Here is a 55,614-nt window from a genome sequence, read left to right as displayed (position 1 = left end):
CGGACTCCAGGTCGGCCCTGAGGTCGGCGAGGTTCTCGATGCCGACCGACAGCCGCACCAGACCCGGTGCGGTTCCGGTCGCCTCGAGCTGCTCCTCGTTCAGCTGGCTGTGGGTGGTGGACGCGGGGTGGATGATCAGGCTGCGCACATCACCGATGTTGGCGAGGTGGCTGAACAGTTCCACACCGTCCACGAACCGCTTGCCCGCCTCGACACCGCCCTTCAGCTCGAAGGAGAACACCGCGCCGGCACCGCGGGGGAGGTACTTCTGCGCCGCCTCGTACCAGCGGTTGGACGGCAGGCTCGGGTAGTGCACCACCGCGACCTCGTCGCGCTGCTCCAGCCACTCCGCCAGCGCCAGCGCGTTGGCCGTCTGCCGCTCCATGCGCAGGCTCAGCGTCTCCACGCCCTGCAGCAGCAGGAACGCGGAGTGCGGGGCGATGGCTGGTCCGAGGTCGCGCAGCAACTGGACACGCAGCTTGATCGCGAACGCGCCGGGGCCGAGCGCCGGCCAGTACTGCAGGCCGTGGTAGCTGGCGTCGGGCTCGGTGAAGTCCGGGAACCGCTCGGCGTGTGCGCCGAAGTCGAAGGTTCCGCCGTCCACGACCACGCCGCCGATCGTGGTGCCGTGCCCGCCGAGGAACTTCGTCGCCGAGTGCACCACGATGTCCGCGCCGTGCTCGAGCGGACGCAGCAGGTAGGGCGTGGCGATCGTGTTGTCCACGACCAGCGGCACGCCCGCGCCGTGGGCCACGTCCGCGACCGCCCGCACGTCGAGCACGTTGTTCCGCGGGTTGCCCAGTGTTTCGGCGTAGAGCGCCTTGGTGTTGGGGCGGACGGCCGCGCGCCAGGCCTCGGCGTCGTCGGGGTCGTCGACGAAGGACACCTCGATGCCGAACTTCGGCAGGGTGTGCCGGAACAGGTTGTACGTTCCGCCGTACAGCGAGGTGGCCGAGACGATGTGGTCGCCGGCCCCGGCGAGCGTCAGGAGGGCCAGCGTCTGCGCGGCCTGTCCCGAGGACAGGGCCACCGCCGCAACTCCGCCCTCCAGGGCGGCGACGCGCTGCTCGAGGACGTCCTGGGTGGGGTTGTGGATGCGGGTGTAGATGTTCCCCGGCTCCGCCAGCGAGAAGACGTCGGCGGCGTGCTGGGTGTCCCGGAACACGAACGAGGTCGTCTGGTAGATCGGCGTGGCCCGGGCCCCGGTCGTGGGATCGGGTTCGGCACCGGCATGGACCTGCTTGGTCTCGAACGACCAGGCCGACGTGTCGGGACCGGTGGACGTCCCCTCGGGCGTGTCGGCGGCGGTGCCGGGTTCGGTGGGCTGGCTCATGATGTGCTCCTCGTGCGCAGTGCGGGCGCGGACGACCGGTGGGCGTGTGGGGTGCGGGGGCGTGCCGGATGTCCCTGTCCCCGGGGAGCAGGGCGTCGGAGAGGACCACGTGCCGACGTGGGTGTCGGTTTCTCGCGCGACACGCCGTAGTGGTGACACGTGCGTGGTCGCGGTGGCAGCGCGTCACCGGCGCCAGCCTACGACCAGGTGAGCGCGGAATGAGACGGCGTCTCAGTAGGTGGTCGATCTCTTCACACGGTGTTCATGAACGTGCCGTGCCCGGGTCGCGGCCCGCCGACCGGGCCGCCCGGCCGGCGACGGACACGGCTCCGCCCCGGCCGGGCGTCGTGCCGGCCGGGGCGGAGCCAGTGGGCTGTTCGCCCGGATTACTCGAATTGCTCGGATTGCTCGGATTGCGTCAGCCGAGGGAGGCCAGGGCCTCGTTCCAGGTGGCGGACGGACGCATGACGGCGGCGGCCTTGGCCGGGTCGGGCTGGTAGTAGCCGCCGATCTCGGCCGGCTCGCCCTGGACGGCGATCAGCTCGTCGACGATCTTCTGCTCGTTCGCGGCGAGCGTCTCGGCGAGCGGGGCGAAGGCCTTCGCCAGGTCCGCGTCGTCGCTCTGCCCGGCCAGCTCCTGCGCCCAGTACAGGGACAGGTAGAAGTGGCTGCCGCGGTTGTCGATGCCGCCGAGACGACGGCTCGGGGACTTGTCCTCGTTGAGGAAGGTCGCCGTGGCCCGGTCGAGGGCGTCGGCGAGGACCTTGGCCCTGGTGTTGCCCGTGGTCGTCGCGAACTGCTCCAGGGACGGAACCAGGGCGAAGAACTCACCGAGGGAGTCCCAGCGCAGGTAGTTCTCCTTGACCAGCTGCTGCACGTGCTTGGGCGCGGAGCCGCCCGCACCCGTCTCGAACAGGCCGCCGCCCGCCATCAGCGGGACGACCGACAGCATCTTGGCGCTGGTGCCCAGCTCCAGGATCGGGAACAGGTCGGTCAGGTAGTCGCGCAGCACGTTGCCGGTGACCGAGATGGTGTCCTCGCCGCGGCGGATGCGCTCCACCGACAGCTTGGTGGCCTCCACCGGGTTCAGGACGCGGATGTCCAGGCCCTCGGTGTCGTGCTCCGTGAGGTACTGCTCGACCTTGGCGATCAGGTTGGCGTCGTGGGCGCGGGTCTCGTCCAGCCAGAAGACGGCCGGGGCGCCGGTGGCGCGGGCGCGGGTGACGGCGAGCTTCACCCAGTCGCGGATCGGCGCGTCCTTGGTCTGGCAGGCGCGGAAGATGTCACCGGCGGAGACGGTCTGCTCCAGGACGACCTCGCCGGCCTGGTCGACCAGGCGGACGGTGCCGGTGACCGGGATCTCGAAGGTCTTGTCGTGGCTGCCGTACTCCTCGGCCTTCTGCGCCATCAGACCCACGTTCGGGACCGAGCCCATCGTGGACGGGTCGAAGGCGCCGTTGGCACGGCAGTCCTCGATCACGGCCTGGTAGACGCCGGAGTAGCTGGAGTCCGGCAGGACGGCCAGGGTGTCGGCCTCCTGGCCGTCGGGTCCCCACATGTGGCCGGAGGTGCGGATCATGGCCGGCATGGAGGCGTCCACGATGACGTCCGAGGGAACGTGCAGGTTGGTGATGCCCTTGTCGGAGTCGACCATCGCCAGCTCCGGGCCCTCGGCGAGCTCGGCGTCGAAGGACGCCTTGATCTCGGCGCCCTCGGGCAGGCCCTCGAGGCCCTTGTAGATGCCGCCCAGGCCGTCGTTCGGGCTGAGGCCGGCCGCGGCGAGCTGCTCGCCGTACTGCGCGAACGTCTTCGGGAAGAAGGCGCGCACCACGTGGCCGAAGACGATCGGGTCGGAGACCTTCATCATCGTGGCCTTCAGGTGCACGGAGAACAGCACGCCCTCCTGCTTGGCACGGGCCACCTGTGCGGTGAGGAACTCGCGCAGTGCGGCGACCCGCATCACGGAGGCGTCGACGACCTCGTCCTTCAGGACGGGGACGGACTCGCGCAGCACCGTGGTGGTGCCGTCGTCGCCGAGCAGCTCGATGCGCAGCGCACCGTCCGCGGCGATCACCGCGGACTTCTCGGTGGAGCGGAAGTCGTTCTCGCCCATGGTCGCCACGTTGGTCTTGGACTCGGCGGTCCAGGCGCCCATGCGGTGCGGGTGGGTCTTGGCGTAGTTCTTGACCGAGGCGGGGGCGCGCCGGTCGGAGTTGCCCTCGCGCAGGACCGGGTTCACGGCGGAACCCTTGATCTTGTCGTAGCGGGCGCGGACCTCGCGCTCCTCGTCGCTCTGCGGGTCGTCCGGGTAGTCCGGCAGCGCGTAGCCCTGGCCCTGCAGCTCGGCGATCGCGGCCTTGAGCTGCGGGATCGACGCCGAGATGTTCGGCAGCTTGATGATGTTGGCCGCGGGCTTCTTGGCCAGCTCACCGAGCTCGGCGAGGGCGTCCGGGATGCGCTGGTCCTCGGTGAGGTACTCCGGGAACACGGCGATGATGCGTCCGGCCAGCGAGATGTCGCGCGTCTCCACGGCGACACCGGCCTGCGCGGCGTACGCCCGGACCACCGGCAGGAAGGAATACGTCGCCAGGGCCGGGGCCTCGTCAGTGTGCGTATAGATGATGGTCGAGTCAGTCACCGGGTGCTCCGCTCCACGTCTGCAACATTGCTCGACATCAAGATATCCCGTTCGCGGTCCGGGCTCGACAGGGGTGTCGGCGGCGAGGGCGATGTGGTGCGGCCGCCCGTCGGCCGGGTTCGGCCTGCGGCTCCTTGACAGCCACACCCGGACACGCTCAAGGTTTGTCCGGACAAGCGGGGACGGACGGTGAACGGATGATGGAACGGTCCGGGGACGGAACGGTCCGGGGAAGGGCTCGCATGGTGGATACGCTCGGGGTCGCCGTCGTCGGATTCGGCTGGATGGGGCGGGTGCACACCCAGGCGTACGCGCGCGTGCCGCACCACTACCCGCAGCTCGCCCTGCGCCCTGAGCTGATCACGGTCGCCGAGGAGGTGCCGGGCCGGGCCGAGGAGGCCGCCGCGCAGTTCGGGTTCGCCGGCACGGCCCGTGACTGGCGCGAGGTGGCCGCCGATCCCCGGGTCCGGGCGGTCAGCATCACGGCCCCGAACTTCCTGCACCGCGAGATCGGTGTCGCGATGGCGGAGGCCGGGAAGCACATCTGGATCGAGAAGCCCGTCGGTCTCACCGCCGGGGACGCCCGCGCGGTGGCCGACGCCGTCGCCAAGGCCGGTGTCCGCAGCGCGGTCGGCTTCAACTACCGCAACGCGCCCGCCGTCGAGGCGGCCCGCACCCTGATCGCCTCCGGTGACATCGGCACCGTCACCCATGCCCGCATCCGCCTGTTCAGCGACTACGCCGCCCACCCCGAGTCCGCGCTGACCTGGCGCTACGAACGGGAGCGCGGCGGCAGCGGAGTCCTCGGCGACCTGGCCTCGCACGGCGCCGACCTGGCCCGCTTCCTGCTCGGCGACATCGCCTCGCTGACCGCCGACACGGCGATCTTCCTGCCGGAACGGGCCCGTCCGGCCGGTGCCACGGCCGGCCACTCCCGCGCCACCGGCGGCGAACTCGGCCCGGTGGAGAACGAGGACTACGTGAACTGCCTGCTGCGCTTCGCCTCCGGCGCACGCGGGGTGCTGGAGGCCTGCCGGGTCTCGGTCGGCGAGCAGAACAACTACGGCTTCGAGGTGCACGGCACCAGGGGCGCCGTGTTCTGGGACTTCCGCCGGATGAACGAACTCGGCGTCAGCCGCGGCACCGCGTACCAGGACCAGCCGGTGAGCACGGTCTACGTCGGTCCGGGCGACGGCGAGTTCGGCGCGTTCCAGCCGGGCGCGGCGAACGCCATGGGCTACGACGACCTCAAGGTCGTCGAGGCCTACCGGTTCCTGCGTTCCGTCGCCGAGGACGCCGAGCACGGCGCCACGCTCGCCGACGCCGTGCGCAGCGCGGCCGTACTGGACGCGATGGTGCGCTCGGCGGAGAGCGGAGCGTGGGTCAACGTACCGCCGGTGTAGGAATGTCGGTGGGCATGTTGTACGGCGTGACCACCTGGATCGGGGACGGCAGGACGGGGCCCGCGGGCGGCAGGGCGCCGTGCGCGCGCATCACGATGTGGCAGGCCTCGCGCAGGTCCTGGCGCAGGTCGTGGTGGAGCACCGCGGACAGCCGGTGCTCACGCAGCAGCCGGGTGTTGTCGTGGTCGAGGTCGTGTGCGACGAACACGGCGCACTCCCGCCCGGCGTCCTCGAAGGCACGCAGGGTCGCGATGTTGCCGCCGCCGATCGAGTAGACCGCGCGGATGTCCGGGTCGTGGTCCAGGGCGGCCCGGACGAGGTCGTACTGGGTGGTGTCCAGGCCCTGGCCCTCGGCGATCTCGACGAGGGCGCGCCCGGGGTGCCGGGCGCGCATGACAGCCCGGAAACCCATCTCGCGTTCCTCCTCGTTGCGGAAGAACCCGCTGCTGAGGCTGGTGAGCACATGGCCGGGCCGGTCCCCCAGCCACTGGCCCACCAGATACGCGGCGGTGGCGCCCGCGGCCCGGTTGTCGCTGCCGACGCAGCCGACCCGGGCGCTCGTCGGCAGGTCGGTCACCAGGGTCACCACCGGGATGCCCGCCGCGGCGAGCCGGCCGACGGCGGCGGTGATCCCGGGGACGTCCGGCGCCTTGAGGATCACGCCCTGCGAGCCGCGCCGGGCGATCCGGTCGAGGACGGCGGTCAGCTCGTCGGCGGGGCCGGTCTCGCGGAAGTGGAAGCGGGAGCGGACCACCGCCGGGTGCAGCGCGGGCAGTTCGGCCTCCAGGGCGGTGCGCACGGCGGTGGAGAACCGCTCGGGCGACTGCATCACGATGTCCACCATGAACGTGCGGCCGACCAGCCGGACCTGGGTGCGCTGCCGGTCCAGGTCGGCGATCGCGCGGCGCACCTCCTGCGCGGTGCTGTCCCGCACCCCGCCGCGGCCGTTGAGGACCCGGTCGACCGTGGCCTCGCTCAGCCCTGCCTGACGTGCGATTTCCCTGATCGGGAAGGGGTGGCCCATGCGCCGTCTCCTGAGACTTCTGAGGGGTTTTTGATGGCTGTCTGATGGTTGTTCGAAGGCTTTGTACTGACAAGAATGGCAGAGCCGAGTCCCCCGTGACCCGAAAGGACGAACATGTCCTTCTCCACCGCTCCCACCCCGGCCCAGCCGTCCGCGGAGCAGCGACCCTGGCTGTCCGAGCAGGACTGCGACCTGGACGCCTTCCGTGCCCTGGTCGAGCAGACCACGGAAGGCGCCGACTACCCGCACGCCTCGGCCGTGGAGCGGAACGTGCTGCTCTACGACGCCGACCGGCTCGCCCTCGCGGACCGCCGCGACGCGCAGGCCGAGCTGGTGCGCGCCCTCTTGGGCGGCCCCGGCATCGTGGTCGTCCGAGGTGCCTTCCCCGACCCGGCGGTCGTGGACCGGGCCACCGCCGTGTTCGACGCCCTGATCGCCGAGCAGCGCGCCACGGGCGCCACCGCCGGCGACCACTTCGCCGAGCCGGGCGCCAACGACCGGGTGTGGAACGCCCTGGAGAAGACCGCCCTCCACGACCCGCAGGCCTTCGCGGACTACTACGCCAACGACGTGATCGCCCTGGTCTCCTCGGCCTGGCTCGGCCCCGGCTACCAGGTCACCTCCCAGATCAACGTGGTCAACCCGGGCGGCGCCGCCCAGACCGTGCACCGCGACTACCACCTGGGCTTCCTCTCCAACGGGGTCGCCGCCGCCTACCCGGCGCATGTGCACCGCCTCTCCCCCGTGCTCACCCTCCAGGGCGCGGTCGCGCACTGCGACATGCCCGTCGAGTCCGGTCCCACGCTGTATCTGCCGCACTCGCAGAAGTACGGGCCCGGCTACCTCGCCTGGCGGCTCCCCGAGTTCCAGGCGTACTTCGAGGAGCACCACGTGCAACTGCCGCTCGCCAAGGGCGACGCGGTCTTCTTCAACCCGGCGCTGTTCCACGCCGCCGGCGCCAACCACTCGGCGGACATCCGGCGCATGGCCAACCTGCTCCAGGTGTCCTCCGCGTTCGGGCGGGCCATGGAGACGGTGGACCGCGAGGCCGTGACCGGAGCCGTCTACCCGGCGCTGCTCAAGGGCCGGGCGGAGGGCGCCGGCGAGCAGTGGCAGGAGAACGTGATCGCGGCGAGCGCCGAGGGTTACCCCTTCCCCACCAACCTCGACAACGACCCGCCGGTCGACGGTCTGGCCCCGCCCTCGCAGGCCGACCTCGTGCGGCGGGCGCTGCGCGAGGAATGGACCGCGCGGACCCTGCGGGACGCGCTGCGGGCCGCCGCCAAACGGCGCGACAGCTGAAAGGACCGGACCCCAGGAGCACCGTCATGGGACTTCTCGACGACAAGGTCGTCCTCGTCAACGGCGGCAGTCAGGGCGTCGGCGCCGCCGTCGCGCGGGCCGCCGTCCGCGAGGGGGCGGCCGTGGCCGTCACCGGGCGCCGTACCGAGCCCGGTGAGGCCCTGGTGGCGGAGCTGACGGCCGCGGGCGGCGAGGCGATGTTCGTCCGCGCCGATCTGGCGGACGCCGAGCAGGCGAAGGGATCCGTCACCCGGGTGGTGCGGGCCCACGGCCGGGTCGACTGCCTGGTCAACTCGGCGGGGCTGACCGCGCGCGGCACGCTGCTGGACACCACGCCGGAGCTGTTCGACCAGCACGTCGCGATCAACCTCAAGGCACCGTTCTTCGCCATGCAGGCCGCCGTGGCGGACATGGTGCGGCGCGAGGCGCCCGGCACGATCGTCAACATCATCACGTCGTCGGCGCACGGCGGGCAGCCCTTCCTGGCACCCTATGTCGCCGCCAAGGCCGGGCTCGTGGGCCTGACGCGGAACGCCGCCCACGCCCACCGCTGGGACCGGATCCGGATCAACGGCCTGAACATCGGCTGGACGGCGACCGAGGGCGAGGACGCCACCCAGCGCACCTTCCACGCCGCCGGGGACGACTGGCGCGAGCGGGCCGCCGCCCGGCTGCCGATGGGCCGGCTGGGCCGACCGGACGAGATCGCCGACTTCGTGGTCCTCCTGCTGTCCGACCGCTCCGGGGTGGTCACCGGCTCCGTGATCGACTGGGACCAGAACGTCCTCGGCGGCCTCGACTGACCTCCCCGCTCTGCCGCAGTCCGCTCGTACGCACCCCGCACACCCGCATCCCCGCGTCCCCGCATTCAAGGAGCACCACCCCATGCGCATCGGAATCCTCGGCCTCGGCCGCATCGGCGCCTTCCACGCCGAGACCCTCTCCGGGCTCGACGCCGTCGAGTCGCTCGTCGTCTCCGACCCGTTCGCGGACGCCGCGAAGGCCGCCGCGGACCGGTTCGGCGCCGAGGTCGCCGACTCCCCCGAGGCCGTGCTCGCGGCCGGGGTGGACGGCGTGGTGGTCGCCGCGGCGACCGACGCCCACCCGGGGCTGATCCTCGCCTGTGTGGATGCGGGCGTGCCCGTGTTCTGCGAGAAGCCCGTGGCCGGCACGATGGCCGAGGGCGTACGGGTGCTGAAGGCGGTCGAGGGCCGGGACGTGCCGATCCAGATCGGCTACAACCGCCGTTTCGACGCCGCCTTCGTCGCCGCGCGGGCCGCCGTGCACGGCGGCGAACTCGGCACGCTGCACACCGTGCGCTCCACCACGCTGGACCCGGCGCCACCGCCGGCCGCGTACATCGCCGCCTCCGGCGGCATCTTCCGTGACTGCTCCGTGCACGACTTCGACATCATCCGCTGGGTGACCGGCCGTGAGGTGACCGAGGTGTACGCGGTGGGCGGCAACCGGGGTGCCGACTACATCAAGGAGGCGGGCGACGCCGACACCACCGGCGCGATCCTCACCCTGGACGACGGCACCATCGCGGTGGTGTCCAACAGCCGCCACAATGCCCGTGGTTACGACGTCCGCATGGAGATCCACGGCTTCAAGGACTCCATCGCGGTCGGCCTGGAGGACAAGCTGCCGCTCCGGTCGGTGGAGCCGGGCGTGACGTTCCCCGCCGGCACCCCGCACGACTTCTTCATGGACCGCTTCACCGCGGCCTACCGGGCCGAACTGACCGCGTTCACCGAGGTGGTGGCCGGGTCCCGCCCCTCTCCGTGCACGATCGAGGACGCGCTGGAGGCGGGCTGGATCGCGGAGGCGTGCACCCTCTCGCTGCACGAGCACCGGCCCGTCACCCTCGAGGAGGTGCGTCAGGCATGAGCGTGGGGGCCGGCCTTGCGAAGGACGGCCCCCACCCACGCGTCATGTCGTCTCACCGGTACAGCGGGGGCTTCTCCGCCAGTTCGACCGCGACCCGGCCGCCTTCCTCCAGGGCCCGGACGCCGGCCTCGCAGACGGCGGCCGCCGCGTAGCCGTCCCAGGTGCTGGGGCCGGTGACCTCGCCCCGGCGGGTGGTGTCCACCCAGGCCTGGACCTCGTCGTCGTAGGCCTGGGCGAAGCGTTCGGCCCAGTCCTGGGCGATGGTGCCGCCCCAGCGGCCGGCCATGTTGGTGACCAGGTCGTGGCCGTCGCCGATGCGGGCGGTGCCGCGTTCGCAGACCACCTCGGCCTGGACCTGGTAGCCGAAGCCGCAGTTGACGAAGATCTCGACGTCACTGAGCGCGCCGCCGTCGGTCTCCAGGACGACGAACTGCGGGTCGCGCAGTCCGTCCGGGGCGCCGGCGGAGGGGGTGGGACGCAGCACCGTGACCGCGGTGATCTCGTGGCCCAGCAGCCAGCGGGTGGCGTCCACCTCGTGTGCCACGGAGTCGCTGATCAGCATGGAGCTGGTGAAGAACGGCGGGCTGGCCACGTTGCGGTGCCGGTTGTGGAGCATCAGCGGGCGGCCCAGCTGCCCGCTCTCCAGCAGGGCTTTGAGGCGGACGTACTCGGCGTCGTAGCGGCGCATGAAGCCGACCTGGACACGGCGGTGGCCGAGTGCCTGTTCGGCTTCCATGACGCGCAGCGCGGAGGCCGCGTCGGGGGTGAGGGGTTTCTCGCACAGCACGGGCAGGTCGTGCTCGAACGCGGTGAGCAGGGCCGCCTCGTGGGCCGGCCCCGGTGAGGCGATGAGGACGGCGTCGACGTCGGCCGCCGCCATCGCGGCAGCCGGGTCGGTGTGGGCGGTGCAGCCGTCGACGCCGGCGGCCACCGCCTTGGCCCGTTCCGCGTCGGTGTCGACGACGGCGGTGACCCGCGCGCCGCTGATGACCCGGTCGATGCGGCGCACATGGTCCGCGCCCATGCGGCCCGTGCCGATGACGGCGATTCCCAGGGGTTCCTGCCGGTTCATGTCGTCGCCTCCCCTTTCCGGGTGGTCGGGTGTTTCCGGGTGGTCGGGCTCCTCGCCGTCAGGCGCCGCAGGAGCGGAGGAACTTGCGGGTGCGGACCGCGATCGGCAGCGGCTTGTCCGGTTCGCAGGGGTACATGTCCTGCTCGACGATCGCGAACAGGTCCACGCCCAGTTTCTGGGCGGCCGTGAGGACCGGGCCCAGCTCCGGTACGCCGGCGGGCGGTTCGCACATCACGCCGCGCTGCACGGCGGGGCCGAACGGGATCTCGTTCTCGACCACGTCGGCGAGGATCTCCGGGTCGACCTGCTTGAGGTGCAGATAGCCGATGCGTTCGCCGTAGGTCTCGATCAGCTTGACGCTGTCGCCGCCGCAGTAGGCGTAGTGGCCGGTGTCGAGGCAGAGGTTGACCAGGGAGGAATCGGTGGAGTCGAGGAAGCGCTCGACGTGTTCCTCGGTGTCGATGTGGGTGTCGGCGTGCGGGTGGACCACGATGTCGAGACCGTAGGTGTCCCGCACCTCCCGGGCGAGGCGTTCCATGCCCCGGGTGAGGTGGCCCCACTGCTCGGTGGTGAGCTCCGGGGCCTCCAGGATCTCGGCGGTCCTGTCGTCGCGCCAGAAGGACGGGATGACGACGAGGTGCTTGGCGTCCATGGCCTGGGTGAGGGAGGCGACCCGGCCGACCTGTTCCCAGGTGGACTCCCACTCGGAGGGGCCACGGTGCAGTCCGCAGAAGATGGTGCCGGCGGAGACCTTGAGGTCCCGCTTCTTCACCTCGTCGGTGAGGCGGGCGGGGTCGGTCGGGAGGTACCCGTAGGGGCCGAGTTCGATCCAGGAGTAGCCGGCCTCGGCGACCTCGTCGAGGAAGCGCTGCCAGGGCACCTGCTGCGGGTCGTCGGGGAACCAGACGCCCCAGGAGTCGGGGGCGGAGCCCACCCGGATGCGGTCGAGCGCGACTGCCATGTCAGGACTTTCCTTCCGGGGATGCCGCTGCGGGGGTCTGGAGGTCTTCCGCCTCGGGGAGCTCCTCCACGTCGACGCCTCGTACCTGCGCCAGTTCGTGCTTGAGGGCGGCGAGTTCGGTGCCGCCGGCCATGTGGTTGGTGAGTTCCTCGAGGGTGACGTCGCTGCGGGAGGCGGAGAGTTCCACGGTGCCCAGGCGCAGGACGCTGAAGTGGTCGCCGACCATGTAGGCGTGGTGCGGGTTGTGGGTGATGAAGATGACGCCGAGGCCGCGGTCGCGGGCGGCGGCGATGTACTTCAGCACCACACCGGACTGTTTGACGCCGAGCGCGGCGGTGGGCTCGTCGAGGATGAGGACGCGGGCGCCGAAGTAGACGGCACGGGCGATGGCCACGCACTGGCGCTGGCCGCCGGAGAGGGTGCCGATGGGCTGCTCCAGGTCGTCCAGGACGATGCCCATGTTGCGCAGTTCCTCGTCCGCGGTCCTCTTCATCCGGTCGATGTCGAGGCGGCGCAGGGGCCAGGGGCCCTTGGTCATCTCGGAACCGAGGAAGAAGTTGCGCCACACCGGCATCAGCGGGACGACGGCGAGGTCCTGGTAGACGGTGGCGATGCCCTGGTCGAGGGCCTCGCGCGGGGTGGAGAAGCGTACCGGGGCGCCGTCGACGAGGAACTCGCCCTCGGTGTGCTGGTGCAGTCCGGAGACGATCTTGATGAGGGTGGACTTGCCGGCGCCGTTGTCCCCGAGGACGCAGGTCACCTTGCCGGGGTGGACGGCCAGGTCGACACCGTGCAGGGCGCGGATGTTGCCGTAGGACTTGCCGGCGCCGCGGAGTTCGACCAGGGGGTGCTCCCCGTCCGGGGCGGTGTCCTTGAGGACGGCACCGTGGGTGCCGGTCGTGTCGTCGGTCATCGCTGTCACCTCCGGGTCGCCGTGCGCTGGACCCACAGATTGATGAGGACGGCGCCGAGGAGCATGACGCCGAGGAAGGCCTTGAACCAGTCGGGGTTCCAGCCGGCGTAGACGATGCCCTGCTGCACCATGCCGAACATGAAGGCGCCGAAGACCGGGCCGATCGCGGAGCCGTAGCCGCCGGTCAGCAGGCAGCCGCCGATCACCGCGGCGGCGATGTAGATGAGCTCCTGGCCCACGCCCTCGCCGGACTGCACGGTGTTGAAGGAGAACAGCTGGTGCATGCCGACGAACCAGGCGCCGAAGCCGACCAGCATGAACAGGGAGATCTTGGTGAACGTCACCGGCACGCCCACGGCGCGGGCGCTCTCCTTGTTGCCGCCGACCGCGAAGATCCAGTTGCCGTACTTGGTGCGGAGCAGCACCCAGGAGGCGAGGACGGCGAAGACCAGCCACCACACGACGGTGATCTTCACCTGGATGCCGCCGACCTCGAAGCTCGAGGCGAAGAGGGCCTTGGCCTGGTCGAAGCCGTCCATGTCGCTGATGTCGTCGGTCGCGACGTTCCCGGTGACCAGCTTGGTCACCGCCAGGTTGACGCCCTGGAGGATCAGGAAGGTGCCCAGGGTGACCAGGAAGCTCGGCAGGCCCGTCTTGACGAGGAACCAGCCGTTGAACATGCCGACCGCGAGGGACACCACGAGGGCGACGACCACGCCCACCCAGATGTTCATGGTCAGCTGGTAGCTGAGCATGCTCGCGGTGAGCGCCGAGGTGATCACCGCGACACCGGCCGACAGGTCGAACTCGCCGCCGATCATCAGCAGCGCCACCGGCAGCGCCATGATGCCGATGGTCGACGACTGGTACAGGATGTTCGCCATCGAGCTGCCGTCGCGCATCGGCGGGGCGGTGAAGAGGAAGAAGACCAGGACGGCGACGGCGCCGAGGAAGACGCCGACCTCGGGCCGGGCGAGCAGGCGCAGCGCCAGCGGGCGTCGCACCGTCCGCCCGTCGGTCTCCTTCGGGCCGGAGGCCGGCGGTGGGGTCACCGCCGGCTCAGCCTGTCGGGTCATGCTCATCACCGAGTGCCCTTCGCGGCGTACTCGGAGACCGCGTCGACGTTGGACTTCTCGACGAACGCCGGGCCGGTCAGCACCGGCTGCTCACCGCCGCCGCTGTAGTTGCCGTTGTTCTCGTAGAGCCACAGGCCGTCGATGGCGAGGTAGCCCTGGAGGTAGGGCTGCTGGTCCACGGCGAACTCGATGTCGCCGGCCTGGATCGCCTTGGTCAGGTCCTTGTTGAGGTCGAAGGTGGCGACCTTCGCCTTGCTGCCGGCGTCGCCCACCGACTGCACCGCGGTCGGCGCGAACGGGGCGCCGAGGGTGGCGACGTAGTCGATGGCGGAGTCCTGCTTGAGCTTGGCGGTGATCGTCGACTTCACCGACGGCATGTCGGTGCCGTTGACGTTGAGGATCTGGGTCTTGCCCTCGAAGGTCTTCTTCAGGCCGTCGCAGCGCTGGGTCAGGCCGACGTTGCCCTGCTCGTGGACGACGCAGACGGTGTTCTTCGCGCCCACCTCGTTCAGCTTCTTGCCGAAGGCCTCACCCGCGACGGACTCGTCCTGGCCGAAGAACTCGAGCAGGCCGAGGTCCTTCCAGTCGCTCAGGCCGGAGTTGAGGCCGACGACAGGTATGCCGGCCTTCGTCGCCTTGGCTATGACGCTCTTGAGCGCGTCCGGCTTGGCGAGGGTGACGGCGATGCCGTCGACCTTCTGGTCGATCGCGTTCTGCACCAGGTTGGCCTGGTTGCCCGCGTTCGGGTCGGCGGAGTAGACGAGCTTGACGTTGTCCTTGGCGGCGGCGGCCTCGGCGCCCTTGCGGACGATGTCCCAGAAGGTGTCACCGGGCGCCTGGTGCGTGACGAGGGCGACCGTCATGCGGGGCGTGCTCGCCTTGCCCGCCGAGGAGGCGTCCGCGCCTTCCTCGGACTTCTTGCCGCCGGAACCGCTGGAGCAGCCCGCGAGGGTCAGGGCAGCCGCCGCGGCCACCGCGACGAACGGCGCGATTCTGCGGGGGTGGTTGTGAGAAGAGCGGTCCATCTTTGCCTGCACCTCGCTGGGCTACGCGGAAAAAGGGCGGGTTCCGAGGATCCTCCCCGGAGCCTCGGACGTCCGGTCTGTCGTGCGAAACGGCTGTCGTGCTGGGACGGGATCAAATCCCCTGACGCGCACTCTGTCAATACTTTGTTAAGACATCATTTCACTAGCTAGTCCGAATGTAAGTACAAACTATTGACAGCGTCGCCCTCCGCGACCTACACCTGAGAGGCGGCAGGTCCCTGGCTTCCACGTCCCCACCGTCGCAGGGCGCCAGAGGACCCGCATCCCCAGCAGTTCGAGGAGCTTCGCTCGATGACCGACTCAGACGCACCACAGTATTTCGACCTGATCACCATGGGCCGCATCGGGGTCGACCTTTACCCACTGGAGACCGGCGTTCCGTCGGCGAAGGTCGAAACGTTCGGAAAGTTCCTCGGTGTTCCGGTCGCGAACGTCGCGGTGGCCGCCGCCCGCCTCGGCCGTGCCACGGCGGTGACCACCCGCACGGGAGAGGACCCCTTCGGCGCCCGTCTGCACGAGGTGCCCGAGGAGTTCGGCGTCGACGGCCTCCTCGCGCGGGCCGTGCCACCGGGCGACGCGAGCCTGCCGAGCCAGTCCTGAACGGAGTCCTTCCCTTGAATCTCAGCATCTGTGACCTCACCGCGGTCCGGGCCCGGAATCCGGAGGCCGTCGCCGAGGCGGCGGCCCGCCGGGCGCGCCGTCCGTTGATCGGCGACAGCGGGCGGCTGATGATCGTGGCCGCCGACCACCCCGCGCGGGGCGCGCTCGGCATCGGCGACCGGCGGCTGGCCATGGCCGACCGCGCCGATCTGCTGGAACGTCTCTGCGTCGCCCTGTCCCGGCCCGGTGTCGACGGGGTGCTGGCCACCGCCGACGTCCTGGAGGACCTGCTGCTGCTCGGCGCGCTGGAGAACAAGGTCGTCATGGGGTCGATGAACCGCGGCGGGCTGGCCGGCTCGGCCTTCGAGATGGACGACCGCTTCACCGGCCACCGCCCCGAGGACATCGAGCGGTTCGGCTTCGACGCGGGCAAGCTGCTGGTCCGCATCGACTACGACGACCCGGGCTCCCTGACCACCCTGGAGTCCACCGCCCGCGCGATCGACGCCATGGCCGAACGCCGTCTCCCGGTGTTCGTGGAGCCGTTCATCTCGCGCCGGGTCGACGGCAGGGTCCGCAACGACCTGTCGGCCGAGGCCGTCATCCGGTCCATCACCATCGCCTCCGGCCTCGGCGGCACCTCCGCCTACACCTGGCTGAAACTCCCCGTCACCGAGAACGCCGACGACATGGCGGAGGTCCTGCGGAGCTCCACCCTGCCCGTCGTCCTGCTCGGCGGCGAGGTCGGCGACCAGGAAGCCGCGTACGAGCGGTGGGGCAAGGCGCTGAGACTGCCCTCCGTACAGGGCATGGTCGTCGGCCGCTCGCTGCTCTACCCGGCGAGCGGCACCGTGGAGTCGGCGGTGGACACGGCCGTCGGCCTGTTGTGAGAAGCCCGTTCCCAGACGGAGGCATGCCATGAGGTACCACCTTCCCGCGGGCGGGGCCCACACCGGCCCCCACGTCGTCGACGTGACCCCGGAGACCGCCGGCTGGGGATACTCCAGCCTGCGCGTGCTGGAACTGCCGCCCGGCGGCAGCCACACCTTCGACACCGGCGACAGCGAGTGGATCGTGCTGCCGCTGAGCGGCGGCTGCACGGTCACCGCGGACGACGAGTTCGGCCACGACACCTTCGAACTCACCGGCCGCACCGGCGTGTTCGACGGCGTCACCGACTTCGCCTACGTTCCGCGCGACGCCCGCGCGAGCGTGACCTCCACCGCCGGCGGCCGGTTCGCGCTCACCGGCGCCCGCTGCACCCGCCGCCTGCCCGCCCGTTACGGGCCGGCCTCGGACGTCCCCGTGGAGCTGCGCGGCACCGGGAACTGCTCCCGGCAGGTCAACAACTTCGGCGCGGCGGGCGTGTTCGAGTGCGACAAGCTGATCGCGGTGGAGGTCCTCACGCCGGGCGGCAACTGGTCGTCCTTCCCGCCGCACAAGCACGACGAGCACCGGCCGGGCGAGGAGTCCGTGCTGGAGGAGATCTACTACTTCGAGTTCGCCGGCCACGACGGCACCCCCGGCCTCGGCTACCAGCGGGTCTCCCCCTCCGGTCCGGGCCGGGAGACGGACGTGCTGGCGGAGGTGCGCGACGGCGACGTCGTCCTCATCCCGGACGGCTGGCACGGGCCGTCCATGGCCGTGCCCGGCCACCACATGTACTACCTCAACGTCATGGCCGGACCGGAAGCCGAACGGGCCTGGCTGATCTGCGACCACCCCGACCACGCCTGGATCCGCGACACCTGGCCGGACCAGCCGGTCGACCCCCGTCTCCCCCTCTACACCGCCCCGGAGAGGTCCGCATGAGCGCCGCCACCCGCCGACTGACCACCGCCCAGGCCCTGGTGCGGTTCCTGTCCGCCCAGTACACCGAGCGGGACGGCGTGCGCCGCCGGCTGATCGCGGGCACCTGGGGCATCTTCGGCCACGGCAACGTGGCGGGCGTCGGGCAGGCACTCGTCGAGTCCGCCGACGTCATGCCGTACCACCAGGGCCGCAACGAGCAGGCCATGGTGCACGCGGCCGTCGCCCACGCCCGCCAGCTCAACCGGCTCTCGGCGCAGGCGGTGACGACGTCCATCGGCCCCGGCGCCACCAACCTGGTCACCGGCGCCGCCCTCGCCACCGTCAACCGCCTGCCGGTCCTCCTGCTCCCCGGCGACTACTTCGCCTCGCGCGCCGCCGACCCGCTGCTCCAGCAGCTGGAGCACCCGGCCGAGGCCGACGTCTCCGTCAACGACACCCTGCGCCCCGTCTCCCGCCACTTCGACCGGATCACCCGCCCCGAGGCGCTGATCGCCTCCGCGCTGAACGCGATGCGGGTGCTCGCCGACCCGGCCGAGACCGGCGCCGTCACCCTCGCGCTGCCGCAGGACGTGCAGGCCGAGGCGTACGACTGGCCGGAGGAGTTCTTCGCCGACCGTGTCTGGCCCGTACGGCGTCCGGCGCCCGACCCGGCCGAGCTGGCGGCGGCCGTGGCAGCCGTACGGGCCGCCCGGCGCCCGCTGATCGTCGCGGGCGGCGGCATCCACCACAGCGAGGCCGAGGCCGCGCTCAAGGCCCTCGTCGACGCCACCGGCATCCCGGTCGCCTCCACCCAGGCCGGCAAGGGCTCCCTGCGCCACGACCACCCGGCCGACCTCGGCGGCATCGGCCACACCGGCACCGCGGTGAGCGACGACCTCGCCCGCACCGCCGATCTGGTGATCGGCGTCGGCACCCGTTACACCGACTTCACCACCGCCTCCGGCACCCTCTTCCGCCACCCGGACGTCCGCTTCCTCAACCTCAACATCACCGGCTTCGACGCCCACAAACTGGCGGCGCGCACCCTGGTCTGCGACGCGCGCACCGGTCTCGAGCAACTGGCCGGGGCGCTGACCGGGCACCGCGTGGACGCGGCGTACGAGGCGGAGTACCGCGCCGGCAAGGAGCGCTGGGAGCAGGTCGTCGAGACGGCCTACCGCGCCGACGACGAGAACGCCGTACCGACCCAGACCCAGGTGCTCGGCGCGCTCGACGCGGTCGTGGGCGACACGGACGTGGTGATCAACGCGGCCGGTTCGCTCCCCGGCGACCTGCACAAGCTGTGGCGTGCGCGCAGCCCGCGCCAGTACCACCTGGAGTACGGCTACTCCTGCATGGGCTACGAGATCCCGGCCGCCCTCGGCGTCCAGCAGGCCGCGCCCGGCACCCCGGTCTGGGCGCTGGTCGGCGACGGCACGTACCTGATGATGCCGACGGAGATCGTCACGGCCGTCCAGGAGCGGCTGCCCGTCAAGATGGTCCTGATCCAGAACCACGGATACGCCTCCATCGGAGGCCTGTCCGAGGAGACCGGCGGCGAACGCTTCGGCACCGCCTACCGCTACCGGGCCGAGGACGGCACCTTCACCGGCGCCCCGCTGCCCGTCGACCTCGCCGCGAACGCCGCCAGCCTGGGCATGGACGTGCTGCGCGCCAAGACGGTGCGGGAGCTGCGGGACGCCCTGGCCCGGGCCCGTACCGCCGACCGTCCGACGTGCGTGTACGTCGAGACGGACCCGGCCCCCACCGCTCCCCCGGCCGAGGCCTGGTGGGACGTGCCGGTGGCCGAGGTCGCCTCCCGCGAGGCCGCCGTCCGGGCCCGCGAACGGTACGACGCCCGGGTCGCCGAACGCCGCCGCCACCTCTGATCAGTCCCCGACCCCGACCGCGCCCTCGACAAGGAGGTACGCCCATGGCGAAGACCGGTGACCGGACCCGTGCCGTGACCGAATCCGCGCTCAGCACACTGGACTTCGCCCTGGACCGGGGCAGCCCGGTGCCGCTGTACCACCAGCTCGCCCAGCAGCTGGAGGCGGCGATCGCACGCGGCGTCCTCGCCCCGGGCGACCTCCTGGGCAACGAGGTCGACCTCTCCGCACGCCTCGGTCTGTCCCGCCCCACCGTCCGCCAGGCCATCCAGTCCCTCGTCGACAAGGGGCTCCTGGTCCGGCGGCGCGGGGTGGGCACCCAGGTGGTGCACAGCCAGGTCAGACGGCCGCTGCAACTGAGCAGTCTCTACGACGACCTGGAGGCGGCGGGACAGGGGCCGACCACACAGGTCGTACGCCACGAGACGGTCCCGGCGCCCGCCGAGGCGGCCGCCGCGCTCGGTCTTGCCGAGGGCGGCGAGGTCGTCCTGCTGGAACGCCTGCGCCGCACCCACGGCCAGCCGGTCGCCCTGCTGTGCAACTACCTCCCGCCGGAACTGCTGGACCTGGACGACGCCCGCCTGGAGTCGACCGGCCTGTACCGCATGATGCGCTCGGCCGGCATCACCCTGCACAGCGCCCGCCAGACCGTCGGCGCCCGCTCGGCCACGGCCTCGGAGGCCTCCCGCCTGGACGAGAGGGAGGGCGCCGCCCTGCTCACCATGCAGCGCACGGCCTACGACGACACGGGCCGCACGGTGGAGTACGCCACACACATCTACCGCGCCTCGCGGTACTCCTTCGACTTCCAGCTCCTGGTCAGGTCCTGAGGCTCGTGCTGAAGGGCGTGACCGGGCGCCGGAGGCGCTCACCGTCCACGGTGAGGTCGACCGCCTCGTTGAAGAAGGCCAGCCGCCCCCTGATCGCGGCCACGGCGGGCAGCGGCTCGGAGTAGCTCCACACGATGTCCGGCGGTACGGCGCCCCCGCCGCGCCAGGACCAGTACCGGTCGGCCGTGCCCTTGTACGGGCAGTCGGTGCTGTGGTCCGTGGCCTCGAAGAGGTCCAGGCGGACGTCCTGGCGCGGCAGGTAGTACCGGGTCGGCAGGGAGGTCTCGAACAGCAGGACCGGGGACCGGGTGTCGGCGACGACCGTGCCGTCGATCCCGACCCGGACGTGGCGACTGCTCGGCACGGCGTCCACCCGGGTGTGCGGGTCGCGGGGGTGGACGAAGATCTCCTCGTCCTCCTCGTACCAGTGGTCGAGGCCCGTGCCGGTGCGCCGGAACCACTCGAAGGCGAGGTGGCCGGCCAGGTCCTCCGCGGGGAACGTCCAGGCCGCGTTCGGTCGCACCCCGCCGCCCGCCTCAAGGTCGTAGAAGACCGCCGAGCCGGTGTGCTCGCCCGTGGGCGGGTCCTGTGCGGGGCGGAGGAGGTCCGTGCGCACCTCCTCACGGGGGAAGGCGTACCGCGGGACGGGCAGCCGGGGCTCCCAGACGAGGAGCGGGTGGCGGCTGTCGACGACGGTGGCACCGCCCGCGGTACCGCGCACCCAGCGCTCACTGGGCTCCCACAGCAGGCCTTCCGGGGTCGCACGGATGGTACGGGCGGCGGGGTGGGTGGTCATGGCCGACGCTCCCTCCGGGTGTCCGGGTGTCCCTTCCACGGTCCCACCGCCCCACCCGGACGTCCCGGCACACCCCCTCCAGCCGGGTCCGCTGCCCCGCCGTCAGGTTCTCCTCCCGCTGGGACCGGGATCCTTCGAGGATCGCGGTCAGTCCCTACGCCTGCATGATCCGGTCGCGCAACCAGGAGTCGATGCCGCTGAGCGCCGCCCTGGCCATTGCCGTGGGGTGGCCCGTGAAGCCGTGGGGTGCGTCGGGGTAGACCCGGAGCTCGACGTCATTGCCGGCCGCTGACAACCGACCTGCCAGCGCCAGGTTGTCCTCCAGCAGGACATCTGCGCTTCCGACGACCAGCAGCGTTGGGGGAAGCCCGCCAAGGACACCGTAGAGGGGAGAGATGTCGGGAACGGTGCGGTCTTCCACATGACCGGCGTACGCCTGGATGAAGTATTCGTCCGCGATGCGGCGACCGGCCGGGGTTCGTGCGCTCAGGTCGTAGGTCCCGAATTGGAGCGCCGCTCCGGTGAACCGGCCGACGGCACCTCTGTCCCTCAGCCGGAGCAGGGTCGCCAAGGCGAGTGTGGCTCCCGCGGAGCTCCCGCCGATCGCGAGTCGGGACGTTCCGAAGCGGGCACCGGCTTCTTCGACGAGCCAGAGTGCCGCCGCTTCACAGTCGTCGGGTGCAGCCGGCCAGGGATGCTCAGGGGCCAGCCGGTAGTCGACGCTGACAACGGCGAGGTGCAGGGCGTCTGCGATCTCGCGGTTGCGTTCGTCTCCTCGCGCTGCGGAGTCCATGTAGAAGCCGCCGCCGTGTATGTCCAAGTAGACGCCCCGCGGCGGACCGTCGGCGGGAGTGAAGATCCTGACAGGGACGCCCGCTTCCGCGACTTCGACAGTCTCTTCGACGGCAGGCGGATCGGCGGCATGAGGAGCAGACCTCTTCGCTCGCGCCTCCTTGAGCTCCTCCAGTGTGCTGGGGCCACGGCCTGCCGCCCTCGACTTGTAGAAGTCACGAGCTTCATCCACCTGCTCCGCGGGCACGTCAGCGAACAGTGCGTCCAGCGCGAATCGCACGCGCCCTCCTCATCACCCGGACCTCAACCCCACGCTATCGCCGACCTGTGGCGCGAGTCCCCCGCCGCGATGTGGCCAGAAGCCGACAGCACAGGGCTCGCGGCATCCGACATCCCGCCTGACGGAACGTCATCCTGAGCCGCGGCTCCCCGCTTGTCCACAGCCGCCCCCGCATCTCCTCGCGCGGACTCATCGCGGTCAGGCGTTCCGGCTGTTCCGAAGTCCACTGTCCCGGCCCGGATCCCGGTCGTAGCACCCACACGGCGCCGCCACGCACGTCCGTGACGATTCCGCACCGACCGGCGTTCTCGTCATGAATCAAGTCGCCCACCCAGGGGGTTCGCTCGCCGTCATCCGAGTTCCTCCCCGTGCGGCACTGCCCACACCCGCCTGCCCCCGGGCAGCGCATCGGTGCCCCAGTCATCCGCCAGTAATCCCACGAGCACGAGACCACGCGCGCTCTCGTCCTCTTCACACGGCTCTCGGGGTTCTGGGCAAGCCAGGGCCTCGAACGGCATCTGCCGATCCCTCGGCTTCCGGTTCCTCACCGAGCAGGACGTGACCTTCGCGGACCGAGTGCCGCGAAGCAACCACCGGGGCATCGCCCCCCGCACCGACCTGACGCCGGTATGACATCGCGAATCACACGGCCGGGCGACACGTACTGCCGACGGTTCGGAGAACTCTGCCGAACCGTTCAACCGATCTTGATGAACCATGCTTGTGAGGAAGCGTGTGACGACTGCCCTCGAAACAATCAAGGGCCCCTCCCCACCGAAGTGAGGAAAGTCCCTGACCTGGGCTCGACACCCGTCCTGCGCCGTCGGGACGACAGGATGTGAACCTGCGACCCCTTGACCCCCAGGAGTGCGGGCTACCGGGATCATCCGGATGAACCGGCTGTTCCAAGGGCAGATGCCGTGTGCTTCGCGGTGTGGAGTTCGGCATCGGGCATGCCGTTCGGTCCCCAACTGGTCCCCAGAACGCAGACCGGGCCCCATCAGGACAGCGCGCGGGACTGCCGGTGCTGCCGTTCCCGTGGAAGCCCGGCGATGACGGCGCCCCGGTGCGGTACGTCGCGGAGCATGGCGGGGGTCAGGGTCCGGGTGGGCATGTTGCGCCGGCTGGGGTGGTGTCCACCGACCAGGTGCACGTGCCGTTCACTGCTTGCGTCGGTGAGAAGGGCTTCGGCGCCGTGCCCGAAGGCCGGGCGGGGGCGGGGCAGCTGCCGGCCCGTGCTTGTGAGCACGGGCTGCAGTGCCTGGCAGGCTCGCACGAGCCGGCCCCGATAAAATGGGTGAGTCGGGACCGCCCGCTTCGCAGCGGGGCACGGAGCTGTCCACCCCGCTCAACGCCGGGGTGGCCGACCGATCTGGAAGGGCGCCATCATGGCCGAACAGATCACCTGCCGCAGAGTTCACGAGGAGACCGCGCCGAAGAACGGCAAGCGCGTGCTGGTCGACCGGGTGTGGCCCCGCGGCATGCGCAAGGAGGACGCGCATCTGGACGAGTGGCTGCGTGATGTCGCGCCTTCCAGCAAGCTGCGCAAGTGGTACGGCCACGAGCCCAGCCGCTTCACCGAATTCCGACGCCGCTATCTGGCGGAGCTGCGCGACGCCGGGCACCGTGAGGCGGCCGAACATCTGCGTGACCTTGCGGCGCACGACAGACTCATGCTGCTGACCGCCACCAAGGACGTGGACCACAGCCAGGCCGCCGTTCTCGCCGAGTGGCTGACCAGAAGCCGGTGACCGGCAGTGAGGCGCTGGCGGGGTGGCGGTCACCGGTCCAGGCGAACTCGCGCTTCCCAGGGTGCGATCGGTAGGGGTCGGCGGTCTCCTCCGTATCGCGCCAGGCGTCTTGCGCCGTCCGTGGATGTGAAGAGGGGTGGCAATGCGAACGAACATCATCCGGCACGAGAACATGATGGTGAGCTACGACGTGGTCAGCGGCTGGAGTGTTGTCGAGGCCGACGGTGAGGTGGACGCCCACACTGCCCCCATGCTCCGGGAAGGAGTGCTCAAGCTCCTTGATGAGGGACACCGCCACTTCGTTCTGGACCTGGGCTTCGTCACCTTCATGGATTCGATGGGGCTGGGCGTGATCGTGGCGATCACCAAACGCATCCGTGAACACGAGGGTTCGTTGCGTATCGCGTCCGTCTCGGGCCGGATGCTGAGGATCTTCGATCTGAGCGGCATGCGCGAGAGTTATGAGATCTACCCCTCAGTAGCGGAAGCGACGCAATCCGCTCCCTCGCCCGGCAGCCTCGCTCGCTGGCCCCACCCGGCAGGCTGAGGAACGGCGCACAGGAACGACCTGTTTCCCTCTCGCGCGGCGTTGGCCGAGGCTCGCCCGGTTCGAGCATCGCATGGAAGATCTGCTCGGTGCGGTTGTCGCCGTGCGCGGCTGATGCCGGTCCGGCAATCGCCAGCGGTGCGTCCGCCGGCCGAAACCGGGCACCGGCCGTGCCCCGGCAGGTGCTGGCCGAGGGCAGAGGCAACTCGGCGGCAGCCGCGCGTACAGCGGATCACGTGGCATCGTTGCCGGCCGGAGCACCGGATTCCTCACCGGGCGTGCCGGTGAGGCGGTAGTGCGGGTCACTGATGACCAGGCACCGGTCGCGGCGGTGGGCGTGGCCGGTCAGGCGAAGCAGCTGTCCGGCAGCAAGGTCCGGGGGCGTCGTGGAACTCAACCGTGAGACTGCCTGTGCTGTCGGTGAGGGTGCCGAGCAGGACACGGTGGTCGCCGCGCTCCTCTTCCGTGATGCTGTGCAGCCGTCCGTCCACGGTGACCTGGCGGCCGGGTTCCACGGCGGTGATGGTGGTGGCACCGGGGGTTCCCCCGGCTGCCAGGCCGACGTCACCGGTTCGTACTCCCGGCGCTGCGAGTTCACCGGGCGTCGGCGCGCATCATCCGTGGGGTGCGGTCTCTCCCATCGCGTGCAGGGCGAGGGTGGAGTGGGCGTAGGCGCCGCCGGCGCGCATCTCGGCGGCGACCCAGATCGCCTCCATGATCTCTTCCGGGCTGTTGCCTTTCCGCTGCGCGAGGCGGGTATGGCCTTGAATGCAGTACGGGCACTGCGTGACGTGGGCGACGGCCACGGCGATCAGCTGTTTGGTCTTCTCCGGCAGCGCACCCTCGGCGAACACGGCGCGGCTGAAGTTCTCGAACGCTTCGTTGGCGGCCGGAGCGAGTTGGGCGCGGCGGGCGCCGAGCTCCGGTGTGGCCGGGTGGTAGACGGACTCGGTCATCTGATGTCTCCGATCGTGGTGGTGCGGTCCTTCGGGCTGGTCAGGTGAGCAGGGGCCGGGCGGCGGTGGTGATGTGCGGTGCGGTGATGCCGGCGGCGTCCATGACCTCGTGCGGGGGTGCCTGAACCGGGTAGGTCGCGCACCGCGAGGTGGGCGACCCGCGGCGGCTGTTCCTGGTCAGCCGGGGCTTCCAGGACGGCCGCGCCCAGGCTTCCGCCACGGCAGCCGGGCCGGATCGCGTTCGGCGTACACCGGCACGTCGTGCCCGTCGATGCTCAGCGCGCCGTCGCTCACCGCGACCGTCCTGCCGTAGCGGCCGTAGACGCTGTCGTGCGCCAGCAGGTAGGCGAGACTGTCCACCTCGACGAGGTCGTTGACGGCCGCGAGCTCAACACCGTCCACGTCGTGCAGGATCTTCAGCGCGGCACGGCCGATGCGGCCGAACCCGTTGATGGCGACCTTCGGCATCCGGACGTCCTTCCGGTATTCGCTGGTGCTCCCTGCCCGTCGTACCACCGCGTGAGCGCCCAGGCTGGCGGGCCTACGCCATCCGCGTGCGGGTATCCGCTCGGCTCCGCCTGTCATACGGCACGGAGAAGTTGCCCTGGGATCGCACGGCCTGCCCTTTTCCGGCAGGTTTGAGCAGAGAAGGCTCCCGGTGACCGGATCGGCAGCCCCGGCACCGGCCAAGGGAGGCCGGGCCGTGGAAACAGCAGACGGCGCCCCGGCGGGGATCCGGTCTCCCGGGCGGGCCGCGATCACCGCGCGGACGCTGCGCAGGGACCGCTGGTGGGCCTACCCGCTGATCACGTTCACCGTCCTGGCCCTCTTCGTGGCCTACGCGACCTGTGCGGCGCCGGCAAACCGGGACTACTACGCCGACCCCTGTCTCTCACCGTTCTACTCGCCGTGCCTGTCCACCCACTGCGGGGCGGTGCCCGGCTCCCACGGAGCACCGCACCTGGGCTGGTTCGGCACCTGGTGGATCATCACCTTCTCGGTCTGACCGGCGAGGAGACCTACACCATCCGTGGCCTGACAGGCACCGAGGCCGAGGGACTGCCGCCCGAGGTCACCCTCACCGCCTACGGCCCCGCCGGCACCGTCCGACTCGCTGCGCGGGTACGCATCGATACCCCCACCGAGGCCGACTACTACCGCCACGGCGGCACCCTGCCCTACACCCTGCGCACCCTGCTGCCATCCCGACCGCCTCCCGTCAGGGCGACCGCCCGCGAACCCCGGCACGCCGAGCGGCCAGGGTGTGTCTCTCACCGTGCCGGGCCGTCCGAGGGGATGCGCAGGGCGAGCAGAGCGACGTCGTCGTCGAACACCTGTCGGCTCCGGCTGACCAGAGCGTCGCACAGCTCCTCCAGCGGGGCCGTGGCCAGGCGGGCGGCCTGCTCGGCCAGCTCGGCCAGTCCCGTGTCGATGTCCTGGTCGCGGCGCTCGACCAGCCCGTCGGTGAACAACAGCAGGGTGCTGCCGGGCGGGAGGGGGAGTTCGTGGCTGAACCGGGGGACGGACGCCTCGATCCCCACCGGGATTCCGTGACGGGCGGGTGCCAGGTAGCGGGTGCCGCCGTCCGCGCCGACCAGCAGCGGCGGCAGATGCCCCGCGTTGCTCCAGCCGAACGTGTACCCCCCGCCCGCTCCACCAGTGCGCTCGATGCGGCCGAACACCAGGGTGGCCGTCGGCGGGTCCTCGAACATCGTCAGGGCGTGGTCCAGCCGGGACACGACCAGGCCGGGCGGCCCATCCCGGTCGAAGGCAAGCGCCCGCAGCATGTTGCGGATCTGCCCCATCAGCGGGGCGGCCTCCACGTCGTGGCCGGTCACGTCGCCCACCACGACACAGGTGGCGCCGTCCGGCAGGGCCATGGCGTCGTACCAGTCCCCGCCCAGCCTGGGCAGCTCGGAGGCGGGCTCGTAGCGGGCGGCGGCCGTCAGCGGCGCAAGGTCGGGCAGCACGGGCAGCATGCGGCGCTGGAAGTGCTCGGTGGCGCGTCTGAGCTGCTCGTACAGACGGGCGTTCTCGAGACTGACGCCCGCGGCACTGGCCAGGGCCGTCAGCAGGCCCTCGTCGTCGTCGTCGAAGGGCGTACCGTCCCTCTTGTCGGCGACGTAGAGGTCACCGTAGACCGTGCCGCGCACCATGAGCGGAACGCCCAGCAGAGTCCGCATGACCGGATGCCCGGGCGGAAAACCGGCCGCACGAGGATGCCCGGCCACATCCGCCACCCGCAACGGCTCCCGGTCGTCCACCATGGTGTGCAGCAGGCCATGGCCCTGCGGCAGGCCCATCGCAGCGCACAGCTGCGGATCATCGATGCCCACGGTGATCAGGTCGATGACCTTTCCGCTCTCGTCGAGCACGCCCAGCGCCCCATAGCGCACGGCGACGAGGTCGGCGGCCGCTTCCACGATGCGGCGCAGCACGGTGCGGGTATCCATGTCGGTGCTGACCGCCTCGACCGCGTCCAGCAGGTGCCGCAGCCGGTGCCGGTCCAGAACACGCTGCTGCGATCGCGCGACCATGCCGCCCCCGGTCCGGCCCCGCCCCCATCGCTGCCACGGGTTGTGCGCCATGGTGCTTCCTCCTGGCGCCGGGCGCCGTCATCAGGTCGCCCTGCCATGTCACACTACGCGCTCACCTGGCCGGAAGCAGGCCGCAGCGGTGAGCGTCTCCTGCTTACGACCGAGAAGGCCGTCGCGACCGGTGCCCCCGGCCCCGCTGTGCCGGCCGGCCACGCGTGGTGCATGGTCAGGGCACGATGACGACGGGGCAGTGCGCGTGGCGGGCCATCCACGCCGGTACCGACCCGATCAGGTGGTGCAGCCGGTGCCCCGGAGCGCCCAGCACCAGTGCGTCGGCCTGGTGCTCATCGGCCGGACGGGCCGGCTCACTGGCCACATCCCCGGTGCGGGCCGCAACACGGACGTCCAATCCGGCCGGCGTGCTCGCGGGGAGCGTGTAGCGAGTTCCGCGCGCAGCCAGGCGAGCGCATCGGCCTCTCGCTCCGCCACAGGGACGACAGCTGTCCCCGGATCGTACGACATGGGGACCGGGGCGATGCAGGCGACGAGCAGCGGCCGCCCGGTCCGGGCGCCCACGCCAGCGCGCGGCGGCTGGCCGTGGACCCGTCATAGCCCGCCAGCACAGGATGCACCGGAGCAGCGGGTGCTCCGAGGGCCTGCTGCTTCGCCCCCGGCGGCCGGGAGCCAGGTGACGGGATGCGTGAGAGGCGGTCTGTGCGATTGACCGGTTGCCGTCCGGGGAGTGGGCCCCACGACTGACCGTGCCCGGATCCCGATGTGGATCCTGTACCGCGCCGCCCCCAGCGGGCCCGCGTGTGGGTAGACGGAAAAGAGGGGCCACGGCAGCGGTGGTACGGCCCACCGGCAGTGCCCCGTGCGCACCGCCCCGGCGCCTGGCCCGCGTACGTCAGCCCATCAAGCCTCTGGTCTGCGGTGTATGTGGGTTGACGGAGTGTCGGTCCCGTTCGGTTCGGCCTTCGGTAAAGCATGGTGGTCACCACCTCTGCGGCCGGGCGAGGCACTGGGAGCACTGGGCACGAGTGGGCAATGGCAGCATCCGAGGAGGCGAATGGTGTGAGCACCGACCGGGCCGACGTCGCGGCCGAGCGGCTGATGCGTACGGCGCAGTACTTCTTTCCCGGCACGCAGTCACCCGACCGGCGGATGCTGTACCGCGAGGGCGGCCGGGCGGCGGAGGAGTTCTACCGGGAGCGGTGGCGCCACGACCGGGAAGTGCGCTCCACGCACGGGGTGAACTGCACCGGTTCATGCTCCTGGCGGGTGTTCGTCAAGGACGGCCTGATCACCTGGGAGACGCAGGCGACCGACTACCCCTCGGTCGGGCCGGACTCCCCGGAGTACGAGCCGCGGGGCTGTCCGCGGGGCGCGTCGTTCTCCTGGTACACCTATTCGCCCACCCGGATCCGATACCCGTACGTGCGCGGCCCGTTGCTGCAGTTGTGGCGGCAGGCGAAGGCACGGCATGCGGATCCGGTCGCGGCGTGGGAGTGGCTGACTGCGGATCCGGAGCGGTGCGCCGCCTACAAGCGGGCCCGCGGCAAGGGCGGTTTCGTGCGCTGCGACTGGCGTGAGGTCACGGAGTTGGTGGCGGCGGCACAGGTCCACACCGTGAAGCGCTACGGCCCCGACCGCATCGTCGGTTTCTCTCCGATCCCGGCGATGTCCATGGCCTCGTACGCGGCCGGTACACGGTATCTGTCGATGATCGGCGGCACGATCTCGTCCTTCTACGACTGGTACGCGGACCTGCCGATGGCCTCCCCCCAGGTGTTCGGCGACCAGACGGACGTCCCGGAGTCCGGCGACTGGTGGAACGCCGGCTACCTGATCGTGTGGGGCACCAATCTGCCGGTCACCCGTACCCCGGATGCGCACTTCATGACCGAGGCCCGCTACAAGGGGCAGAAGGTCGTGGTGGTCTCCCCGGACTACGGTGACCACACCAAGTTCGCCGACGACTGGCTGGCGGCGGCTCCGGGTACCGACGGCGCGCTGGCGATGGCCATGGGCCACGTCATCCTGACCGAGTTCTACCGTGACCGGCAGGTGCCGTACTTCGCCGAGTACGCCAAGACGTACACCGACCTGCCGTTCCTGGTGCGGCTGCGCGAGCGCGACGGTGGCGGGTACGTGCCGGACAAGTTCCTCACCGCCACCGACCTGCCCGGATCGACTGCGGAGGCGGCCGGGTTCAAGACGGTACTGCTGGACGGACGCACCGGCGATCCGGTGGTGCCGAACGGGTCACTGGGCTTCCGCTGGTCCGAGTCGGGCCGGGGCCTGTGGAACCTGCGGCTGAACGGGGCCGACCCGCTACTGACCCTGCACGGGCGGCCGGACGGCGAGGCGGTGGCCGTCGATCTGCCGAGGTTCGACTCGGGGCCCGGGGAGTCCGGGGCGGTGCTGCGGCGCGGTGTGCCGGCGGTGCGGGTCGGCGGGCACCTGGTGACCACCGTCTTCGACCTGGTGCTCGCCCAGTACGGAGTGGCCCGCGAGGGCCTGCCCGGCCAGTGGCCGGCCGGTTACGACGACGCCGACAGTCCGTACACACCGGCCTGGCAGGAAGCGATCACCTCGGTGCCGGCCAAGGCGGCCGCCCGCGTGGCGCGGGAGTTCGCCCGCAATGCCGAACGCACCGGCGGCCGTTCGATGATCGCGATGGGGGCGGGAACCAACCACTGGTTCCACTCCGACCAGATCTACCGCACGTTCCTGTCACTGGTGATGCTCACCGGAAGCCAGGGCGTCAACGGCGGCGGCTGGGCACACTACGTCGGCCAGGAGAAGGTACGGCCGCTGACCGGATGGTTCCATCTCGCGTTCGGCCTGGACTGGCAGCGCCCCACCCGGCACATGGTGGGCACACCGCTGTTCTGGCTGGCCACCGGCCAGTGGCGCTACGAGGCGTTCCCCGCCGACGCGCTGGCCGGCCCGCTCGGGCAGGGCCGGCTGGCGGGACGTACCCTGCCGGACTGCAACGCGCTGGCCGCCCGGCTGGGCTGGATGCCCTCCCACCCGGCGTTCAACCGCAACCCTCTGGACGTGTGCGACGAGGCCGGACGGGCCGGGAAGGACGTACCGGAGTACGTCGTCGAGGAGTTGAAGGCCGGCCGGTTACGGTTCGCCGCCGAGGATCCGGACGATCCGGTCAACTTCCCCCGCGTCCTGCTCATCTGGCGGGCGAATCTGTTCGCGTCGTCGATGAAGGGCCACGAGTACATGCTGCGGCACCTGCTCGGCACCGACGACGCGGTGACCGCCGTCGAGACTCCGCCGGAATTGCGGCCCAAGGACGTCACCTGGCGCGAGCAGGCCCCGGTCGGCAAGCTCGACCTGTCGGTGGCCGTCGACTTCCGCATGACCAGCACCTGCCTGTTCTCCGACGTGGTGCTGCCGGCCGCCACCTGGTACGAGAAGTACGACCTGTCCTCCACCGACCTGCACCCGTTCGTGCACGCCTTCAGCCCGGCGATCGCACCCCCGTGGCAGACCCGCACCGACTTCGACGTCTTCCACACCCTCGCCGCCGAGTTCTCCGAGCTCGCCGCCGTCCATCTCGGCGTGCGGCGGGACGTGATCGCCGCGCCGCTCGCCCACGACACAGCGGACGAAATGGCGCAGCCGCACGGGCGGGTGCGCGACTGGAGGGCCGGCGAGTGCGAGCCGGTACCGGGTCGGACGATGCCGAAGCTGATCGTGGTGGAGCGCGACTACACCGCGGTGGCCGAGAAGATGGCCGCCGTCGGCCCGCTGTTGGACACCCTGGGCACCACCACCAAGGGCGTGACGTGGAAGGTTGATGAGGAGATCGACTACCTGCGCCGCCGCAACGGCACCGTGCGCGGCGGCATCGCCGACGGGCGTCCCTCGATCGCCCGCGACGACCAGTTCTGCGAGGCGATCCTCGCCCTGTCCGGCACCACCAACGGCCGCCTGGCCGTTCAGTCGCTGCGCGCGCTGGAGGAGCGCACCGGCGTGGACCTGGCCGACCTGGCCGAGGAGCGCTCCGGAGACCGCATCACCTTCGAGGACACCCGCACCCAGCCGCGTGCGGTGATCACCTCGGCGGAGTGGTCCGGCACCGAGTCCGGCGGCCGCCGCTACTCCCCGTTCACCGTCAACGTCGAACGCCTCAAGCCCTGGCACACCCTCACCGGGCGCCAGCACTTCTTCCTCGACCACGACTGGATGGCCGAGTTCGGCGAACAACTGCCCGTCTACCGGCCGCCGCTGAACATGGTGGCCCACTTCGGCGACCCGACCCGCTCACCGGAGGGCCACCCGGAACTCGTGGTGCGCTACCTGACTCCGCACTCGAAGTGGTCGATCCACTCCGAGTACCAGGAGAACCTGCACATGCTCACTCTCTTCCGCGGCGGGCCGGTGATCTGGATGAGCCCGCTGGACGCGGAGAAGATCGGCGTGGCCGACAACGACTGGATCGAGGCGTACAACCGCAACGGCGTGGTCGCCTGCCGCGCGGTGGTCACCCACCGCATGCCCGAGGGCACGGTGTACATGTACCACACCATGGACCGCCACCTGAACGTGCCGAAGACGGAGACCTCCGGCCTGCATGGCGGCGGCGACAACTCCCTCACCCGCCTCCTGATCAAGCCGACTCATCTGATCGGCGGCTACGCGCAGTTCTCCTACGGCTTCAACTACATCGGCCCCACCGGCAACCAGCGCGACGAGATCACCGTCATCCGTCGGCGCAGCCAGGAGGTGGACTTCTGATGACCCGTGCCGCAGGCACTGTCGGACGCTGCATGGCGCAGGTGGCGATGGTGATGAACCTCGACAAGTGCATCGGCTGCCACACCTGCTCGGTCACCTGCAAGCAAACCTGGACCAACCGGCCCGGATCCGAGTACGTCTGGTTCAACAACGTCGAGACCAAACCGGGCGCCGGCTATCCCCGCCGGTATGAGGACCAGGAGAAGTGGAAGGGCGGCTGGACCCTGAACCGCCGCGGCAAGCTGAAACTCAAGGCCGGCGGCCGACTGCGCAGACTGGCCACCATCTTCTACAACCCCGACCTGCCCTCGCTCGACGACTTCTACGAGCCGTGGACCTACGACTACCAGAGCCTGACCACCGCACCGCTGTCCGACAGCTTCACCAGCGCCCGCCCCAAATCCCAGCTCACCGGCCGGGACATGCGCCCTGTGCACGGCCCGAACTGGGACGACGACCTCGCCGGAGCCGCCGAGTACGCAGGCTCCGACCCGAACTTGAGGGGTCTTTCGGAGCGAGTGCGGATGGAGTTCGAGCACGCGTTCATGTTCTACCTGCCGCGAATCTGCGAGCACTGCCTCAACCCCTCCTGCGTCGCCTCCTGCCCGTCGGGGGCGATGTACAAGCGGGAGGAGGACGGCATCGTCCTGGTCGACCAGGACCGCTGCCGGGGCTGGCGGTTCTGCGTGTCGGGCTGCCCGTACAAGAAGGTGTACTTCAACCACCGCACCGGCAAGGCCGAGAAGTGCACGTTCTGCTACCCGCGTATCGAGGCCGGTCAGCCCACCATCTGCTCCGAGACCTGCGTGGGCCGGCTGCGTCACCTCGGCGTCATGCTGTACGACGCCGACGCCGTCCTTGATGCAGCCTCGGTCAAGGACGACAAGGACCTGTACGAGGCGCAGTTGTCGGTGTTCCTCGATCCGGAGGACCCCGAGGTGCAGGCGGCTGCGGAGCGTGACGGCATCGCCCACGACTGGATCGAGGCCGCCCGGCGTTCCCCGGTGTACGCGCTGATCAAGAAGCACCGGGTGGCGCTGCCGTTGCACCCGGAGTACCGCACCATGCCCATGGTCTGGTACGTCCCGCCACTGTCCCCGGTCATGGACGCGGTACACGCCACCGGCTACCACGACGACGACCCCGACCGCGTGTTCGCCACCATCGACGCCCTGCGCATCCCCATGGAGTACCTGGCCAACCTCTTCACCGCCGGGGACACCGCCGTGGTGGAGGGCGTGCTGCGCAAACTGACCGCGATGCGCGCCCACATGCGCGCCCAGCAGCTCGGCGACCCACCCGACCAGGAACTGCTCGGCCGGGTCGGCGCGAGCGCCGACGACATCGAGGACCTCTACCGGCTGCTGGCCATCGCCAAGTACGACGATCGCTATGTCATCCCCCGGGTGCACGCCGAGGACTCCGGCGCTCTGATGGCCCAGCACTGCTCTCTCGACTACCCCGGCGGTGTGGCCGACCTCGCCGCCCACGACGAGGACCAGCGGGCCGCCGCTCCGCCACCCCTGCCGGGCCTGAACCCGTCGGGTGGCGGCAGCCAGTTCCACGACGGCGACGGGAAGGTGCGCTTCAACCTCCTCGGCTGGAACGGCGCCGGCCCCGCCCCCGGCCTCTTCGGCGACGGGGGCAGCCGGTGATCCCCCGCCGGGGCCGCCGACCGGCGGCCGACGCCCCCCTGGTACACCGCATCTCCTCGGTCCTCCTGCGCTACCCGGACGAGACGATGCTCGCCTGCCTCGACGACATCACCGCCGCGCTCCCCGCCATCGCCGACCCGGCCGACCGCACCCGGCTGGCCACCGTCTGCGACCACCTGCGGCGCCTGCCTCCTGCCGAGGCCGCCCAGCAGTACGTGGACACCTTCGACCACACCCGCCGCCGCAGCCTGCACCTGACCTACTACCGGCACGGCGACACCCGCGCCCGCGGCATGGCCCTGCTCACCCTCAAACACGCCTACCGCCAGGCCGGACACGAACCGCCCGAGGCGGAGCTGCCCGACTTCCTGCCGTTGATCCTGGAGTTCGCCGCCCTCACCCCCGAGCCCGGCCACCGCACCCTGCTGCAGTGCCGGGCCGGACTCGAGCTCCTCCGGCAGGCACTCCACGAGCACTCCACCCCCTACGCCGACGTCCTCGACACGCTCTGCGGCCGGCTGCCCGAACCGGACCGCCACGAGCGCGACACCTGGCGACGACTGGCCGTCGAGGGACCACCGGGCGAACACGTCGGTCTGGAGCCCTTCGGCCCACCGGAGCAGACCGGACTGGAACCGTCCGCCCCGCCCGGACACCCGACACCATCCGCATACCCGATGCCAAGAGCGTCCCTGAGTGCAAGGGAGGGCCGGTGAGCTCCTGGGACCTGTGGTGGTGGGTCATCCTGCCCTACCTCGCCCTTGTCACCTTCGTCGTCGGCCACGTCTGGCGCTGGCGCTACGACCAGTTCGGCTGGACCAGCCGCTCCACCCAGCTGCAGGAGCGCAGACTGCTGAAATGGGGCGGGCCGCTCTTCCACTACGGCACCTTCGCCGCCATCGCCGGCCACGTCATCGGCATCCTCATCCCCGAGTCGTTCACCCGGTGGCTCGGCATCCCCGAGAACACCTACCGCTGGTTCTCCTCCATCAGCGGCACCGTCGCCGCACTCGCCGTCATCTTCGGCGTGCTGATCCTCGCCTTCCGCCGCACCACCGTGCCCAAGGTCCGTGCCACCACCAGCCCCGTCGACTGGATGGCCCTCATCCTGCTCGCCATCGTCATCCTGCTCGGCATCATCCCCACCGTGGGCGTCAACCTCCTCGGCGCCGGCCACGACTACCGCCAGAGCGTGGCCCTGTGGTTCCGCGGCCTGTTCGCCGGGAACCCCGACGTTGACGCCATCTCCCGCGCCCCGCTGATCTACCAGGTCCATGCCACCGCCGCCTGGGCCATCCTCGCCGTGTGGCCCTTCACCCGGCTCGTGCATGCCTGGAGCGTCCCGCTGTGGTACCTGTGGCGTCCGTTCGTCCTCTACCGCTCCCGCACCGCTGCCCACCCCGCCGAACCCGGCACCAGCGGACGCCGTTGGCGCCGCATCGGCGTCCGCTACTGACACAGAAAAGGACGCCGGTCCCCAACTGGTCCCCAAGAATGCTCAAGGGCTGGTTTCGGATGTCTCCGAAACCAGCCCTGAGCTGCGACTGTCTCCAGTCGGGACGACAGGATTTGAACCTGCGACCCCTTGACCCCCAGTCAAGTGCGCTACCAAGCTGCGCCACGTCCCGATGCGGTCACGTGCGGTGAAGCGCGTGATCACGTGGACAGCACTTTACCGCACACCGCGCCCCGCGCCGAAGCCAGGTCGGACGGGGGACAATCGGCGTATGGACAGCACGGACAGGACATCCCCGGACCGGACGGCCGTCGTGCGGGACCGGGACGGTGAGGGGCGGGCGCGCAACGCCCGGCCGCGGGACGGGCTGGGGCGGCCGCTGCCGTACGGCGCGGAGGGGGTGCCCCGGCAGCCCGAGGGGGTCGTCCGGCCGCCGGAGGCGAGTGTCGCCGAGGCGCAGCGGCTGCTGGACGAGGGGAAGCCGTTCCACGCGCACGAGGTGTTCGAGGACGCCTGGAAGTCGGGGCCCGAGGAGGAGCGGGAGCTGTGGCGGGGGCTGGCCCAGCTCGCCGTGGGACTCACCCACGCGGCGCGCGGGAACGTCACCGGCGGGGCGCGGCTGCTGCGGCGCGGGGCGGGCGCGGCGGAGGAGTGGGCCGCGGGTGCCGGGTCCGCGCGTCCGCACGGGATCGACCTCGACGGGGTCGTCGCCTGGGCCCGGGAGCTGGCGGCGGAGGTGGAGCGGGGGGACGGCGTTCCGGTGGACGCGGGGGCGCGGGCGCCACGGCTGCGGAAGCCCGCGTAGCGGGGCGGGTGCCGCCCGGGGGTGCGGTGCGTGCGCCGTCAGCGGCGTACGGCAGACTCGGGGCGTGCGAAAAATCCATGTCATCGGTATCGGCGCGGGCGATCCCGACCAGTTGACCCTGCAGGCGGTCAAGGCGCTGCGCGGGACGGACGTGTTCTTCATCCTCGACAAGGGCGAGGTGAAGGCGGACCTGACCGGGCTCCGCCGGGACATGCTCGACGCACACCTGCCGGAGCGGACGTACCGCGTCGTCGAGGCGCGCGACCCGGAGCGGGACCGGAGCGCCGGCGGCGCGGCCTACCCCCCCGCCGTCGGTGACTGGCGCAGCGCCCGCGCGAACATCTACGAGCGGCTGATCGCCGAGGAGTTGGGCGAGGGCGAGGTGGGCGCGTTCCTGGTGTGGGGGGACCCGTCGCTGTACGACAGCACACTGGGCATCCTCGAGGAGGTGCTGGCGCGGGGCGTGGTCGCCTTCGAGTACGACGTCGTGCCGGGGATCAGCAGTGTCTCGGCGCTCGTCGCCCGGCACCGCACGGGGCTCAACCGGGTCGCCCGCCCGGTCCAGATCACCACGGGCCGGCGGCTCGCGGAGGGCTTCCCCGAGGGGGTGGACGACGTCGTCGTGATGCTGGACGCCCACCAGACCTTCCGGCAGTACGCCGGCCAGGACGGCCAGGCCGATCAAAACATCGACATCTACTGGGGCGCCTACATAGGCACCCCGGACGAGATCCTCGTCTCCGGGCCGCTCGCCGAGGCCGCTCCCCGGATCGAGCGGCTGCGCGCCGAGGCCCGCGAGCGCAAGGGCTGGATCATGGACACGTATCTGCTGCGGCGGAATCCCGGGGACGGCTGAGCCGCCCGGGACCCGTCGGGTCAGAGGGGTCCCAGGCGTTCCAGGGCGCTCGTCACGTCGGGCACCGGGCTGACGCCCTCCGGCAGCGGTGGACGGCGTACGACCACGACCGGCAGGCCGAGTTCGCGGGCCGCCGTGAGTTTGGCGGACGTCGCCGATCCCCCGCTGTCCTTGGTCACCAGTACGTCGATGCGGTGCTCGCGCAGCAGGGCCGTCTCGTCGGCCACGGTGAACGGTCCACGGGCCAGCAGGACGCGCAGGTGCGGCGGCACGGGCGGCTCGGGGGGATCCACCGACCGGACGGTGAAGTGGAGCCGGGTCAGCCGGGCGAAGGCGGCGAGGCCCAGGCGGCCGGTGGTGAGGAGGACTCTCTGTCCGAGCCCGGGAAGTAGGTCGGCGGCGGCGTCCAGGGAGGGGACCGGGTGCCAGCGGTCGTCCGGTCCGGGCTGCCAGCCGGGGCGGCGCAGGACGACCAGGGGCACGCCCGTCGCGGTCGCGGCCCGTGCCGCGTTCGCCGTGATCCGCTCGGCGAACGGGTGCGTGGCGTCGACCAGGGCCGTCACGTCCTGGTCGCGGAGCCAGTCGGCGAGTCCTCGCGCCCCGCCGAAGCCACCGACGCGCATCCCGCCCGCGACCGCTGAGGGCCGTGCCACCCGTCCGGCGAGCGAGGTGGTCACCCGCACTCCGGGGCGGGCGGTCAGCTCGGCGGCGAGTTCGCGTGCCTCGGTGGTACCGCCGAGGACCAGGACGTGTGCGGACATGCCGCCGAGCGTACGGGTCCGGCGCCAAAGGGAACGGGCCGGGACCTGATGGGGGCGTCGGAGGGGCGCCCGAGGGGCAGGCCCGTGGATGTCGGACATGCGCCGTGGCCGGGACGCTGATGTCGGCAACACCCGTGCCCTCTTACGTCCTACGATGACGCCGGCGACTGGAGGAGTCATGGCCGTGGACTTGAGCAGGCGGGCCTACCGGGTCCAGCGGTGGTCCGCGCGGGTGGCGCTGGCCGCGGCCACGCTCGCGGTGCTGTTCCCGCTCCTCTACGGAGGTCTGCGGGGGCTGGCGCTGCTGCTCTGCGGCGTGGCCGGCCTCGCCGTGAGCGCCGCGGCCCTGTGGTGGGCGCTGACCCTGCGGGGTCCGCTGCGCTGGGTGGCCGGGCTGGTGGTGCTGTGTGTGCCCGCGGCTGTCGTCGCGCTGTTCGCCGTCACCCTGTTCTGGGCGCTGCCGCTGTCGCTGGCCCTGTGGGGGCTGGCCGTGTGGAGCGGCCGGTACGCGCTGCGGGGGACGGGGAGCGAGCGGCTGCGGGACCGGCAGGGGGAGCGGCGGACACCGCCGCCCCGGCGGCCGGTGCTCATCATGAATCCCCGTTCGGGCGGCGGCAAGGTGGGGCGGTTCGGCCTGCGGGAGAAGGCGGAGCGCCTGGGTGCCCGGGTCGTCCTGCTCGATCCGGAGGTGCAGAACGACGTGACCGCTCTGGCCCGGGAGGCCGTCGCGGACGGCGCCGACCTGCTGGGTGCCGCCGGGGGTGACGGCACGCAGGCGCTGGTCGCGGCCGTGGCCGCCGAGCACGGCATCCCGTTCCTGGTCATCAGCGCCGGGACGCGCAACCACTTCGCCCTGGACCTGGGTCTGGACCGCGGTGATCCGGCCGCCTGCCTGGACGCGCTCACCGACGGGGTGGAGCTGCGCGTCGATCTCGGTTTCGCCGGTGACCAGCCCTTCGTGAACAACGCGTCCTTCGGCGCGTACGCGTCGATCGTGCAGAGCCCGGCCTACCGGGACGACAAGATCGGCACCAGTCTGGAGCTGCTGCCCGACCTGCTCACCGGGCAGCAGGGCCCCCGGCTGGTCGCCCGCATCGGCGACACGACGCTCGACGCCCCGCAGGCGGTGCTGGTCAGCAACAACCCCTACCGCACCGACGACCCCCTCGGCCTGGGCCGGCGGGACCGGCTCGATTCGGGCGTACTCGGTGTCCTCGGCGTCAAGGTGGAGGGCGCGGTGGACGCCGCCGCGCTGCTGCTGGACCCCGCGCCGAGCGGGCTCACCATCCTGACCGCCTCCGAGGTCGTCATCGAGGGGGACCGCGCGGAGATCGAGGCCGGGGTCGACGGGGAGGCCCTGGTGCTGCCGGCGCCCGTCCGCTGCCGTATCGCACCCGGCGCGCTCCGGGTCCGCGTCCCCCGCAAGCGGCCCGGCGTCGCGCCTGTGCCACCGCGCCTGGACTGGCGGCGGCTGCGCAAACTGGCGGCGACGGTCGGCCGCACGGCGGCCCCCAGCCGATTCCGGCACCAGGATCTCCCGCAGACGGAGGGCAAGGAGCCCTTTCTCGGCTCACGGTAGGTCCGGCGCCCACCGACGCTCACCGGCTCCCGGCTCAGTGCAGCAGCAGTTGCACGCCGCCCACCACCGTCGCCGCGATCACCAGCCGCTCGAAGAGCAACTGGTTGATCCGGCTCACGGCCCATTTGCCGAGGAACGCTCCGGGCACGACGAACAGGACGAGCGCCGCGTCGAGCAGCAGCGATTCCGCGTTGATCAGTCCGAGGCCCACGCTGAACGGCACCTTGGACGTGTTGACGATCAGGAAGAAGAAGGCCGACGTCCCCAGGAAGCCCAGCTTCCGGAAGCCCGCGGAGAGCAGGTACAGGGACATCACCGGTCCGCCCGCGTTGGCGACCATGGTGGTGAAACCGCCGAGGACGCCGTACGAACGCGCCTTGAGCTTGCCGGCCCGGGAGGTGACCGCGTCGGGTTCGGTCCCGGCGCCGTCCCCCTCCGCGGCTCTCTCCGCGGCTCGCCGCCGCCACACCGTCACCCCGGCCATCAGCAGCAGGATCGCCCCGATCGACGTCCGGACCGCCTCGTCGTCCGCCCACATCAGGAAGACGGTGCCGACCACGACGCCCGCGGCGACCGCCGGGAACAGCCGCCACAGCGTGGGCCAGTGGGCGTGCCGCCGGTAGGTGAGGACGGCGAGCACGTCCCCGGCGATCAGGATGGGCAGCAGTACGCCGGTGGAGGCGCGGGCGGGCAGCATCGCCGCGAAGACGGCGAGGCTGACCGTGTTGGCCCCGCTCACGGCGGTCTTGGAGAAGCCCACGAGCAGGGCCGCGAAGGCGAGGGCGGCGAATTGCCAGCCGTTGAGGTCCCAGAGTGTCATCGTGTTCATTGCGGGGCCCGATGCTATGCCCCCTGATGATCGTGGTCAGCACCGTCTCGCCTGATGGTCCTGCCGCGGAAGGCATCGTGTTTACGCCGGAACCTCCGGGGCAGCTGCGCGGTCGGACGAGAAAGAAGAAAACGTGAAGGGAGCCCCCACCCCATGACCGTTGTGCGGAGCACGCTGCCCGACGAGGACCGCCGAATCGCCTGCGAGGCACTCCAGAGCACTTTGGTGGATCTCCTCGGCCTCTCCCTGATCGGCAAGCAGGCGCACTGGAACGTCGTGGGTCCGCGGTTCCGTTCGGTCCACCTCCAGCTGGACGAGGTGGTCTCGGCCGCGCGCACCGGCGCCGACACGGTCGCGGAGCGCTCCGCGACGCTCGGCGTGCCGCCGGACGGCCGTCCGGAGACCGTCGCCAAGGTCTTCTCACTGCCCGTCCCCGAAGAGGGCTGGCTGCGGGACGAGGACGCCGTGCGGGTGATGACGGAGGCGCTGGGCACCGCGATCGTACGGCTGCGCGAGCGCGTCGACGCCACCGAGAAGGCGGACCCGGTCACCCAGGACCTGCTGATCTCCGTCACCGCCGAACTGGAGAAACTGCGCTGGATGTTCGAGGCGGAGAACACCCCCTTCGGCTCCTGACCAACGCACGCGGCGCCCCCACCCCGGCGCTCCCTTGCTCGCTCCCCGCCCTCCCTCGCTCCCGCTCCCCTGTCCCGCTCCCCCATTCCCGGGACAGGGTGATCACCGCGCGGCACAATGACCGCGACGGCCGGATCCGGCCGGAGGAGCGAGGGAGGGCGAGAGACGTGGGTGAGAGCCACACCCCGCCGAGGGTCCCGGCGCGGCTGGACACCTCTGTCGCGCACAACGCACGCGTGTGGAACCACTGGATCGGCGGCGAGGACAACTACGAGGTCGACCGGCGGGTCGGTGACCAGGTCGCCTCGATCATCCCGGTCATCCGGGACATCGCTCGCGCGGACCGGGAGTTCCTGGGCCGGGCCGTCACGTATCTGGCCGGTGAGCGCGGGGTGCGGCAGTTCCTCGACGTCGGCACCGGGCTGCCGACCGCGGACAACACCCACGAGATCGCGCAGCGGATCGCTCCGGACTCCCGGATCGTCTACGTCGACAACGACCCGACCGTGCTGGTCCACGCCCGGGCCCTGCTCACCGGCGGCCACGACGGCGCGACCGCCTACCTCGACGCCGATGTGCGCGACCCGGACGCCATCCTCGAACGGGCCGCCGCCACACTCGACTTCGACCGTCCGGTCGCGGTGATGATGCTGGGCATCCTCAACTTCGTCCTCGACACCGGCGAGGCCCGTGAGATCGTACGGCGGATCGTGGCAGCCGCTCCCTCCGGCAGTTTCCTCGTGCTCACCCACCCCACCTCCGACGCCGGGGTGGGCGGCGAGAACCAGGTCCCCGCGATGGAGTTCTGGAACGAGAACGCCACTCCCCCGATCACCGCCCGCAGTGCCGAGGACATCGCCGCGTTCTTCGAGGGGCTGAACCTGGTCGAGCCCGGCCTGGTGTCCTGCTCGCGGTGGCGTGCCGGGGCGGACGCCGCGGTCGTCGTACCGCAGTACGGCGCGGTGGCCGTGAAACCCTGACGCCGTGAAACCCTGACGCGACCGTCGATCCGATCCGGCCGAGCCCCTCGAGGAGGACACACCACCGCGGAGCGGCCGGCACCCCCGTAAGTCCGAACCGTTGAAAGTATGATCAAGCGATGTCTGATACGACCGAAACCACGCCGGGTTGGCTGTCCTCCGACGAACTGGAGATGACACGGGCCCGCATGCCGATCCTGTACGTCGAGGCCGTCCCCGTCCGTGTCGACGACAGCGGCGAAGTCACCAGCGTCGGCCTGCTGTTGCGCATAGGACCCGACGGCACGGTCAGCCGGACGCTGGTCTCCGGCCGGGTGCTGCACCACGAGCGGGTCCGCGACGCACTGCTGCGCCATCTGGAGAAGGACCTCGGCCCGGTGGCGCTGCCCCGGATCCCGGCGTCGCTCCAGCCGTTCACGGTCGCGGAGTACTTCCCCACGCACGGCGTCACGCCGTACCACGACCCGCGTCAGCACGCGGTGTCCCTCGCCTACATCGTGCCGGTGACGGGTGACTGCCGGCCCCGGCAGGACGCCCTCGACCTGGTGTGGTTCAGCCCGCAGGAGGCCCTGTCGGAGGCCGTGCAGAGCGAGATGCCGGGCGGGCACGGGGTGCTGCTGAAGCAGGCGCTGGCCCATGCGGGCTGCGTGGGCTGATCCGGCGGGAACGGCGCGAGCGGGGTCAGGGGGCGTCCGTGCTCTCCGGGTGGGTGAGGTTCGCCCCGGTCGAGGGGTCGAAGACATGCGCCTTGCCCATGTCGACCCGGAGTTCCACGGGCGCTCCCTCACGGGCGCGGGTGGCGGCGTCCAGCCGGGCCACGATCTGCTGCGCGGCCCCCGCGCCGGTGTCGCGCAGGCCGGAGTCGGTGGCGAGTTCCTCCAGTTCGGTGGTCGTCACCGGTCCGCCCTCGGCGCCGAAGTGGACGTACACGTCGGAACCGAGCGACTCCAGCACGTCCACGGTGGCCGTGAGGACGGGGCCGCCCGGCTCGCGGGCCAGGGCCGCGTCCTCGAAGGCCTCGGGACGCAGCCCTACGATGACGTCGCGCGGCGCGTTCCGCCGTTCCAGCGCCTGGCGCGTACGGTCGTCGAGCGGCAGGTCGCCCAGCGGTGAGCGCAGCACACCCGTCTCCAGGAGGGCGCCGACGAAGTTCATCGCCGGGGATCCGATGAAGCCCGCGACGAAGAGGTTGCACGGCAGGTCGTAGAGCTGCGCGGGCGTGCCGATCTGCTGGACCACGCCCTGCCGCATGACCACGACCCGGTCGCCGAGGGTCATCGCCTCGGTCTGGTCGTGGGTGACGTAGACGGTGGTGGTGCCCAGGCGGCGCTGCAGCCGGGAGACCTGGGTGCGCATCTGCACCCGCAGCTTGGCGTCCAGGTTGGACAGCGGCTCGTCCATCAGGAACGCCTTGGGGTCGCGGACGATGGCCCGCCCCATCGCCACCCGCTGACGTTGGCCGCCGGAGAGGTTGGCGGGCTTGCGGTCCAGGAACTCGCTCAGGTCGAGGACCCGCGCGGCCTCCTCGACCTTGCCGGCGATGACGGCCTTGTCCACCTTCGCCAGGCGCAGCGGGGAGCCCATGTTCTCGCGCACGCTCATGTGCGGGTACAGGGCGTAGCTCTGGAACACCATGGCGACGTCGCGCTCCTTGGGCGCGAGGTCGTTGACGACCTTGTCGCCGATGCGCAGGGTGCCCTCGGTGATGTCCTCCAGTCCGGCGATCATGTTCAGGGTGGTGGACTTGCCGCATCCGGACGGGCCGACCAGGATCACGAACTCGCCGTCGGCGATGGCGAGGTCCACGTCCTTCACGGCGACGGATCCGTCGGGAAAACGCTTGGTGACGCCCTCGAGGACGATCTCGGCCATGGGTGGTGCCTCCTTGTCTTCGTGACGGGCCTTCGTGACAAACATGTGTGACGGGCCTTCAGGCGGCCGGGTCCGGGTGCGGTCCGGTCACCCCTTGACCGCCCCGGAGGTCAGTCCGGCCACGATCCGCCGCTGGAAGAACAGGACGAAGACGATGATGGGGATGGTGATCACCACGGCGGCGGCGGCGATCGACCCGGTGGGCTGCTGGAACTGGGAGCTGCCGGTGAAGAAAGCGATCGCGGCGGGCACCGTCCGCGCGGACTCGGTGGAGGTCAGCGAGATCGCGAACAGGAAGTCGTTCCAGCAGAAGATGAACACCAGGATGGCGGTGGTGAACACGCCCGGCGCGGCCAGCGGCACGATGACCAGCCGGAACGCCTGCGCGGGCGTGGCGCCGTCCACCTTGGCGGCCTTCTCCAGGTCCCACGGGATCTCCCGGAAGAACGCCGACAGGGTGTAGATCGCCAGCGGCAGCGAGAAGGTCATGTACGGGATGATGAGCCCGATCCAGGTGTCGAAGATCCCGATGGCCCGCTCGATCTCGAACAGCGGCGAGACCAGGGAGATCGGCGGGAACATGGCGATCAGCAGCGACATTCCGATGAGCAGCTGCTTGCCGGGGAACCGCAGCCGGGCCACGGCGTAGGCGGCCATGGTGCCCAGGACCACCGCGATCACCGTGGCGATCAGCGCGATGCCGATCGAGTTGATCAGTGCCCGGGTGAACTGGGAGGTCTCGAAGATGCCCCGGTAGTTCTCCCAGGTCCAGTCCCGGGGGATGAAGTCGCCGTCGGAGAGGGTGGCGGGGTCCTTGAACGACAGCGCGGCGATCCACCACACCGGGAACAGGGCGTACAGCACCACGACGACGTTGACGACGCCCCAGCGGGTCGCGTGCGTCCTGCCCGCTGCGGCCATCAGCGCTTCACCTCCGCGCCGGGTGCGGCGGCGCCGAACAGCTTGACGAAGGTGAAGGCGATGATCCCGACGCAGAGGAAGATCAGGACCGAGATCGCCGACCCGATGCCCAGGTTCAGCGCGGTGAACAGGTTGTCGTAGCCGAGGATCGACAGGGAGCCGGTGCCGTGTGCGCCCGAGGTCAGGACGTAGATGTTGTCGAAGATCCGGAAGGCGTCCAGCGTGCGGAAGAGCAGCGCCACCAGGATGGCCGGTTTCATCAGCGGCACCATGATCTTGGTGAACCGCTGCCAGGATGTGGCGCCGTCCACCATGGCCGCCCGCAGAGTCTCCTCGGGGACCAGGGCGAGGCCGGCGAGCAGCAGCAGCGCCATGAACGGGGTGGTCTTCCACACCTCGGCGAGGATGATCAGCCACAGCGCGGGCCACTGTTCGGTCAGCGGGGCCTCGCCGCTGGGCAGCAGTCCGGCGAGATAGCCCAGTTCAGGGGTCCAGGCGTACTGCCAGGAGAAGGCGGCGACCACCGTGACGATGCCGTACGGGACGAGGACCGCGGTGCGCACCGTGCCGCGCCAGAAGACCGTGCGGTGCATCACCAGGGCGAGTCCCATGCCGAGAACGAGTTCGACGGCCACGGACACGGCGGTGATGAACAGCGTGACCCAGAACGCGTCCCACCAGAACGGGGAGGACAGCACGGCCCCGTAGTTGCTCAGGCCGACGAACTCGGCCTGAGCCGGGAAGCGCAGGTCGTAGCGCTGGAGGGACAGATAGACGGCGTATCCGATGGGGTAGGCGGTCACGGCGATCATGACGATGACGGCCGGTGCGCACAACAGCCAGCCGAGGCGCCGTTCCTGCTTGGCACCGGCCGAGAGGGCAGCCCTGTCCTTCCCGCCCCGGGGCGGCGTCGTCCCGTCGGGCGGCCGGGTGCCGGCCGGGTCGGCCATCGTGCTCATCCGGTGTCGCCCCGGAAGGACGCCCGCGCACCGGCGGGGCACGGCGGGTGGTGGTTCACGGAATCACACCCTCGGATCGCAGGGCATCGTCGATCTGCTGCCTGATGGTCTCGACCGAGCTTTCCGGCTTGACGGCGGACGGCGGGGACAGGGTGTGGGAGACGGCGATCGACACGTTCTGGTAGGCGGGAGTGACCGGCCGGACGCTCGCCGACTCCAGAGCGGCCAGCACATCCTGGGAGAAGGGGTACTGCTTCATCAACGTCGGCTCGTCGTACAGGGAGCGCAGAGTGGGTGGCAGTCCGCCCTCGAGCGCGGCGGTGAGCTGGTTCTCGTGGTCGCGCAGGCACAGGGCCGCCTCGAAGGCCAGGTCGGGGTGGTGGGAGTAGGCGCTGACGGCCAGGTCGATGCCACCGATGGTGGGGCGGGCGGGGCGGTCGGCGTCGATGCGTGGGTAGGGCGCCCAGCGGAAGCTCTTGAACAGCTGCGGGTTGTTCGCCTTCATCGACGGATAGACGAACGGGTAGTTGATCTCGAGCGCCGCCGCCCCCGACTCCATGGCGAGACGGTTCTGGTCCTCCATCTGGTTGGGCAGGGAGGGATCCGCGGCCGGGGAGCGGGCGAAGTCCCGCATGAGGGCGGCGGCCCGCACGGCCGGCGCGCCGAGCGACGGCGCGGTGGCGCTCGGGTTGAGGATGGAGCCGCCCGCGCTGTTGACCAGGGTGTTGAACCAGACGGTCAGCCCCTCGTACTGGGCGCCCTGGATCTCCACGTAGTGCGGTTTGCCCCGCCGGGCCAGGTCGCGGGAGATCGTCAGCATCTCGGACCAGGTCGTGGGCGGGGTGGGCACCAGGTCCTCGCGGTACCACAGGAGTTGGGTGTTGGTGTTGTACGGGACGGCGTAGAGCCTGCCCTTCCAGGTGGCGGTCCGCAGGGGGGCACGCAGGGTGTCCTCGGTGGCCCGCCGTTTCGTCTCGCCCGTCCACTCCCGGATCCAGCGGGCCTCGGCGAACTCCGCGGGCCAGGTCACGTCCAGGCCCAGGATGTCGAGGGAGTCGTCCTGGGCGGCGAGCCGGCGCACCATCTGCTGGCGCTGGCCGTCGGCGCCTCGTGGCAGCTTGTTGTAGCTGATCCGGTAGCGGCCGCCCGATGCCCGACCGCACCGGTCGGCGGCCTTCTGCAGGGCGCCGGAGTCGTCGGGGAAGTTGTACCAGTTGAGCGTGGTCGGGCCGGAACCCTCCTGTTCACCGCCACAGGCGGCGAGCGTGGACGCCATCAGCGTCAGCGCGACCAGCACCCGCGGCCGCGGCCGTCGCGTTCGTCGGGGGTGTCGGGGGTGTCGCCCCTCGCCGGGGTTTCCCGGGTCCGGCCGGCCCCCGCACATCGCGCGCACGCGCTCCACACCTCGCTTCCGGGACGGCGGCGCGGGCGTCGGGCCCCGCGGCGGTGCTTACCCGGCGAACCTTAAGCAGCACACAGAGCGACATCAAGGACATCTACGGGCGAATCGACCGCGGAGCGCGTCAGACAGCTCGCCAGACGTTGTCGAAGGCCGCGTCCTCGATGTCTCGCCGCTGCCGTACGGCCCCCAGTTCCATGACGGCGTCGTTGACGGTGGCCAGGACGGTCACGACCTGATCGTCGGCGAGCTCGGCGACCCGGTCCTCGGCCGGCTGCTCCCCGATCCCCGCGGCGGCGGCGAGGCCGGCCAGCACCGGTTCACGCGACGCCCAGCGGTCGGCCGCCCGGCTCCGGGCCGGCGAATCGGCCGGCACCGGCGGATCCGTCCGGAAGGAGATCCGGCGGGCGTGCGGCCGGGTGACCAGCCCTTCCGACTCCAGGGCGGCAAGATGGGCGGCGGCCAGACCGCGGCCCCGGCGCCACAACCATTCCTCGACGGATTCGTAGGGCGTCTGCCGTACGAGTGACGAGGCGGCCTCGCCCAGCAGTCCCTCACCGTCGGCGGGCGGCAGCCCGGGGACCACGCGGTGCTCGTCCAGGGTGACGGCCTCGGCGTCCATGAGGTCGATCAGCTCCGCTCCCGCGAGCGCGAGCGACAGCTCACCCTGCGCCACCGGAGGGGTGGAGGGGGTGTCGAGGGCGACGATCATCAGGTCCCGTGCCGTGGTCATGAGCGACTCCCTGTCAGTGGCTCCCCGTCAAAGGGGTGGTGGCACATCCCACAGACGACACATCGTACGACCACCACACCGGGGAACGACGAAAAGCCGCCTTCCCATCCATGAGAAGGCGGCTTCCGACCTGCTACAAGCTGGTCGGGACGACAGGATTTGAACCTGCGACCCCTTGACCCCCAGGAGTGCGGGCTACCGCGATCATCTGGATGAACCGGCTGTTCCAAGGGCAGATACCGTGCGCTTCGCGGTGTGAAGTACGGCATCGCGCATGCCGTTCGGTCCCCAACTGGTCCCCATGACGCAGACCAGGTCCAGACTGAGCTTCCCCCGAGATGCGGTGGAGGGTGGCAGAGGGGCGGATGGGTCTCATGAGAGGAGCCCACACGATGCCCGCACCGAGGAAAGACCCGCTGGAGTTGCGTGAGCGTGCGGTGCGGATGTACCGCACGGCCGAGCCGAAGCCGGTGATCCGCCGTCTGGCCGAGGAACTCGGCGTGCACCACGAGGCCCTGCGGGGCTGGATCCGGCAGGCCGACGCCGGTGAGCGGGGCGACCTGCTCACCACCGCCGAGCGGGAAGAGTTGACGACCCTGTGCAAGGAGAACGCCCAGCTCAAGCGGTCGAACGAGATCCTGAAAGCCGCCTCGGCTTTTTTCGCCTAGGAACTCGACACGACCCGGCGCAGGTACTGACGTTCGTCGACGAACACAGTGACCTCGGTGTCGAGCCCGTCATCCGGGAACTCTCCATCCCCTCGTCCACCTACCACCGCTGGCGCCAGGCCGAGAAGCAGCCGTGCGAGCGGCGCCGCCAGGACATCGAGCTGACCGGGCAGATCCGGCAGGTCCACGCCGACTCCGGCGGGATCTACGACTCACCCCGCGTGCATGCCGTCCTCGCACGCGAAGACCTCCGCATCGGCCGCTGGGGGTGCCCCCGCTTGCGGGGGAGCGTCGAGCGGCTGATGCGGGAGGCCGGCCTGGCCGGCATCAGCCCACGCCGCACGGGCAGGGGCTCCACCCGCCGCGACCCGGACGCCGACCTCGCCCCCGACCTGGTGCAACGCGACTTCACCGCACCCGCACCGAAGCGGCTGTGGGTCACCGACCTCACCATGATCCCCACCGGCGAGGGCCCCCTGTGGCTGTCCGCGATCCGGGACGCCTTCTCCCGCCGGGTCGTGGCCTGGGAGACCTCCGCCCGCGCGGACGCCGACCTGGTCCTCACCACGCTGGAGTACGCCCTGACCGGCCGCGAGGTCACCCCCGGCACGCTCATTCACCATGCCGACCACGGCTGTCAGTACACGTCCATCAAGCTCACAACCCGCTTACTCCGGGCAGGAGTCCAAGCGTCCATGGGCTCGGTCGGCGACTCGTTCGACAATGCCCTGGCGGAGAACCTGTGGATGCTGATCAAGACCGAGTGCATCCGCGGCCGCGTCTTCGCCACCAGAGCCGAAGCGAACCTCGCGCTCTTCGAGTACGTCGACGGGTTCCACAACCCCCGCCGCATCCAGAAACGACTCGGCTGCCTCAGCCCCATCGAGTTCGAGGAGAAGCACTACGCCGACCAGGCAACGGCCGAACCGGTGAACCTGAAACCCCGCAAACCTGCCCTGACCAGCTAGTCAGCCACTCCCGCACAGCGGGGACCTCACTCCGCCCTCCCGGCCACGCCGGCGCTCGCCGGTCCGTGACCAGGGCTGTGGACGTCCGAGTGCACCATCACGCCACAGCGGAGGAAGAGACAGGCCCTCCCGCGTGCTCCAGGCTAAGCATCCAGCGCACCTCCGTCCTACGGTCCCGTCGCCGGGAAGGGCCGGCGATACGCCCGGAAAGCCCTGTTCGCTGCGAGCGCCGGGCGACCGTTGTTTACTGGCTATGAGCGGTGACCGGCAGGACACGGCTGCCCGGGCGACCAAGCGGTAGTGCTCCCCCATGGCTGATCAGTTTCCCGAAGTCGCTGCCCGGGTTCTCGGTCCGCGCACCGTCGCCGCCAGGGCAGCGAAACCGTGTGGCCGCAAGGGGACCACCCTGCACAGGGCGGACTGATCAGCGTGCTGGACCGCGTCGGCCTACGGTCCCATCACCGCCTTGAAAGGAAGCACGACATGGCGCAGCCCCATCCCGACGAATCCAATGCCACGCCCGGACCGGAGGCCCGGTTGAGCCGACTGGAGGCACAGGTCGCAACCCTGGCTGAGGCCGTCCGGGTACTCGCCCATGGCCTGGAGAACATCCCGTCGGAGGACGTTCCCCCCGAGGAAGCGGCACGCGGTGCACGACTCGCCCACGAACTCCTGCTCTCCCAGGGCCTGTAGACGCTCCCCGGCGCCGGAAGAAACCGATTCGGCAGCGGTGACCGGCACCGGGCCCGATGCGCCGGTCCCGGTCGAAGAAATCACAGGGAGTCGGCGATGACCCATGCACAAGGACGAAACCCGATCGTGGTCGGCGTCGACCCTGATCCCGGCAGACGCGCGGCGCTTGCCTGGGCCGCCGACGAGGCGGACCGGCGCCGCCTGCCCTTGCTTCTTGTCCTCGCGCAGAACGTGCCGATCCCCGGACACCGGCCGACCGGCGGCCGGCCGTCCTGGGAGGAGTGGAACGAGGCACTGCACGCCACGGGCGACAGCGTGCTGAAGGAGGCGGTGGCCTTCGTCGAGTCCCGGTATCCGCAGCTACCGGTGTCCGGGCTGCTGGCCGAGGGGCATCCAGCGTGGGTGCTGCGCGAGCAGGCACAGAACGCCCCCATGATCGTGCTCGGTTCCTGGCATCTGAGTCCCCTCCGGGAGCTCTTCACCTCCGCCGCCGTCACCCTGCCGCTGATCGCTCACGCGCCCTGCCCCGTGGTGACCGTCCCCGAGTCGGAACACATCACACAGGAGCCCCCATACTTCGTGGTCGGAGTCGACGGCAGCCCTCATTCCGCCGCCGCCGCCGACTTCGCCTCCGAGGAGGCCGCCCTGCGCGGCGCCATCCTGCGGGCCCTGTACGTGCGGCACCCACCGCGGCTCGGAGTCCTGGACGAGGACGCGGCCGTCCAGGAGTGCCGCCGGCTGCTGTCGGAGACCGTCGCCGGGCTTACCGCCGCCCATCCGGAAGTGGAACTGCACCACGAGGTCGTAACCGGCCACCCGGTACAGGTCCTGGCCACGGCGTCCGAACACGCCCTCGGTCTGGTCGTGGGCACCCGCGGGCACGGCGGCTTCACCGGCATGCTGCTGGGCTCCGTCAGCCAGGGCGTGCTGCACCACGCCCGCTGCCCGGTCATCACCGTCCCGCACACCGACCAATAGCACGCATGCAGCGGGGCGGCCCCTCGCCGGTCACCCGCAGCACGGCTCCCGGCTGGGTGCGCGGAGGAATGACCCGCACATCGCCCGAGGCGGCCCCGGTTCGAGCGGCACACCGAGCATCGGCCGACACTGCCGGGGAAGGGGCAGCCCCTGCTGCTGCCCGGACGGCCGTCCTCACCATGCGCGCGATGCTCACCGGGGCCGGAAACACGGAGCCTGGCGTCGGACGCCAAGAACGCCCGGGCGCGCGGCAGGCGGGACCATACCGCTGTACCTGAGCACCGCCCGTGGCCGGAGCGCGCGTTCGTCCTCAGGCTGCCGTATGCGGGACCGGGGCCATGTGGTCGGTGAACCAGTCACGGGCCAGCTCGGTCACCTGCTCCAGGGCGCCGGGCTCCTCGAAGAGGTGGGTGGCGCCGGGGACGACGGCGAGCCGGTTCTCGCAGCGCAGCCGGGCCTGTGCATCGCGGTTGAGGTCGAGTACCAGCTGGTCGTGGCCCCCGACGATCAGCAGCGTGGGCGCCGTCACCTCCGGCAGTCGTGGCCCGGCCAGGTCGGGCCTGCCGCCCCGGGAGACGACCGCGGCGATCCGCGCGCCCGGCTGGGCGGCCGCCCACAAAGCGGCGGCGGCGCCGGTGCTGGCGCCGAAGTACCCGACCGCCAGCCCCTCGGTCTCGGGCTGTATGCGCAGCCAGTCGGTGGCGCCCGCCAGCCGCCGGGCCAGCAGGCCGGTGTCGAAGACGTTGGCCCGGTCGGTCTCCTCGGCCTCGGTGAGCAGGTCGAACAGCAGGGTGCCCAGCCCGGCCCTGTTCAGCCCGGCGGCGACGAACCGGTTACGCGGACTGTGCCGGCTGCTGCCGCTTCCGTGCGCGAACAGCACCACCCCGGCCGCGCCCTCGGGCACGGTCAACTGCCCGCGCAACACCACCGCGCCGACCTGGACGTCCACCTCCCGATCCTCGGGCACAGCGTGACGCTGCTCGGTCCGGTGGGTGCTCACGGGGCGGGCGAGCGCCTCTTCCAGACAGGCGACGACCTCGTCGTCGTCGGTCTGGGAGAAGTCGGCGTAGAACTGTCCGATGGCGTAGAAGTCCCGCGGGGTGTGCGGGCACACCAGTTCGTCGGCGTCCTCGCCGAGCCGTGCGGTCCAGTCGTGCGGTGCCACGGGGACCGCCAGCACGATCCGTGCCGCCCCGCGGGCCCGGGCGATCCGGCAGGCCGCGCGCGCCGTCGACCCCGTGGCCACCCCGTCGTCGACCACCAACACCGTGCGGCCCTGCAGGTCGAGCGACTCCCGCCCGCCCCGGTAGTGCCGGGCACGCATGCCCAGCACCTCCCGCTCACGGGCCTCGACCTCGGCCAGCTCCTCCGGGGTGATGCGCGCCATGCGCACCACGTCATCGTTGATCACGCGCACCCCGCCCTCACCGATCGCGCCCATCCCCAGTTCCGGCTGGAACGGCACCCCCAGCTTCCGCACCAGGCACACGTCCAGTGGCGCGCCGAGCGCCCCGGCGACTTCTGCCGCGACCGGAACCCCGCCGCGGGGCAGGCCCAGCACCACCACCTCGGTCCCCTTCAGGTGTCCCAGCCTGGCAGCGAGTTGCCGGCCGGCATCACGACGATCCAGGAAGAACACGATCCGACCTCCTCGTCCCGGAACAAGACGGTGACGCCAAGCGCGCCCCGTAACCCCATCCTCACCCCCGCGGAAAACGGATGCGCACCGCTGCGAGGCGCGCTCGCGGGGATGGAGTACAGGCTCCGGGCATCAGGAGACGATGAGCCTTTGCCCGGGGGTCCTCTCCGTCCGGGCGGGCTGACGTACGCGCCGCACCGACGGGTGCCACCCGTCGTACGGCGGTCAGGTGGCCGTGTCAGTCCCCGGCGGAGTGCGGCACGACAACGACCGGACAGGGCGCATGGTGCATGAGGCCCTGGCTGACCGAGCCGAGCAGCAGTCCGGAGAACCCGCCCAGCCCACGGCTGCCCACCACCAGCACCACCGCCCACCGGGCCGCGTCGCTGAGCACCCGTACCGGGTGCCCGCGAACCACCGTGTGCTGGACCTCGACCTGGGGGTACTTGTCCCGCCAACCGGCCGTGGACTCCGCCGGTACCCGCCGCACCTCGTCCTCCGCATCCTCCAGCGCCAGATCGCGGAGGTAGGGCGGCTGCCAGGCCGAGACCGCGATCACGCGGGCTTCGCGGAAGGCGGCCTCCTCGAAGGCGAACCGCACCGCCTCCGTCGACACGGCCGAACCATCCACACCCACCACGACATGAGGCGGGGCATGTGTCACCGGCTCCGGCTCGCGGACCGCAACGACCGGGCACGGTGCGTGCGTGACGAGCGGCTTCCCCACCGACTCGCGGCTGAACAGGTCCCGCACGATGCCGCGGTGCCGCGAGCCGATCACCACCATGGCGCTGCCCGCCGCCCGGGCCCGCAAGACGTCCACCGGGGAGCCGTCGGCAAGTTCGCCGACCACGGTGAGCCCCGGATGCCGTCCGACGGCGAAGCCCCGCGCGTCCTCCAGCACCGGCGCGTAGGCGGCACGGATCGCCGGGCCCCACGACGTCCACAACGAGCTCAGCTCGGCGGACCCGCCCTCCAGCCCGGGCACGTCAACGGCGAGCACCACATGGAGCGGCAGACGCCGAAGCGCCGCCTCGTCCGCGGCCCAGGCCAGGGCCAGCCTGGCGCCTGGCGTGGCATCCACCCCGACGACAACCGCTCCCCGCACATGCAACGTGCTCATGCTTGCGTTCCTTTCTCAGCCCAGTGCACTGCCGTTCGGACGTCCGTCCACGTGGTCAGGTGTCCCCGAGGTGCGACGCCCGAAGCGGAAGGAGCGCGTCCGCAACAGCGGCCAGGCGCCTCTTGACGTCCAGGGCAGCTCCTCGACGTCTTCCCACAGGAGGGGACTCCCGGCCCCCTCGACGGGCCCCCAGCGTCGGCCCATGCCCAGCCTTCACGCCCCCTGCGTCCCTTACCGTCACGGCATGGGCCTCGGCCTGCGGCACCTTTCGGGCGCTGTCCAGGGTCACCAGCCCGACCGGGGGCCCGTCCTCGGTCACCGGGAACGCCGAGTGCCGGTAGTGGTAGCGCGCATCGGTGAGGAAGCCCGCCACCGTGGTGTCCGCGGGAACCGCGAGAGGTTCGGGCGTCATGGCGTCCCGCACGGGGACCCCGGCGAGCGCGCCGCACAGCTGGGCCTGCCGTCCCTCGGCGGTGGCGGCCACGATGAGGAACCAACCGATCAGCGCCAGCCACAGTCCGCCGAACGCGCCGGTCCGCAGGAACGCGAGCAGTCCGAGGACGACCAGCAGCCGCCCCAAGACCTGCCCCACCGCGGTCGCCCGCAGCCGGTCACCCGTGCGCCACCACAGGAAGGCGCGCAGCAGCCGGCCGCCGTCGAGCGGTGCGGCGGGCAGCGCGTTGAAGACGGCGAGCAGCACGTTGATGCCCGCCGTCCAGGCCACCATCTCCACCACGACCCCGGGCCCGGACGCCAGGTCGAGCAGCCAGGCGCCGAATGCGAAGAGCCCGCCCAGCAAGAGGCTGACGAGGGGGCCGACGCCGGCGATCCTCAGCTCCGCGCCGGGGCTGGACGCCTCGGTCCTGAGCCGGGCCGCTCCGCCCAGCAGCCACAGCACGATGTCGTCCACCTCGACCCCGTTGCGCCGGGCCACGACGGCGTGCCCCAGCTCGTGTGCGAGCAGGGAGGCGAAGAAGACCACGGCGGTGCACAGGCCGGCCGCCCAGTACACCGCCCAGGCACGCCCCGGATATGTCTCCGGGAGGCGGCCCTGCGACAGGCCGAACACGATGATGCCGAAGACGAGCAGCACGCTCCAGTGCACGCCGACCCGGATCCCCGCGATCCGTCCCAGAACGAACGTCGCCGGCACGGCGCTCTCCCCTGCTCGAGCCGTCACCCGACAAACAGCCGACCCGCTCCGCCCCCACCACCCCGCCTCCCACGGTCCGACGACACGACCATGCAGACCCCCGTCCCCAGGACGGTGCCACGGGTCGGCCGCGCTCAGCTCGGACATCTCGCCGAGCCGACCCTTCTGATCAGCTGGTCCCTCCTGGTCCCAGTACATCCTGGGCCCGACGGCCCCGCGCGCTGGAGGGGCCTGGCCTGAGGACATGGAGCAGAGAGGTGGAGCAGTCGGGGGTGTGACAGCCTTCGTCCGGGCGACAGCGACCTCCTGGTCGCCGCCCGCCGGGCGGCCCCCTTCATGGACGCGCTCACCGAACTGCCCTCCACTGCCGAGGTCATCGCACACGGGGAGAAGAAGGCCTCGATCCGTACCGTCAAGGGCGTCCAGGTCGACCTGCGCGTGGTGCGACCGGACGCGTGGGGTGCCGGGATGCAGTACTTCACCGGCTCCAAGGCGCACAACATCCGCACCCGCACGATCGCGGTCCACCTGGGGCTGGAGCTCTCCGAGTACGGCCTGTTCGAGACCGACGGCGGCAAGCGGGTCACCTCCCGCTCGGAGGACGAGGTGTACGCCCGGCTCGGCCTGCCCTGGATCCCGCCCACCCTGCGCGAGGGCCGGGGCGAGAGCGAAGCCGGCCTGAGCCGACGGCGGAACGCGGCACCCCTCGAGTGCGTGTCCGCGCGTGTCGCGGCGTCCGGCATTCGAGGTTGTACTGAGGGTG

51 protein-coding genes, 1 tRNA gene and 3 pseudogenes (1 of these 55 only partly in view) are annotated in these 55,614 nt (G+C 71.1%); 28 read left to right on the top strand and 27 right to left on the bottom strand.

The features are described from left to right. Together AB0I73_RS23470 and AB0I73_RS23465 are read right to left on the bottom strand one after the other, a co-directional pair. Positions 1-1,333: the 5' portion of a bifunctional o-acetylhomoserine/o-acetylserine sulfhydrylase gene (locus AB0I73_RS23470; protein ID WP_363040316.1), read on the bottom strand. It extends 29 nt beyond the left edge of the window; 1,333 of the gene's 1,362 nt are visible here — the first part of the coding sequence; the start codon lies at positions 1,331-1,333; its stop codon lies beyond the left edge, outside the window. A gap of 418 nt (positions 1,334-1,751) precedes the next feature. Further along, on the bottom strand, positions 1,752-3,971 hold the full coding sequence (locus tag AB0I73_RS23465; RefSeq protein WP_363040314.1) for an NADP-dependent isocitrate dehydrogenase: 2,220 nt from the start codon (positions 3,969-3,971) through the stop codon (positions 1,752-1,754). Positions 3,972-4,213: 242 nt separating this feature from the next. On the opposite strand from AB0I73_RS23465, the gene AB0I73_RS23460 reads away from it, so the two are divergent. Beyond that, positions 4,214-5,374, top strand: a complete 1,161-nt coding sequence (locus AB0I73_RS23460) for a Gfo/Idh/MocA family oxidoreductase (RefSeq protein ID WP_363040312.1) — start codon at positions 4,214-4,216, stop codon at positions 5,372-5,374. On the opposite strand, the gene AB0I73_RS23455 is transcribed toward AB0I73_RS23460, so the two are convergent. Beyond that, complete coding sequence (locus AB0I73_RS23455) at positions 5,355-6,398, bottom strand: LacI family DNA-binding transcriptional regulator (protein WP_363040310.1); 1,044 nt, start codon at positions 6,396-6,398, stop codon at positions 5,355-5,357. The two genes, AB0I73_RS23460 and AB0I73_RS23455, sit on opposite strands and share 20 nt — an antisense overlap. Positions 6,399-6,512: 114 nt before the next feature. On the opposite strand from AB0I73_RS23455, the gene AB0I73_RS23450 reads away from it, so the two are divergent. The 3 genes from AB0I73_RS23450 to AB0I73_RS23440 all read left to right on the top strand — a co-directional run bounded on the left by AB0I73_RS23450 (position 6,513) and on the right by AB0I73_RS23440 (position 9,590). Beyond that, on the top strand, positions 6,513-7,700 hold the full coding sequence (locus AB0I73_RS23450) for a phytanoyl-CoA dioxygenase family protein (protein WP_363040308.1): 1,188 nt from the start codon (positions 6,513-6,515) through the stop codon (positions 7,698-7,700). Between the two features lie 26 nt (positions 7,701-7,726). Continuing rightward, complete coding sequence (locus AB0I73_RS23445; RefSeq protein ID WP_363040306.1) at positions 7,727-8,503, top strand: SDR family oxidoreductase; 777 nt, start codon at positions 7,727-7,729, stop codon at positions 8,501-8,503. Positions 8,504-8,585: 82 nt separating this feature from the next. Beyond that, positions 8,586-9,590 (top strand): Gfo/Idh/MocA family oxidoreductase, encoded by a 1,005-nt coding sequence (locus AB0I73_RS23440; protein WP_363040304.1) that lies wholly within the window; start codon positions 8,586-8,588, stop codon positions 9,588-9,590. A gap of 52 nt (positions 9,591-9,642) precedes the next feature. Here AB0I73_RS23440 and AB0I73_RS23435 read toward each other — a convergent pair whose 3' ends face one another. From AB0I73_RS23435 to AB0I73_RS23415, 5 genes are read right to left on the bottom strand one after another with little or no spacing between them, the layout of a single operon-like run. Further along, positions 9,643-10,662, bottom strand: a complete 1,020-nt coding sequence (locus AB0I73_RS23435) for a Gfo/Idh/MocA family oxidoreductase (RefSeq protein ID WP_363040303.1) — start codon at positions 10,660-10,662, stop codon at positions 9,643-9,645. Between the two features lie 58 nt (positions 10,663-10,720). After that, entirely contained in the window at positions 10,721-11,623 is a 903-nt protein-coding gene (locus tag AB0I73_RS23430) for a sugar phosphate isomerase/epimerase (RefSeq protein WP_363040301.1), read from the bottom strand. 1 nt (position 11,624) lies between these two features. Further along, entirely contained in the window at positions 11,625-12,536 is a 912-nt protein-coding gene (locus AB0I73_RS23425; protein ID WP_363040299.1) for an ATP-binding cassette domain-containing protein, read from the bottom strand. Positions 12,537-12,541: 5 nt separating this feature from the next. Beyond that, positions 12,542-13,618 (bottom strand): ABC transporter permease, encoded by a 1,077-nt coding sequence (locus AB0I73_RS23420; RefSeq protein WP_363040297.1) that lies wholly within the window; start codon positions 13,616-13,618, stop codon positions 12,542-12,544. Then, positions 13,618-14,637 carry a sugar ABC transporter substrate-binding protein gene (locus AB0I73_RS23415; protein WP_363040295.1) on the bottom strand — a complete coding sequence of 340 codons (1,020 nt, stop codon included), beginning with the start codon at positions 14,635-14,637 and terminating at the stop codon, positions 13,618-13,620. The genes AB0I73_RS23420 and AB0I73_RS23415 overlap by 1 nt, the downstream gene beginning before the upstream one ends. A 312-nt stretch (positions 14,638-14,949) precedes the next feature. Here AB0I73_RS23415 and AB0I73_RS23410 point away from each other — a divergent pair. From AB0I73_RS23410 to AB0I73_RS23390, 5 genes and pseudogenes are all read left to right on the top strand, one after another. Next, a pseudogene (locus AB0I73_RS23410) lies at positions 14,950-15,201 on the top strand (PfkB family carbohydrate kinase); the annotation flags it as partial. Positions 15,202-15,272: 71 nt separating this feature from the next. After that, positions 15,273-16,148, top strand: coding sequence for a deoxyribose-phosphate aldolase (locus tag AB0I73_RS23405; protein WP_109376212.1), 876 nt, complete (start codon positions 15,273-15,275; stop codon positions 16,146-16,148). A gap of 28 nt (positions 16,149-16,176) precedes the next feature. Beyond that, positions 16,177-17,070, top strand: coding sequence for a 5-deoxy-glucuronate isomerase (iolB, locus tag AB0I73_RS23400; protein ID WP_363040293.1), 894 nt, complete (start codon positions 16,177-16,179; stop codon positions 17,068-17,070). After that, the gene (iolD, locus tag AB0I73_RS23395; RefSeq protein ID WP_363040291.1) at positions 17,067-18,938 is read left to right on the top strand and encodes a 3D-(3,5/4)-trihydroxycyclohexane-1,2-dione acylhydrolase (decyclizing); all 1,872 of its coding nucleotides are present in this window, start codon (positions 17,067-17,069) and stop codon (positions 18,936-18,938) included. The genes iolB and iolD overlap by 4 nt, the downstream gene beginning before the upstream one ends. A 44-nt stretch (positions 18,939-18,982) precedes the next feature. Next, positions 18,983-19,768 (top strand): GntR family transcriptional regulator, encoded by a 786-nt coding sequence (locus AB0I73_RS23390; protein ID WP_363040289.1) that lies wholly within the window; start codon positions 18,983-18,985, stop codon positions 19,766-19,768. On the opposite strand, the gene AB0I73_RS23385 is transcribed toward AB0I73_RS23390, so the two are convergent. Then, complete coding sequence (locus AB0I73_RS23385) at positions 19,758-20,564, bottom strand: DUF427 domain-containing protein (RefSeq protein WP_363040287.1); 807 nt, start codon at positions 20,562-20,564, stop codon at positions 19,758-19,760. The genes AB0I73_RS23390 and AB0I73_RS23385 overlap by 11 nt on opposite strands. Before the next feature lie 154 nt (positions 20,565-20,718). Beyond that, positions 20,719-21,636 (bottom strand): alpha/beta hydrolase fold domain-containing protein, encoded by a 918-nt coding sequence (locus tag AB0I73_RS23380; RefSeq protein ID WP_363040285.1) that lies wholly within the window; start codon positions 21,634-21,636, stop codon positions 20,719-20,721. 504 nt (positions 21,637-22,140) lie between these two features. Between AB0I73_RS23380 and AB0I73_RS23375 the strand changes: the two are divergent. Further along, positions 22,141-22,269: pseudogene (locus AB0I73_RS23375) on the top strand (N-acetyltransferase); the annotation flags it as partial. A gap of 367 nt (positions 22,270-22,636) precedes the next feature. On the opposite strand, the gene AB0I73_RS23370 reads toward AB0I73_RS23375, so the two are convergent. After that, a complete protein-coding gene (locus AB0I73_RS23370; RefSeq protein WP_363040283.1) occupies positions 22,637-22,885 on the bottom strand; it encodes a hypothetical protein in 249 nt (82 codons plus the stop codon). 139 nt (positions 22,886-23,024) lie between these two features. On the opposite strand from AB0I73_RS23370, the gene AB0I73_RS23365 reads away from it, so the two are divergent. Together AB0I73_RS23365 and AB0I73_RS23360 are read left to right on the top strand one after the other, a co-directional pair. Beyond that, complete coding sequence (locus AB0I73_RS23365; protein WP_363040281.1) at positions 23,025-23,387, top strand: DUF488 family protein; 363 nt, start codon at positions 23,025-23,027, stop codon at positions 23,385-23,387. 142 nt (positions 23,388-23,529) lie between these two features. Continuing rightward, the gene (locus AB0I73_RS23360; RefSeq protein WP_363040279.1) at positions 23,530-23,934 is read left to right on the top strand and encodes an STAS domain-containing protein; all 405 of its coding nucleotides are present in this window, start codon (positions 23,530-23,532) and stop codon (positions 23,932-23,934) included. Positions 23,935-24,166: 232 nt separating this feature from the next. Here the strand turns inward: AB0I73_RS23360 and AB0I73_RS23355 are convergent, their stop codons facing one another. From AB0I73_RS23355 to AB0I73_RS23345, 3 genes are all read right to left on the bottom strand, one after another. Continuing rightward, positions 24,167-24,331 carry a hypothetical protein gene (locus AB0I73_RS23355; RefSeq protein ID WP_363040277.1) on the bottom strand — a complete coding sequence of 55 codons (165 nt, stop codon included), beginning with the start codon at positions 24,329-24,331 and terminating at the stop codon, positions 24,167-24,169. A gap of 217 nt (positions 24,332-24,548) precedes the next feature. Further along, positions 24,549-24,890: a carboxymuconolactone decarboxylase family protein gene (locus AB0I73_RS23350; RefSeq protein ID WP_363040275.1), complete on the bottom strand. Its 342-nt coding sequence runs from the start codon at positions 24,888-24,890 to the stop codon at positions 24,549-24,551. 177 nt (positions 24,891-25,067) lie between these two features. Continuing rightward, complete coding sequence (locus tag AB0I73_RS23345; protein ID WP_363040273.1) at positions 25,068-25,358, bottom strand: glyceraldehyde 3-phosphate dehydrogenase NAD-binding domain-containing protein; 291 nt, start codon at positions 25,356-25,358, stop codon at positions 25,068-25,070. Positions 25,359-25,593: 235 nt separating this feature from the next. On the opposite strand from AB0I73_RS23345, the gene AB0I73_RS23340 reads away from it, so the two are divergent. Next, entirely contained in the window at positions 25,594-25,896 is a 303-nt protein-coding gene (locus AB0I73_RS23340; RefSeq protein WP_363040271.1) for a hypothetical protein, read from the top strand. Between the two features lie 265 nt (positions 25,897-26,161). Here the strand turns inward: AB0I73_RS23340 and AB0I73_RS23335 are convergent, their stop codons facing one another. Together AB0I73_RS23335 and AB0I73_RS23330 are read right to left on the bottom strand one after the other, a co-directional pair. Further along, positions 26,162-27,478: a GAF domain-containing SpoIIE family protein phosphatase gene (locus tag AB0I73_RS23335; RefSeq protein WP_363040269.1), complete on the bottom strand. Its 1,317-nt coding sequence runs from the start codon at positions 27,476-27,478 to the stop codon at positions 26,162-26,164. A 175-nt stretch (positions 27,479-27,653) separates the two neighbouring features. Next, positions 27,654-28,037, bottom strand: coding sequence for a universal stress protein (locus AB0I73_RS23330; protein ID WP_363040267.1), 384 nt, complete (start codon positions 28,035-28,037; stop codon positions 27,654-27,656). A 437-nt stretch (positions 28,038-28,474) separates the two neighbouring features. On the opposite strand from AB0I73_RS23330, the gene AB0I73_RS23325 reads away from it, so the two are divergent. From AB0I73_RS23325 to narI, 4 genes are read left to right on the top strand one after another with little or no spacing between them, the layout of a single operon-like run. After that, on the top strand, positions 28,475-32,188 hold the full coding sequence (locus tag AB0I73_RS23325) for a nitrate reductase subunit alpha (protein ID WP_363040265.1): 3,714 nt from the start codon (positions 28,475-28,477) through the stop codon (positions 32,186-32,188). Next, complete coding sequence (gene narH / locus AB0I73_RS23320) at positions 32,188-33,843, top strand: nitrate reductase subunit beta (protein WP_363040263.1); 1,656 nt, start codon at positions 32,188-32,190, stop codon at positions 33,841-33,843. Before AB0I73_RS23325 ends, narH begins: the two co-directional genes overlap by 1 nt. Then, positions 33,840-34,559: a nitrate reductase molybdenum cofactor assembly chaperone gene (narJ, locus tag AB0I73_RS23315; protein ID WP_363040261.1), complete on the top strand. Its 720-nt coding sequence runs from the start codon at positions 33,840-33,842 to the stop codon at positions 34,557-34,559. Before narH ends, narJ begins: the two co-directional genes overlap by 4 nt. Further along, entirely contained in the window at positions 34,556-35,299 is a 744-nt protein-coding gene (gene narI / locus AB0I73_RS23310; RefSeq protein WP_363040259.1) for a respiratory nitrate reductase subunit gamma, read from the top strand. The genes narJ and narI overlap by 4 nt, the downstream gene beginning before the upstream one ends. A gap of 98 nt (positions 35,300-35,397) precedes the next feature. Here the strand turns inward: narI and AB0I73_RS23305 are convergent. Beyond that, positions 35,398-35,471: transfer RNA gene (locus AB0I73_RS23305), tRNA-Pro, on the bottom strand. A 99-nt stretch (positions 35,472-35,570) separates the two neighbouring features. Between AB0I73_RS23305 and AB0I73_RS23300 the strand changes: the two genes are divergently transcribed. After that, positions 35,571-36,104, top strand: coding sequence for a DUF309 domain-containing protein (locus AB0I73_RS23300; RefSeq protein ID WP_363040257.1), 534 nt, complete (start codon positions 35,571-35,573; stop codon positions 36,102-36,104). A 64-nt stretch (positions 36,105-36,168) separates the two neighbouring features. Beyond that, the gene (gene cobF / locus AB0I73_RS23295; RefSeq protein ID WP_363040255.1) at positions 36,169-36,960 is read left to right on the top strand and encodes a precorrin-6A synthase (deacetylating); all 792 of its coding nucleotides are present in this window, start codon (positions 36,169-36,171) and stop codon (positions 36,958-36,960) included. Positions 36,961-36,980: 20 nt separating this feature from the next. Here cobF and AB0I73_RS23290 read toward each other — a convergent pair whose 3' ends face one another. After that, positions 36,981-37,721 carry a cobalt-precorrin-6A reductase gene (locus AB0I73_RS23290; RefSeq protein WP_363040253.1) on the bottom strand — a complete coding sequence of 247 codons (741 nt, stop codon included), beginning with the start codon at positions 37,719-37,721 and terminating at the stop codon, positions 36,981-36,983. Between the two features lie 178 nt (positions 37,722-37,899). Between AB0I73_RS23290 and AB0I73_RS23285 the strand changes: the two genes are divergently transcribed. Continuing rightward, complete coding sequence (locus AB0I73_RS23285; protein WP_363040251.1) at positions 37,900-39,300, top strand: diacylglycerol kinase family protein; 1,401 nt, start codon at positions 37,900-37,902, stop codon at positions 39,298-39,300. A gap of 34 nt (positions 39,301-39,334) precedes the next feature. On the opposite strand, the gene AB0I73_RS23280 is transcribed toward AB0I73_RS23285, so the two are convergent. Next, positions 39,335-40,129, bottom strand: coding sequence for a sulfite exporter TauE/SafE family protein (locus AB0I73_RS23280; RefSeq protein ID WP_363040249.1), 795 nt, complete (start codon positions 40,127-40,129; stop codon positions 39,335-39,337). A 153-nt stretch (positions 40,130-40,282) separates the two neighbouring features. Between AB0I73_RS23280 and AB0I73_RS23275 the strand changes: the two genes are divergently transcribed. The 3 genes from AB0I73_RS23275 (at position 40,283) to AB0I73_RS23265 (ending at position 42,401) form a co-directional block, all read left to right on the top strand. Next, on the top strand, positions 40,283-40,765 hold the full coding sequence (locus AB0I73_RS23275) for a DNA starvation/stationary phase protection protein (protein ID WP_109376200.1): 483 nt from the start codon (positions 40,283-40,285) through the stop codon (positions 40,763-40,765). Positions 40,766-40,932: 167 nt separating this feature from the next. Next, positions 40,933-41,745 (top strand): SAM-dependent methyltransferase, encoded by an 813-nt coding sequence (locus tag AB0I73_RS23270; protein ID WP_363040247.1) that lies wholly within the window; start codon positions 40,933-40,935, stop codon positions 41,743-41,745. Positions 41,746-41,864: 119 nt separating this feature from the next. Beyond that, positions 41,865-42,401: an NUDIX hydrolase family protein gene (locus AB0I73_RS23265; protein ID WP_109376198.1), complete on the top strand. Its 537-nt coding sequence runs from the start codon at positions 41,865-41,867 to the stop codon at positions 42,399-42,401. A gap of 25 nt (positions 42,402-42,426) precedes the next feature. On the opposite strand, the gene ugpC is transcribed toward AB0I73_RS23265, so the two are convergent. The 5 genes from ugpC to AB0I73_RS23240 form a co-directional block, all read right to left on the bottom strand. Then, positions 42,427-43,617, bottom strand: a complete 1,191-nt coding sequence (gene ugpC, locus AB0I73_RS23260) for a sn-glycerol-3-phosphate ABC transporter ATP-binding protein UgpC (protein ID WP_363040244.1) — start codon at positions 43,615-43,617, stop codon at positions 42,427-42,429. An 87-nt stretch (positions 43,618-43,704) separates the two neighbouring features. Next, the gene (locus tag AB0I73_RS23255; RefSeq protein ID WP_363040242.1) at positions 43,705-44,538 is read right to left on the bottom strand and encodes a carbohydrate ABC transporter permease; all 834 of its coding nucleotides are present in this window, start codon (positions 44,536-44,538) and stop codon (positions 43,705-43,707) included. Next, positions 44,538-45,497, bottom strand: coding sequence for a sugar ABC transporter permease (locus AB0I73_RS23250; protein ID WP_363040240.1), 960 nt, complete (start codon positions 45,495-45,497; stop codon positions 44,538-44,540). The genes AB0I73_RS23255 and AB0I73_RS23250 overlap by 1 nt, the downstream gene beginning before the upstream one ends. Before the next feature lie 55 nt (positions 45,498-45,552). Continuing rightward, entirely contained in the window at positions 45,553-46,773 is a 1,221-nt protein-coding gene (locus AB0I73_RS23245) for an ABC transporter substrate-binding protein (protein ID WP_363040238.1), read from the bottom strand. 247 nt (positions 46,774-47,020) lie between these two features. Beyond that, complete coding sequence (locus tag AB0I73_RS23240; protein ID WP_363040236.1) at positions 47,021-47,629, bottom strand: GPP34 family phosphoprotein; 609 nt, start codon at positions 47,627-47,629, stop codon at positions 47,021-47,023. 392 nt (positions 47,630-48,021) lie between these two features. Here AB0I73_RS23240 and AB0I73_RS23235 point away from each other — a divergent pair, with 392 nt between their 5' ends. The 4 genes from AB0I73_RS23235 to AB0I73_RS23220 all read left to right on the top strand — a co-directional run bounded on the left by AB0I73_RS23235 (position 48,022) and on the right by AB0I73_RS23220 (position 50,936). Next, entirely contained in the window at positions 48,022-48,297 is a 276-nt protein-coding gene (locus AB0I73_RS23235) for a transposase (RefSeq protein WP_363040234.1), read from the top strand. After that, positions 48,228-49,265, top strand: coding sequence for an IS3 family transposase (locus AB0I73_RS23230; protein ID WP_363040232.1), 1,038 nt, complete (start codon positions 48,228-48,230; stop codon positions 49,263-49,265). Before AB0I73_RS23235 ends, AB0I73_RS23230 begins: the two co-directional genes overlap by 70 nt. 483 nt (positions 49,266-49,748) lie before the next feature. Further along, on the top strand, positions 49,749-49,958 hold the full coding sequence (locus AB0I73_RS23225) for a hypothetical protein (protein WP_363040230.1): 210 nt from the start codon (positions 49,749-49,751) through the stop codon (positions 49,956-49,958). Positions 49,959-50,054: 96 nt separating this feature from the next. After that, on the top strand, positions 50,055-50,936 hold the full coding sequence (locus AB0I73_RS23220; protein WP_363040228.1) for a universal stress protein: 882 nt from the start codon (positions 50,055-50,057) through the stop codon (positions 50,934-50,936). Between the two features lie 310 nt (positions 50,937-51,246). Here AB0I73_RS23220 and AB0I73_RS23215 read toward each other — a convergent pair whose 3' ends face one another. The 3 genes from AB0I73_RS23215 to AB0I73_RS23205 all read right to left on the bottom strand — a co-directional run bounded on the left by AB0I73_RS23215 (position 51,247) and on the right by AB0I73_RS23205 (position 54,851). Continuing rightward, positions 51,247-52,575, bottom strand: coding sequence for a phosphoribosyltransferase family protein (locus AB0I73_RS23215; protein WP_363040226.1), 1,329 nt, complete (start codon positions 52,573-52,575; stop codon positions 51,247-51,249). Between the two features lie 238 nt (positions 52,576-52,813). Then, positions 52,814-53,698 carry a universal stress protein gene (locus AB0I73_RS23210; RefSeq protein WP_363040224.1) on the bottom strand — a complete coding sequence of 295 codons (885 nt, stop codon included), beginning with the start codon at positions 53,696-53,698 and terminating at the stop codon, positions 52,814-52,816. 55 nt (positions 53,699-53,753) lie between these two features. Beyond that, on the bottom strand, positions 53,754-54,851 hold the full coding sequence (locus tag AB0I73_RS23205) for a site-2 protease family protein (RefSeq protein WP_363040222.1): 1,098 nt from the start codon (positions 54,849-54,851) through the stop codon (positions 53,754-53,756). Positions 54,852-55,142: 291 nt separating this feature from the next. Here AB0I73_RS23205 and AB0I73_RS23200 point away from each other — a divergent pair. Continuing rightward, positions 55,143-55,532, top strand: a pseudogene (locus AB0I73_RS23200) (DNA polymerase/3'-5' exonuclease PolX); the annotation flags it as partial. Positions 55,533-55,614 lie beyond the last annotated feature (82 nt).

The sequence above is a fragment of the Streptomyces sp. NPDC050388 genome, assembly GCF_040655635.1.
Classification (GTDB): Bacteria; Actinomycetota; Actinomycetes; order Streptomycetales; family Streptomycetaceae; genus Streptomyces.
This window is presented reverse-complemented; position numbering and strand designations above follow the sequence as displayed.

What these genes read in the sequence shown, in the direction of transcription:
- AB0I73_RS23460 (WP_363040312.1), top strand. Translation starts at nt 4,214, where the DNA reads ATGGTGGATACGCTCGGGGTCGCCGTCGTCGGATTCGGCTGGATGGGG.
- AB0I73_RS23455 (WP_363040310.1), bottom strand. Translation starts at nt 6,398, where the DNA reads ATGGGCCACCCCTTCCCGATCAGGGAAATCGCACGTCAGGCAGGGCTG.
- AB0I73_RS23450 (WP_363040308.1), top strand. Translation starts at nt 6,513, where the DNA reads ATGTCCTTCTCCACCGCTCCCACCCCGGCCCAGCCGTCCGCGGAGCAG.
- AB0I73_RS23445 (WP_363040306.1), top strand. Translation starts at nt 7,727, where the DNA reads ATGGGACTTCTCGACGACAAGGTCGTCCTCGTCAACGGCGGCAGTCAG.
- AB0I73_RS23440 (WP_363040304.1), top strand. Translation starts at nt 8,586, where the DNA reads ATGCGCATCGGAATCCTCGGCCTCGGCCGCATCGGCGCCTTCCACGCC.
- AB0I73_RS23435 (WP_363040303.1), bottom strand. Translation starts at nt 10,662, where the DNA reads ATGAACCGGCAGGAACCCCTGGGAATCGCCGTCATCGGCACGGGCCGC.
- AB0I73_RS23430 (WP_363040301.1), bottom strand. Translation starts at nt 11,623, where the DNA reads ATGGCAGTCGCGCTCGACCGCATCCGGGTGGGCTCCGCCCCCGACTCC.
- AB0I73_RS23425 (WP_363040299.1), bottom strand. Translation starts at nt 12,536, where the DNA reads ATGACCGACGACACGACCGGCACCCACGGTGCCGTCCTCAAGGACACC.
- AB0I73_RS23420 (WP_363040297.1), bottom strand. Translation starts at nt 13,618, where the DNA reads ATGAGCATGACCCGACAGGCTGAGCCGGCGGTGACCCCACCGCCGGCC.
- AB0I73_RS23415 (WP_363040295.1), bottom strand. Translation starts at nt 14,637, where the DNA reads ATGGACCGCTCTTCTCACAACCACCCCCGCAGAATCGCGCCGTTCGTC.
- iolB (WP_363040293.1), top strand. Translation starts at nt 16,177, where the DNA reads ATGAGGTACCACCTTCCCGCGGGCGGGGCCCACACCGGCCCCCACGTC.
- iolD (WP_363040291.1), top strand. Translation starts at nt 17,067, where the DNA reads ATGAGCGCCGCCACCCGCCGACTGACCACCGCCCAGGCCCTGGTGCGG.
- AB0I73_RS23390 (WP_363040289.1), top strand. Translation starts at nt 18,983, where the DNA reads ATGGCGAAGACCGGTGACCGGACCCGTGCCGTGACCGAATCCGCGCTC.
- AB0I73_RS23385 (WP_363040287.1), bottom strand. Translation starts at nt 20,564, where the DNA reads ATGACCACCCACCCCGCCGCCCGTACCATCCGTGCGACCCCGGAAGGC.
- AB0I73_RS23365 (WP_363040281.1), top strand. Translation starts at nt 23,025, where the DNA reads ATGGCCGAACAGATCACCTGCCGCAGAGTTCACGAGGAGACCGCGCCG.
- AB0I73_RS23360 (WP_363040279.1), top strand. Translation starts at nt 23,530, where the DNA reads ATGCGAACGAACATCATCCGGCACGAGAACATGATGGTGAGCTACGAC.
- AB0I73_RS23350 (WP_363040275.1), bottom strand. Translation starts at nt 24,890, where the DNA reads ATGACCGAGTCCGTCTACCACCCGGCCACACCGGAGCTCGGCGCCCGC.
- AB0I73_RS23345 (WP_363040273.1), bottom strand. Translation starts at nt 25,358, where the DNA reads ATGCCGAAGGTCGCCATCAACGGGTTCGGCCGCATCGGCCGTGCCGCG.
- AB0I73_RS23335 (WP_363040269.1), bottom strand. Translation starts at nt 27,478, where the DNA reads ATGGCGCACAACCCGTGGCAGCGATGGGGGCGGGGCCGGACCGGGGGC.
- AB0I73_RS23330 (WP_363040267.1), bottom strand. Translation starts at nt 28,037, where the DNA reads ATGACGGGTCCACGGCCAGCCGCCGCGCGCTGGCGTGGGCGCCCGGAC.
- AB0I73_RS23325 (WP_363040265.1), top strand. Translation starts at nt 28,475, where the DNA reads ATGGCAGCATCCGAGGAGGCGAATGGTGTGAGCACCGACCGGGCCGAC.
- narH (WP_363040263.1), top strand. Translation starts at nt 32,188, where the DNA reads ATGACCCGTGCCGCAGGCACTGTCGGACGCTGCATGGCGCAGGTGGCG.
- AB0I73_RS23300 (WP_363040257.1), top strand. Translation starts at nt 35,571, where the DNA reads ATGGACAGCACGGACAGGACATCCCCGGACCGGACGGCCGTCGTGCGG.
- AB0I73_RS23290 (WP_363040253.1), bottom strand. Translation starts at nt 37,721, where the DNA reads ATGTCCGCACACGTCCTGGTCCTCGGCGGTACCACCGAGGCACGCGAA.
- AB0I73_RS23285 (WP_363040251.1), top strand. Translation starts at nt 37,900, where the DNA reads ATGGCCGTGGACTTGAGCAGGCGGGCCTACCGGGTCCAGCGGTGGTCC.
- AB0I73_RS23280 (WP_363040249.1), bottom strand. Translation starts at nt 40,129, where the DNA reads ATGAACACGATGACACTCTGGGACCTCAACGGCTGGCAATTCGCCGCC.
- AB0I73_RS23275 (WP_109376200.1), top strand. Translation starts at nt 40,283, where the DNA reads ATGACCGTTGTGCGGAGCACGCTGCCCGACGAGGACCGCCGAATCGCC.
- AB0I73_RS23265 (WP_109376198.1), top strand. Translation starts at nt 41,865, where the DNA reads ATGTCTGATACGACCGAAACCACGCCGGGTTGGCTGTCCTCCGACGAA.
- ugpC (WP_363040244.1), bottom strand. Translation starts at nt 43,617, where the DNA reads ATGGCCGAGATCGTCCTCGAGGGCGTCACCAAGCGTTTTCCCGACGGA.
- AB0I73_RS23255 (WP_363040242.1), bottom strand. Translation starts at nt 44,538, where the DNA reads ATGGCCGCAGCGGGCAGGACGCACGCGACCCGCTGGGGCGTCGTCAAC.
- AB0I73_RS23250 (WP_363040240.1), bottom strand. Translation starts at nt 45,497, where the DNA reads ATGAGCACGATGGCCGACCCGGCCGGCACCCGGCCGCCCGACGGGACG.
- AB0I73_RS23245 (WP_363040238.1), bottom strand. Translation starts at nt 46,773, where the DNA reads ATGGCGTCCACGCTCGCCGCCTGTGGCGGTGAACAGGAGGGTTCCGGC.
- AB0I73_RS23240 (WP_363040236.1), bottom strand. Translation starts at nt 47,629, where the DNA reads ATGACCACGGCACGGGACCTGATGATCGTCGCCCTCGACACCCCCTCC.
- AB0I73_RS23235 (WP_363040234.1), top strand. Translation starts at nt 48,022, where the DNA reads ATGCCCGCACCGAGGAAAGACCCGCTGGAGTTGCGTGAGCGTGCGGTG.
- AB0I73_RS23225 (WP_363040230.1), top strand. Translation starts at nt 49,749, where the DNA reads ATGGCGCAGCCCCATCCCGACGAATCCAATGCCACGCCCGGACCGGAG.
- AB0I73_RS23220 (WP_363040228.1), top strand. Translation starts at nt 50,055, where the DNA reads ATGACCCATGCACAAGGACGAAACCCGATCGTGGTCGGCGTCGACCCT.
- AB0I73_RS23210 (WP_363040224.1), bottom strand. Translation starts at nt 53,698, where the DNA reads ATGAGCACGTTGCATGTGCGGGGAGCGGTTGTCGTCGGGGTGGATGCC.